The organism is Ruegeria sp. CDSC002 (assembly GCF_059610905.1).
On the sequence record NZ_JBXWOM010000006.1, the window covers coordinates 1 to 56,214 of the forward strand.

Annotated in this window: 58 protein-coding genes and 1 tRNA gene (1 of these 59 only partly in view); 29 read left to right on the forward strand and 30 right to left on the reverse strand. The window is 58.3% G+C overall.

The window, feature by feature from the left end; all coding sequences use genetic code 11:
- The coding region (locus tag AC2FJE_RS12030; protein ID WP_496760982.1) for a hypothetical protein at nt 1-569 on the reverse strand (569 nt) is incomplete at its 3' end.
- A gap of 238 nt (nt 570-807) precedes the next feature.
- Between AC2FJE_RS12030 and AC2FJE_RS12035 the strand changes: the two genes are divergently transcribed.
- Entirely contained in the window at nt 808-1,563 is a 756-nt protein-coding gene (locus AC2FJE_RS12035; protein WP_282169407.1) for a 3-hydroxyacyl-CoA dehydrogenase, read from the forward strand.
- A 9-nt stretch (nt 1,564-1,572) separates the two neighbouring features.
- The gene (locus AC2FJE_RS12040; RefSeq protein ID WP_282151409.1) at nt 1,573-2,124 is read left to right on the forward strand and encodes a sugar O-acetyltransferase; all 552 of its coding nucleotides are present in this window, start codon (nt 1,573-1,575) and stop codon (nt 2,122-2,124) included.
- On the opposite strand, the gene AC2FJE_RS12045 is transcribed toward AC2FJE_RS12040, so the two are convergent.
- The 3 genes from AC2FJE_RS12045 to AC2FJE_RS12055 form a co-directional block, all read right to left on the reverse strand.
- A complete protein-coding gene (locus AC2FJE_RS12045; RefSeq protein WP_496760983.1) occupies nt 2,121-3,929 on the reverse strand; it encodes an ABC-F family ATP-binding cassette domain-containing protein in 1,809 nt (602 codons plus the stop codon). The two genes, AC2FJE_RS12040 and AC2FJE_RS12045, sit on opposite strands and share 4 nt — an antisense overlap.
- A gap of 67 nt (nt 3,930-3,996) precedes the next feature.
- Nucleotides 3,997-4,731: a GNAT family N-acetyltransferase gene (locus tag AC2FJE_RS12050; protein ID WP_282169405.1), complete on the reverse strand. Its 735-nt coding sequence runs from the start codon at nt 4,729-4,731 to the stop codon at nt 3,997-3,999.
- A 98-nt stretch (nt 4,732-4,829) separates the two neighbouring features.
- Nucleotides 4,830-5,303, reverse strand: a complete 474-nt coding sequence (locus AC2FJE_RS12055; protein WP_058274497.1) for an outer membrane protein assembly factor BamE — start codon at nt 5,301-5,303, stop codon at nt 4,830-4,832.
- Nucleotides 5,304-5,387: 84 nt separating this feature from the next.
- On the opposite strand from AC2FJE_RS12055, the gene AC2FJE_RS12060 reads away from it, so the two are divergent.
- The 8 genes from AC2FJE_RS12060 to AC2FJE_RS12095 all read left to right on the forward strand — a co-directional run bounded on the left by AC2FJE_RS12060 (nt 5,388) and on the right by AC2FJE_RS12095 (nt 10,781).
- Complete coding sequence (locus AC2FJE_RS12060) at nt 5,388-5,924, forward strand: YceD family protein (RefSeq protein WP_058274498.1); 537 nt, start codon at nt 5,388-5,390, stop codon at nt 5,922-5,924.
- A 206-nt stretch (nt 5,925-6,130) separates the two neighbouring features.
- The gene (rpmF, locus tag AC2FJE_RS12065) at nt 6,131-6,337 is read left to right on the forward strand and encodes a 50S ribosomal protein L32 (protein WP_037316137.1); all 207 of its coding nucleotides are present in this window, start codon (nt 6,131-6,133) and stop codon (nt 6,335-6,337) included.
- A 24-nt stretch (nt 6,338-6,361) separates the two neighbouring features.
- On the forward strand, nt 6,362-7,450 hold the full coding sequence (plsX, locus tag AC2FJE_RS12070) for a phosphate acyltransferase PlsX (protein WP_058277573.1): 1,089 nt from the start codon (nt 6,362-6,364) through the stop codon (nt 7,448-7,450).
- 21 nt (nt 7,451-7,471) lie between these two features.
- On the forward strand, nt 7,472-8,443 hold the full coding sequence (locus AC2FJE_RS12075; RefSeq protein ID WP_109311337.1) for a beta-ketoacyl-ACP synthase III: 972 nt from the start codon (nt 7,472-7,474) through the stop codon (nt 8,441-8,443).
- 96 nt (nt 8,444-8,539) lie between these two features.
- On the forward strand, nt 8,540-8,842 hold the full coding sequence (gene ihfA / locus AC2FJE_RS12080) for an integration host factor subunit alpha (protein WP_058274526.1): 303 nt from the start codon (nt 8,540-8,542) through the stop codon (nt 8,840-8,842).
- 18 nt (nt 8,843-8,860) lie between these two features.
- On the forward strand, nt 8,861-9,502 hold the full coding sequence (locus AC2FJE_RS12085) for a MerR family transcriptional regulator (protein WP_496760984.1): 642 nt from the start codon (nt 8,861-8,863) through the stop codon (nt 9,500-9,502).
- Between the two features lie 61 nt (nt 9,503-9,563).
- Nucleotides 9,564-9,640, forward strand: a tRNA-Pro gene (locus AC2FJE_RS12090).
- 61 nt (nt 9,641-9,701) lie between these two features.
- Nucleotides 9,702-10,781, forward strand: coding sequence for a 2'-deoxycytidine 5'-triphosphate deaminase (locus AC2FJE_RS12095; protein WP_496760985.1), 1,080 nt, complete (start codon nt 9,702-9,704; stop codon nt 10,779-10,781).
- Nucleotides 10,782-10,833: 52 nt separating this feature from the next.
- On the opposite strand, the gene AC2FJE_RS12100 is transcribed toward AC2FJE_RS12095, so the two are convergent.
- The 6 genes from AC2FJE_RS12100 to argS form a co-directional block, all read right to left on the reverse strand.
- The gene (locus tag AC2FJE_RS12100; protein ID WP_159089934.1) at nt 10,834-11,004 is read right to left on the reverse strand and encodes a hypothetical protein; all 171 of its coding nucleotides are present in this window, start codon (nt 11,002-11,004) and stop codon (nt 10,834-10,836) included.
- Between the two features lie 63 nt (nt 11,005-11,067).
- The gene (gene scpB / locus AC2FJE_RS12105; protein ID WP_282151414.1) at nt 11,068-11,724 is read right to left on the reverse strand and encodes an SMC-Scp complex subunit ScpB; all 657 of its coding nucleotides are present in this window, start codon (nt 11,722-11,724) and stop codon (nt 11,068-11,070) included.
- The gene (locus tag AC2FJE_RS12110) at nt 11,717-12,511 is read right to left on the reverse strand and encodes a segregation and condensation protein A (protein ID WP_058274503.1); all 795 of its coding nucleotides are present in this window, start codon (nt 12,509-12,511) and stop codon (nt 11,717-11,719) included. Before AC2FJE_RS12110 ends, scpB begins: the two co-directional genes overlap by 8 nt.
- Nucleotides 12,501-13,508 carry a beta-N-acetylhexosaminidase gene (gene nagZ, locus AC2FJE_RS12115; RefSeq protein WP_282169401.1) on the reverse strand — a complete coding sequence of 336 codons (1,008 nt, stop codon included), beginning with the start codon at nt 13,506-13,508 and terminating at the stop codon, nt 12,501-12,503. Before nagZ ends, AC2FJE_RS12110 begins: the two co-directional genes overlap by 11 nt.
- Complete coding sequence (locus AC2FJE_RS12120) at nt 13,505-14,617, reverse strand: SPOR domain-containing protein (protein ID WP_496754329.1); 1,113 nt, start codon at nt 14,615-14,617, stop codon at nt 13,505-13,507. Before AC2FJE_RS12120 ends, nagZ begins: the two co-directional genes overlap by 4 nt.
- Before the next feature lie 39 nt (nt 14,618-14,656).
- A complete protein-coding gene (argS, locus tag AC2FJE_RS12125; RefSeq protein ID WP_496760986.1) occupies nt 14,657-16,402 on the reverse strand; it encodes an arginine--tRNA ligase in 1,746 nt (581 codons plus the stop codon).
- Nucleotides 16,403-16,533: 131 nt separating this feature from the next.
- On the opposite strand from argS, the gene AC2FJE_RS12130 reads away from it, so the two are divergent.
- Entirely contained in the window at nt 16,534-17,085 is a 552-nt protein-coding gene (locus AC2FJE_RS12130) for a putative pterin-binding protein (RefSeq protein WP_496760987.1), read from the forward strand.
- Here the strand turns inward: AC2FJE_RS12130 and AC2FJE_RS12135 are convergent, their stop codons facing one another.
- Nucleotides 17,086-18,228: a deoxyguanosinetriphosphate triphosphohydrolase gene (locus AC2FJE_RS12135; RefSeq protein ID WP_496760988.1), complete on the reverse strand. Its 1,143-nt coding sequence runs from the start codon at nt 18,226-18,228 to the stop codon at nt 17,086-17,088.
- 76 nt (nt 18,229-18,304) lie between these two features.
- Between AC2FJE_RS12135 and AC2FJE_RS12140 the strand changes: the two genes are divergently transcribed.
- A complete protein-coding gene (locus AC2FJE_RS12140; protein ID WP_058277565.1) occupies nt 18,305-18,628 on the forward strand; it encodes a HesB/IscA family protein in 324 nt (107 codons plus the stop codon).
- Nucleotides 18,629-18,688: 60 nt separating this feature from the next.
- A complete protein-coding gene (xth, locus tag AC2FJE_RS12145; RefSeq protein WP_496754333.1) occupies nt 18,689-19,468 on the forward strand; it encodes an exodeoxyribonuclease III in 780 nt (259 codons plus the stop codon).
- 4 nt (nt 19,469-19,472) lie between these two features.
- Here the strand turns inward: xth and AC2FJE_RS12150 are convergent, their stop codons facing one another.
- Both AC2FJE_RS12150 and dksA read right to left on the reverse strand, forming a co-directional pair.
- Entirely contained in the window at nt 19,473-20,624 is a 1,152-nt protein-coding gene (locus tag AC2FJE_RS12150) for an FAD-dependent monooxygenase (protein WP_496754335.1), read from the reverse strand.
- A gap of 70 nt (nt 20,625-20,694) precedes the next feature.
- On the reverse strand, nt 20,695-21,117 hold the full coding sequence (gene dksA, locus AC2FJE_RS12155) for an RNA polymerase-binding protein DksA (RefSeq protein ID WP_058274529.1): 423 nt from the start codon (nt 21,115-21,117) through the stop codon (nt 20,695-20,697).
- Between the two features lie 372 nt (nt 21,118-21,489).
- Between dksA and AC2FJE_RS12160 the strand changes: the two genes are divergently transcribed.
- The 5 genes from AC2FJE_RS12160 to AC2FJE_RS12180 all read left to right on the forward strand — a co-directional run bounded on the left by AC2FJE_RS12160 (nt 21,490) and on the right by AC2FJE_RS12180 (nt 25,627).
- Nucleotides 21,490-22,335: an AAA family ATPase gene (locus tag AC2FJE_RS12160; RefSeq protein ID WP_496754337.1), complete on the forward strand. Its 846-nt coding sequence runs from the start codon at nt 21,490-21,492 to the stop codon at nt 22,333-22,335.
- A 116-nt stretch (nt 22,336-22,451) separates the two neighbouring features.
- Entirely contained in the window at nt 22,452-22,901 is a 450-nt protein-coding gene (locus AC2FJE_RS12165; protein ID WP_496760989.1) for a GNAT family N-acetyltransferase, read from the forward strand.
- Nucleotides 22,898-24,265, forward strand: a complete 1,368-nt coding sequence (locus AC2FJE_RS12170; RefSeq protein WP_496754341.1) for a DUF2927 domain-containing protein — start codon at nt 22,898-22,900, stop codon at nt 24,263-24,265. The genes AC2FJE_RS12165 and AC2FJE_RS12170 overlap by 4 nt, the downstream gene beginning before the upstream one ends.
- A 3-nt stretch (nt 24,266-24,268) precedes the next feature.
- Nucleotides 24,269-24,439 carry a hypothetical protein gene (locus AC2FJE_RS12175; protein WP_186437468.1) on the forward strand — a complete coding sequence of 57 codons (171 nt, stop codon included), beginning with the start codon at nt 24,269-24,271 and terminating at the stop codon, nt 24,437-24,439.
- A 3-nt stretch (nt 24,440-24,442) separates the two neighbouring features.
- On the forward strand, nt 24,443-25,627 hold the full coding sequence (locus AC2FJE_RS12180; protein WP_496754343.1) for a vWA domain-containing protein: 1,185 nt from the start codon (nt 24,443-24,445) through the stop codon (nt 25,625-25,627).
- Nucleotides 25,628-25,630: 3 nt separating this feature from the next.
- Here the strand turns inward: AC2FJE_RS12180 and trhA are convergent, their stop codons facing one another.
- Nucleotides 25,631-26,299: a PAQR family membrane homeostasis protein TrhA gene (gene trhA, locus AC2FJE_RS12185; RefSeq protein WP_282120511.1), complete on the reverse strand. Its 669-nt coding sequence runs from the start codon at nt 26,297-26,299 to the stop codon at nt 25,631-25,633.
- A 220-nt stretch (nt 26,300-26,519) separates the two neighbouring features.
- Between trhA and AC2FJE_RS12190 the strand changes: the two genes are divergently transcribed.
- Nucleotides 26,520-27,206, forward strand: coding sequence for a M48 family metallopeptidase (locus AC2FJE_RS12190; RefSeq protein ID WP_282120510.1), 687 nt, complete (start codon nt 26,520-26,522; stop codon nt 27,204-27,206).
- Between the two features lie 71 nt (nt 27,207-27,277).
- Here AC2FJE_RS12190 and AC2FJE_RS12195 read toward each other — a convergent pair whose 3' ends face one another.
- From AC2FJE_RS12195 to AC2FJE_RS12215, 5 genes are read right to left on the reverse strand one after another with little or no spacing between them, the layout of a single operon-like run.
- Nucleotides 27,278-27,820, reverse strand: a complete 543-nt coding sequence (locus tag AC2FJE_RS12195) for an RSP_2648 family PIN domain-containing protein (protein WP_496760990.1) — start codon at nt 27,818-27,820, stop codon at nt 27,278-27,280.
- Nucleotides 27,817-29,019 carry an RSP_2647 family RNA methyltransferase gene (locus tag AC2FJE_RS12200; protein ID WP_496754348.1) on the reverse strand — a complete coding sequence of 401 codons (1,203 nt, stop codon included), beginning with the start codon at nt 29,017-29,019 and terminating at the stop codon, nt 27,817-27,819. The genes AC2FJE_RS12195 and AC2FJE_RS12200 overlap by 4 nt, the downstream gene beginning before the upstream one ends.
- Nucleotides 29,020-29,057: 38 nt before the next feature.
- The gene (locus AC2FJE_RS12205; protein ID WP_282169388.1) at nt 29,058-29,330 is read right to left on the reverse strand and encodes a hypothetical protein; all 273 of its coding nucleotides are present in this window, start codon (nt 29,328-29,330) and stop codon (nt 29,058-29,060) included.
- Nucleotides 29,317-32,106: a [protein-PII] uridylyltransferase family protein gene (locus tag AC2FJE_RS12210; RefSeq protein WP_496754350.1), complete on the reverse strand. Its 2,790-nt coding sequence runs from the start codon at nt 32,104-32,106 to the stop codon at nt 29,317-29,319. Before AC2FJE_RS12210 ends, AC2FJE_RS12205 begins: the two co-directional genes overlap by 14 nt.
- Entirely contained in the window at nt 32,103-32,555 is a 453-nt protein-coding gene (locus AC2FJE_RS12215) for a DUF4440 domain-containing protein (RefSeq protein ID WP_496760991.1), read from the reverse strand. The genes AC2FJE_RS12210 and AC2FJE_RS12215 overlap by 4 nt, the downstream gene beginning before the upstream one ends.
- Before the next feature lie 84 nt (nt 32,556-32,639).
- Here AC2FJE_RS12215 and AC2FJE_RS12220 point away from each other — a divergent pair, with 84 nt between their 5' ends.
- The 4 genes from AC2FJE_RS12220 (at nt 32,640) to AC2FJE_RS12235 (ending at nt 34,857) form a co-directional block, all read left to right on the forward strand.
- Entirely contained in the window at nt 32,640-33,062 is a 423-nt protein-coding gene (locus tag AC2FJE_RS12220) for a DUF2852 domain-containing protein (protein ID WP_282151432.1), read from the forward strand.
- Between the two features lie 65 nt (nt 33,063-33,127).
- Nucleotides 33,128-33,559: an RDD family protein gene (locus AC2FJE_RS12225; RefSeq protein ID WP_058274521.1), complete on the forward strand. Its 432-nt coding sequence runs from the start codon at nt 33,128-33,130 to the stop codon at nt 33,557-33,559.
- A gap of 77 nt (nt 33,560-33,636) precedes the next feature.
- On the forward strand, nt 33,637-34,461 hold the full coding sequence (locus AC2FJE_RS12230; RefSeq protein ID WP_282151434.1) for an arginyltransferase: 825 nt from the start codon (nt 33,637-33,639) through the stop codon (nt 34,459-34,461).
- 6 nt (nt 34,462-34,467) lie between these two features.
- Nucleotides 34,468-34,857, forward strand: a complete 390-nt coding sequence (locus tag AC2FJE_RS12235) for a VOC family protein (RefSeq protein WP_109311357.1) — start codon at nt 34,468-34,470, stop codon at nt 34,855-34,857.
- A gap of 135 nt (nt 34,858-34,992) precedes the next feature.
- Here AC2FJE_RS12235 and AC2FJE_RS12240 read toward each other — a convergent pair whose 3' ends face one another.
- From AC2FJE_RS12240 to AC2FJE_RS12250, 3 genes are all read right to left on the reverse strand, one after another.
- Nucleotides 34,993-37,347: a TRAP transporter large permease subunit gene (locus AC2FJE_RS12240; protein WP_109311367.1), complete on the reverse strand. Its 2,355-nt coding sequence runs from the start codon at nt 37,345-37,347 to the stop codon at nt 34,993-34,995.
- A gap of 17 nt (nt 37,348-37,364) precedes the next feature.
- Nucleotides 37,365-38,291 carry a TRAP transporter small permease subunit gene (locus tag AC2FJE_RS12245; RefSeq protein ID WP_282151451.1) on the reverse strand — a complete coding sequence of 309 codons (927 nt, stop codon included), beginning with the start codon at nt 38,289-38,291 and terminating at the stop codon, nt 37,365-37,367.
- 121 nt (nt 38,292-38,412) lie between these two features.
- Nucleotides 38,413-39,495: a TRAP transporter substrate-binding protein gene (locus AC2FJE_RS12250; protein ID WP_058273960.1), complete on the reverse strand. Its 1,083-nt coding sequence runs from the start codon at nt 39,493-39,495 to the stop codon at nt 38,413-38,415.
- 248 nt (nt 39,496-39,743) lie between these two features.
- On the opposite strand from AC2FJE_RS12250, the gene AC2FJE_RS12255 reads away from it, so the two are divergent.
- On the forward strand, nt 39,744-41,177 hold the full coding sequence (locus AC2FJE_RS12255; RefSeq protein ID WP_282169385.1) for a cache domain-containing protein: 1,434 nt from the start codon (nt 39,744-39,746) through the stop codon (nt 41,175-41,177).
- A complete protein-coding gene (locus AC2FJE_RS12260) occupies nt 41,174-41,821 on the forward strand; it encodes a response regulator transcription factor (protein WP_496723300.1) in 648 nt (215 codons plus the stop codon). Before AC2FJE_RS12255 ends, AC2FJE_RS12260 begins: the two co-directional genes overlap by 4 nt.
- Before the next feature lie 83 nt (nt 41,822-41,904).
- Here the strand turns inward: AC2FJE_RS12260 and AC2FJE_RS12265 are convergent, their stop codons facing one another.
- Together AC2FJE_RS12265 and AC2FJE_RS12270 are read right to left on the reverse strand one after the other, a co-directional pair.
- The gene (locus AC2FJE_RS12265) at nt 41,905-42,288 is read right to left on the reverse strand and encodes a bleomycin resistance protein (RefSeq protein ID WP_282151453.1); all 384 of its coding nucleotides are present in this window, start codon (nt 42,286-42,288) and stop codon (nt 41,905-41,907) included.
- Nucleotides 42,289-42,336: 48 nt separating this feature from the next.
- Nucleotides 42,337-43,182, reverse strand: a complete 846-nt coding sequence (locus AC2FJE_RS12270) for a HalD/BesD family halogenase (protein WP_496760992.1) — start codon at nt 43,180-43,182, stop codon at nt 42,337-42,339.
- Between the two features lie 420 nt (nt 43,183-43,602).
- Between AC2FJE_RS12270 and AC2FJE_RS12275 the strand changes: the two genes are divergently transcribed.
- The 3 genes from AC2FJE_RS12275 (at nt 43,603) to AC2FJE_RS12285 (ending at nt 47,005) form a co-directional block, all read left to right on the forward strand.
- Nucleotides 43,603-45,354 (forward strand): acetolactate synthase 3 large subunit, encoded by a 1,752-nt coding sequence (locus tag AC2FJE_RS12275; RefSeq protein ID WP_058274261.1) that lies wholly within the window; start codon nt 43,603-43,605, stop codon nt 45,352-45,354.
- A gap of 66 nt (nt 45,355-45,420) precedes the next feature.
- On the forward strand, nt 45,421-45,981 hold the full coding sequence (gene ilvN, locus AC2FJE_RS12280) for an acetolactate synthase small subunit (RefSeq protein WP_058273965.1): 561 nt from the start codon (nt 45,421-45,423) through the stop codon (nt 45,979-45,981).
- 289 nt (nt 45,982-46,270) lie between these two features.
- Nucleotides 46,271-47,005, forward strand: coding sequence for a helix-turn-helix domain-containing protein (locus AC2FJE_RS12285; RefSeq protein ID WP_234998957.1), 735 nt, complete (start codon nt 46,271-46,273; stop codon nt 47,003-47,005).
- 5 nt (nt 47,006-47,010) lie between these two features.
- Here AC2FJE_RS12285 and AC2FJE_RS12290 read toward each other — a convergent pair whose 3' ends face one another.
- The 3 genes from AC2FJE_RS12290 to prfB form a co-directional block, all read right to left on the reverse strand.
- Nucleotides 47,011-47,793: a DUF2189 domain-containing protein gene (locus AC2FJE_RS12290; protein WP_058273967.1), complete on the reverse strand. Its 783-nt coding sequence runs from the start codon at nt 47,791-47,793 to the stop codon at nt 47,011-47,013.
- A gap of 33 nt (nt 47,794-47,826) precedes the next feature.
- On the reverse strand, nt 47,827-49,221 hold the full coding sequence (locus AC2FJE_RS12295) for an amidase (protein WP_496754364.1): 1,395 nt from the start codon (nt 49,219-49,221) through the stop codon (nt 47,827-47,829).
- 190 nt (nt 49,222-49,411) lie between these two features.
- A complete protein-coding gene (prfB, locus tag AC2FJE_RS12300; protein ID WP_496754366.1) occupies nt 49,412-50,539 on the reverse strand; it encodes a peptide chain release factor 2 in 1,128 nt (375 codons plus the stop codon).
- 77 nt (nt 50,540-50,616) lie between these two features.
- Here prfB and AC2FJE_RS12305 point away from each other — a divergent pair, with 77 nt between their 5' ends.
- Nucleotides 50,617-51,450 (forward strand): aminoglycoside phosphotransferase family protein, encoded by an 834-nt coding sequence (locus AC2FJE_RS12305; RefSeq protein ID WP_496754367.1) that lies wholly within the window; start codon nt 50,617-50,619, stop codon nt 51,448-51,450.
- On the opposite strand, the gene AC2FJE_RS12310 is transcribed toward AC2FJE_RS12305, so the two are convergent.
- From AC2FJE_RS12310 to AC2FJE_RS12320, 3 genes are all read right to left on the reverse strand, one after another.
- A complete protein-coding gene (locus AC2FJE_RS12310) occupies nt 51,444-53,930 on the reverse strand; it encodes a penicillin-binding protein 1A (protein WP_282169379.1) in 2,487 nt (828 codons plus the stop codon). The genes AC2FJE_RS12305 and AC2FJE_RS12310 overlap by 7 nt on opposite strands.
- Nucleotides 53,931-54,025: 95 nt before the next feature.
- Nucleotides 54,026-55,246 (reverse strand): N-acetylmuramoyl-L-alanine amidase, encoded by a 1,221-nt coding sequence (locus tag AC2FJE_RS12315; RefSeq protein ID WP_282169378.1) that lies wholly within the window; start codon nt 55,244-55,246, stop codon nt 54,026-54,028.
- Between the two features lie 66 nt (nt 55,247-55,312).
- On the reverse strand, nt 55,313-56,214 hold the 3' portion of the coding sequence (locus tag AC2FJE_RS12320) for a pyridoxal phosphate-dependent aminotransferase (RefSeq protein WP_496754372.1). 262 nt of this gene lie beyond the right edge of the window; 902 of the gene's 1,164 nt are visible here — the last part of the coding sequence; its start codon lies beyond the right edge, outside the window; the stop codon is at nt 55,313-55,315.

Below are 56,214 nucleotides of genomic sequence, written 5' to 3' on the forward strand. Positions count from 1 at the left end.
CCACCGCCGCTGCCGCCGCCGTCTCCACCGCCGCTGCCGCCGCCGTCTCCACCGCCGCTGCCGCCGCCGTCTCCACCGCCGCTGCCGCCGCCGTCTCCACCACCTGGGCCACCTGGTGCTCCGCCGGGACCGCCTGGCGCTCCGCCACCAGACCCGCCGCCAGAGGAGCTACCTCCTCCAGAAGATTCGCCGCCCGAACCATTCTCACCGCTGGAATTGGAACCGCTCCCAGATGACTGGCTGGAATCACGATCTTCGCCATTCGAGGTCACCGCCGCGATCGTTCCAGTTGAAAAATCCGTCAACAATGCGGCCAAACCGGGGCACTGTTGACCAGTTGCGGCCAGTATCGAATCGAAATCGGAGTGCTTCTGCAGCCGGTTCAGGAAACTCGGGGTCACCTGAGTGCAATCACACAGTGTTTGGTAGTCTCCTGCATTTGCTGCGATCCGTGCTGTGCGTGCGTCGCAAACCCCAGATGCAGCTTGCGCTGTGGTCACCAGAAGCGCCCCAACAAACGGAGAGGCCACCAAAGCCGAAACGCTAGATTTCAGTTTAATTCGCATCATTTAGCTCCTTGCGCCTTAACACCCAAGTGCGTCAGGGTCTTCGATTACCAAGTGGGAGCCGCAAATGAAGTGCGGATAAATATCCGCTGAAGATGCGTTAACTTTGGCTCACCACCACTCATTAAACTCGGGCACAACACCAGTTGTGACGGTCCGATAGGCCAAATATACAACATCTATTAGGACCGCCACATCAAAAGTGGCAGAAAAGTGTCAAAATTTTGGAGAGGTATCCGTGATGCAACTATCGACATCCGCGGCAATCATAACTGGCGGCGCGTCAGGTCTGGGCGAGGCAACCGCCCGCTATTTCGCAGAACAGGGCGCGCAGGTGACGCTTCTGGACCGCGACGCTGAGCGCGGCCCAAAAGTGGCCGCAGAGATCGGTGGGCATTTTACAGAAACGGATGTGACAGACGAAACCTCAGTCGCGTCGGCAATTGAGCAAGCAAAGGACAAGATGGGCCGCATCACGGTCGCGGTGAACTGCGCCGGGATCGCCTATGGGATCAAGACAGTCGGCAAGGATGGTCCCCACCCCCTGGACGCGTTTCAGCGCACAATCGACATCAATCTTGTGGGAACGTTCAATGTCTCGCGCCTGGCCGCAGCTGAAATGGCTAAGAACGAACCCGAACCGGACGGCGCGCGTGGAGTAATCATCAACACGGCCTCAATCGCAGCCTTCGACGGACAAAAAGGACAGGCGGCCTATGCAGCCTCGAAAGGCGGTGTCGTGGGAATGACGCTGCCAATGGCGCGCGATCTGGCCTCAACCGGCGTTCGCGTGATGACCATCGCTCCGGGGATTTTCATGACACCGATGCTGGCCGGTCTGCCCGAAGAGGTTCAACAACAACTGGCGGCAGATGTCCCAAACCCTGCACGTCTGGGTGATCCGAAAGAATACGGGCGGTTGGCCGGTTTCATTGTCGAGATGGGCTACTTGAACGGGGAAGTCATCCGCATCGACGGAGCCCTTCGTATGCGTTAAGCCTGTCCCATGACAGAGCGGGAAAAGATGCAGTCCGGGCAGTGGTATAAATGCCTGGACCCGGAACTTGAGGCGCTGCGCACCCGCGCCCGGCACGCGGTCCACGCACATAACACCTGCCCGCCTGACGCCCGGGGTGCCATGGCACCCGAGTTGCTGGCGTTGTTCGCTCGCGTCGGGCCGGATTGCTTACTTGAGGCTCCGTTTCATTGCGCCTACGGGCTTAACATCCACCTCGGCGCGCGGGTCTATTTCAACACGGGTTGTGTCATTCTGGATACCGCACAGGTTCAGATCGGTGATGACTCGATGTTCGGCCCGCATGCCCAGATCTACTGTGCTCAGCACGCCAAAGACCCGGCAGAACGCGCACAAGGTTTGGAAATCGGGATACCGGTGACCATTGGCCGAAACGTCTGGGTTGGCGGAGGTGCCATCGTGATGCCCGGCGTCACCATCGGCGACAACGCCATTATTGGCGCAGGCAGCGTTGTGACCAAAGACGTCGCGGCCGGGGAAACGGTTGTCGGCAACCCTGCCCGACCATTGACGCGCCGCTAGGCGCCTTCGGCCTTTTCCTCAAGCACCAGCCACTCTTCTTCGGCGGCGGCCAGTTTCTCTTGCCGTTCGACCAGCGCCTCAGTCGCCTTCTGGAACTTGACTGGTTCACGGGTGAACAGCTCAGGATCTGACATAAGCTCTTCCAGCTTGCCGATTTCGGCCTCTAGGCGGGCAATCTCGGCAGGCAACTTCTCAAGCCGATGCTTATCCGAGAAAGATAGCCCGGATTTCGGCTGCGCTTCTTGCTTTTGCTTTGACTTCGAAGTCTTTGCTTTTTCAGCTTTCTTTTCTGCAACGTCACCCCGTTGCGCGATGTAGTCCGACCATCCGCCCGCATAGACGGTCGCGCGGCCATTGCCCTCCATCGCAATCGTTGTGGTGGCAACTCGGTCCAGAAAATCCCGATCGTGGCTGACCAGCAGGACGGTGCCGTCATAGTCGTCCAGCAGTTCCTGCAACAGGTCCAGCGTTTCAACGTCCAGATCGTTGGTCGGTTCGTCCAGCACTAAAAGGTTCGAGGACTTGGCCATCAGTTTCGCCAACAGCAAACGCGCTTTTTCGCCACCTGACAATGACTTAACGGCCGCTCTTGCCTGCGCATCATCGAACAGGAATTCCTTGAGATATCCGACCACGTGTTTGGGTTGACCCCCAACCATCACCTGATCCGCCTTGCCCGAGACCCGCATCTCGGGATCGCCGGTCAGGCTGTCCCACAGGGTCATTTCGGGATCCAGCTGCGCGCGAGCCTGGTCGAAAACCGCGATCTCAAGATTGGTGCCCAGCGTCACTGTTCCTTCGTCGGGCTGTTCCTTACCCAGCAACATCTTGAGCAGGGTTGTCTTGCCCACACCATTCGGTCCGACAAAGGCAACCCGATCCCCACGTTGTGCCAACAGATCAAAGTTCCGAACGATCTGCTGCGCGCCAAAAGACTTGGACAACCCCTTGGCTTCAATCACTTTTCGCCCAGACTTTGGCCCGCCTTCCAGCGACATTGCCGCTGATCCCTGACGTTTGATCTGCGCGGCCTTTTCAGCGCGTAAGGCCTGCAAAGCCCGCACCCGGCCTTGATTTCGCTTGCGCCGTGCACTGATACCTTCGACCGCCCATTTGGCTTCAGACTTGATCAGACGATTCAGCTTGTGACGCTGTTGATCCTCTTCTTCCCAAATCTTGTCGCGCCAGGTTTCAAAAGCCTCAAACCCTTGTTCCTGCCGCCGTACCATGCCGCGGTCGATCCACAACGTCACGCGGGTCAAAGCGCGCAAAAACGCACGGTCATGTGAAATCAGAACGAAGGCTGCGCGGGTCGATCCCAGTTCGCGTTCCAGCCAGGCAATCGCTTCGATATCCAGATGGTTCGTCGGCTCGTCCAGCAGCATCAGGTCCGGCGCTTCGGCCATCAGCTTGGCCAATGCGGCCCTGCGACGCTCGCCACCCGAAGCGGTTTCAATCGGGCGGGAGGGATCGAACTTCAACCCCTCGCCCGCGCGTTCGACCTTGTACAGCTCACCCGGCTCCAACTCGCTGGACGCATAATCGCCCAAGGTCGCAAACCCTTCCATGCCGGGGTCCTGCTCCATGTAGCCAACAGATTTTCCGGGCGGCACCACGATATCACCCTGATCAGGCTCGACCAGACCGGCCATGACTTTCATCAGGGTCGACTTTCCCGACCCGTTTCGCCCAACCAACGCGACTCGGTCGCCCGGCTGAACCACTAGGTCCAGCCCCGAAAACACCGGATCGCCCCCGAAAGTCAGGGATATGCCGGACATCTGCAACAAAGGAATTCTCGCCATGCCGCCAGCTAAACCGGTGGACACAAAGCGTCAACGCCCCTGTTTCACCTTTTCGAAAATACTCAAACTACCGGACCACTGCGCGCAGCAACCGTTTACGGGCCGGGGGGATCGCGCCGATCTCAAGCCCGGTGAATACATGCAGCGTATTCATATGCCGATCCACCACCGCATGATCACTGACCCAACCGCCCATCATCAGATAGGTGCGCAACAATGGAGGCATCCGCAACATAGCCTTTTTCACATCGGGCCTACGCCGCAGGCGAGAGGCAAACTTGAATACATCGGGGGCCTTGACCCGCGGCAACCAACGCTTTGGCGCCAGATGCCGTTGCTTTAACATGGCAAAGGCGTCCAGATATTCGACGGTTTCAGTTCCTGCAAAGGATGAACAGCCGAACAACATCTTGACGTTGTTCTGGTCCACGTAATTGGTCATCGCACCCCACGCGACCCGCAGGATATCCGGGTCTGTCCATTCCGGGTGAATGCAGAAACGACCCATTTCGACCATGCGCCCGTCAAACCCTTTGAGGGCAGACAGGTCATAGAACTGGGCAGAATAACTGCGGTCAACCTCGGCCCCGTGCTCTATTGTCAGCAACCTGAAACAACACACCAGCCTTCCATCGGAGCGCGAATCTTCAACAAGGATATGCGCGCAGACCGGATCAAATTCATCCCGGTCAATCTGATCCGTCCCAAATGCCAGGGTTCGCAGTTTCTGCGCCGCCTCCACATCCTGTGGGGACTGCGCCAAACGAGCCCGGTATCTGCCCTTGCCCAGCAATAATGCCATGGTCGCATCCTCCGCGGTTGCTGACCTGCTTCATGTTGCAACGGTTCTACCACAGAACATGTGACTGTCCTGTGACCGTCGCAAGAGGCGGCGCAGACTTAATTCGCGCCCGGAATGTTCGCAGGGTTGAAGTTGCCGATATTGCCCAACAGCTGGCGCAGGAAGCCACGGTTCTGAACGCTGGATTCGGTCACACGGCGGTCCAGTACCACCACATATCCATCCTCAAGACCAAAACGTTCGATATTCCGCACAACGCCACGCTGGTCAAAGCTGATCGCAACCAGTTCGCGCGACACCACTTCGGGGCGCTTAGGACCGTAATGGCGCACGCGAGAGCGGACATAGTAAAAACCCGAATCCTTCACCAGCCCGGCAGAGCTGGGCGCTCCGATGGTTTCAACAACGCTGTCGCGGGTATCGACGCCCACTTTGATCTCAGCCAGTTGGTCAGCCGGCGGGACGTATCCGTGATTCTTGAAGATTGGCGTGCAAGCGCCAGCCGCAACCAAACAGGCCGCAAAGACAAGCCTTTTGGACGCCGGTTTCAACCTGTTCACAACCTTCAACATTTACATCCTCTTGCCTTGGGACCTTGCGGACCCTATCCGATTACATAAACCGCAGCCCCGGTTCAACACACGAAAGGGTCACGAATGACGACTAATACATCTCTGCGGGTGGCCGACCTGCCCCAAAACGCGCCCACGCCGTTTGATCTGCGCCCCGATAGCAAGGGCCTGGACGCGATCAAAACCGAACTGGGATTGTTGGGCCTGCGCAAGCTCAGCTTTGTGGGTGACGTAAGGGCACAAGGCAAACGCGATTGGATTCTTGCCGGAAAACTGGGGGCGACGGTGATTCAACCCTGTGTCGTGACGCTTGAACCCGTAACCACGCGCATCGATATCCCTGTGTCACGGGTCTATCTGAAAGACTGGCAAAACCCCGACGAGCCTGAATTCGAAATCCCCGAAGGCGATGAGACCGAAGCACTGGGCGCGGAAATTGACCCCGCATCGGTGATGATTGAGGCGCTGTCGCTTGCCCTGCCCCAATACCCACGGAAGGACGGCGCAGAATTGGAACAGGCCGGCTATACTGAGCCGGGCAAACAGGCGATGACGGACGAAGACGCAAAGCCGTTCGCCGGACTGGCGAATTTGCGCGATGCTTTGAAAAAAGACGAGTGACATAGGTCTGTTTTCCTGTCATAGCAGGCCTCCAGAAAAATCGCTTGAACATGCCGAGAATCGCAGTATTTTCGCGCGCTCAACGGAATTTGGGTTGGACATTGCGGGGCCCGTCCCCTAAACGCGCGTCAAACCACTAGAAAAACGAAGAATGAAACCCGGCCAGCAGCGAATCTGCTGACCCTTAATAGACAAAGGTTGAGACCATGGCTGTCCAACAGAACAAAGTTTCCAAGTCGCGCCGCAACAATCGCCGCGCACATGACGCTCTGGTTGCTGCAAACCCGAACGAATGCGCAAACTGTGGCGAACTGAAGCGCCCGCACCACGTCTGCGCGTCCTGCGGCCATTATGATGACCGTGAAGTCGTCGCTCAGGCCGACGAAATCGACCTGGACGAAGACGCGGCCTAAGCCTCATAACTCGTAGGCCAAGGCATGACGGAACAGCCCACGCAAGCCGGACGGATTACCATCTCGGTTGACGCTATGGGCGGAGATTCGGGGCCCGCGACTGTTGTTGCGGGCATTGCCAAATCGGCAAACAAGAACCCCGATATCGCCTTCGTTCTGCACGGGCCCGAGCAAAAGTTGCGCAAACTTGTCGCCAAACGGCGTGTCCTGCAGGGACGCGTCGTTTTTCGTGATTGCCCCGACGTGGTCACGATGGAGGACAAACCTAGCCAGGTCGTCCGCAGCGGCAAGCAGACATCGATGTGGTCGACGCTGGAAACAGTGCGCAAAGGCGAAGCCCACGGGGCTGTTTCCTGTGGCAATACCGGCGCACTGATGGCGCTGTCGATGATGCGTTTGCGCAAATTGCCGGGTGTAAACCGCCCGGCAATTGCGATTCTGTGGCCCTCGCGCAACCCTCAGGGCTTTAACGTGATGCTGGATGTCGGCGCCGATGTGCGGGCCGACGCCAAGGATCTGCTGCAATATGCATTGATGGGGGCGTCTTATGCCCGCAACGGCATGGCATTGGATCGGCCCCGGATCGGTTTGCTGAATGTTGGCACCGAAGAACACAAAGGCCGGGCCGAACTGAAAGAAGCCCACGCGATGATCTCGGAATTCGCAGAGCAGGCGAATTTTGACTTCGCAGGCTTCGTGGAGGGCAGCGACATTCCCGGTGACAAGGCGGATGTCATTGTTACCGATGGCTTTACCGGAAACGTCGCAATCAAAACCGGCGAAGGCACGGCCAGCCTGATCGGTGACCTGCTGCGCGAGGCCTTCAAATATTCCCCCCTGTCCCGGCTCGCATCGGTTCTGGCCATCACCTCGCTGCAACGGTTGAAGAAACGCATCGACCCACGCCAAGTGAATGGCGGTGTCTTTCTTGGCCTCAACGGAACCGTGGTCAAATCACATGGTGGCGCAGATGCCACCGGAGTTTCGGCAGCGATCAAACTGGCCTTTACCCTGGCCGAGTCCGGTTTCGCCGAAAAATTGGCGGCACGGGTTGCATCGACAGCCCAGCTTGCACAAGATGCCGCGCACGTACCGCCAAAGGCGGGCGAATAACAATAAAGGCAGTACCCCCAAATGGCAGGCCGTTCAGTTGTTGTAGGTGTCGGACACTATTTGCCAGAGCGCATAGTTCCGAATTCCGAATTTGAAAAGACGCTAGATACGTCGGACGAGTGGATCAAAGCTCGCTCGGGAATCGAACGCCGCCACTTTGCCGCTGATGGTGAAACCACGTCCGATCTGGCGACCAACGCTGCTTTGGCCGCCCTGGCCGATGCTGGCCTGAAGGCCGAGGATATCGACGCCATCATCCTGGCGACATCGACTGCTGACCTGACTTTCCCCTCTGCCGCGACGATGGTCCAGGCGCGCCTGGGCATGACCCACGGATTTGCGTTTGACGTGCAAGCCGTCTGTGCGGGCTTTGTTTTTGCCCTCAGCAACGCCAACGCTTTGATCGTGTCCGGTCAGGCCAAACGTGTGCTGGTCATCGGCGCCGAGACGTTTTCGCGCATCATGGATTGGACTGATCGGTCCACTTGCGTGCTGTTTGGCGACGGTGCCGGCGCGTTGATTCTTGAGCTGCAGGACAGCGAAGGAACCGCGCAGGATCGCGGCATTCTGTCGACTGACCTGAATTCTGATGGGCGCTACAAGGATTTGCTCTATGTCGACGGCGGTGTGTCGACCCAATCGACCGGGCATCTGCGGATGCAGGGCAATCAGGTGTTCCGCCACGCGGTCGAAAAGCTGGCCAAAACCGCAGAAACGGCCCTGGGGCGTGCCGGTCTGACCAACGCGGACGTCGATTGGATCGTGCCACATCAGGCCAACATTCGCATCATTCAGGGCACTGCCAAGAAAATGGGCCTGCCGATGGATAACGTTGTCGTGACAGTTCAGGATCACGGCAACACGTCCGCCGCATCGATTCCCCTGGCCCTGTCAGTGGGCAAACAACGGGGCCAGATCAAGACCGGGGATCTGATCGTGACCGAGGCTATCGGCGGCGGCCTGGCATGGGGCGCAGTGGTTCTGCGCTGGTAACCGGCGCAAAACGGCTTACACAGCCTCGTGCAATTCATTGATATTGACAGCGAATTTGCCATCACCATATTCTCTGATATCAACAGGGGAAATGGTATGGGCGAAAAAACACTGACGCGAATGGATCTGAGCGAGGCTGTTTTCCGCGAGGTTGGCCTTTCACGTAATGAAAGTGCGCAGCTTGTCGAAAGCGTCTTGAACCACATGTCGGACGCACTGGTCCAAGGTGAACAGGTCAAGATTTCATCGTTTGGTACGTTCAGTGTTCGGGACAAAACCGCCCGCATCGGCCGTAATCCCAAAACCGGCGAAGAGGTGCCAATTCAGCCTCGACGTGTCCTGACATTCCGCCCGTCGCACCTGATGAAGGATCGCGTCGCCGCAGGGAATCGCAAGTAAATTCGGGACGGAACGGTCATGAGCAAGTCCCCCGACGCCTTTCGCACAATAAGTGAAGTTGCGGACTGGTTAGGCGTTCAGGCTCATGTCCTGCGCTTCTGGGAAAGCCGTTTTAGCCAAGTCAAACCCGTCAAACGCGCGGGTGGCCGCAGGTATTACCGGCCAAATGATATGCGCCTTTTGGGTGGTATCAAAAAGCTGCTGCACGAGGACGGGATCACCATCAAAGGTGTCCAGCGCATCCTGCGTGAACAAGGCGTGGCCTATGTGTCCTCGCTGTCGCCCAGCCTGGATGAGCCCGCTGCGCCTGAAAGCGCCCCGGCAGACGACACCGTTGTCGTGCCCTTTTCCGCCAAGCCTGCTACGCCCAGCGATCAGATCGATCTGGATTTGGGCGATCCGGCCCCGGTGGCCAAGGCAACTGCGCCGGCTGAACAAGCCCCTCCGGCCGAGACGCCCCCGCCTGCCCTGCAGCAATCACAAGCAGAGCCACCTCAGCCCGCGCCCGAGTATCTGGATGAAGCCCCCTTGATAGGCGGAATCGCCACACAAGCGTGGGAACGGACCGATTTTGACGACGATCTTCTGCGTCGGATCGCACCCATCGCCAAGGACTTGCGTGCTGTCATCAACCGAATTGAGAACCGGTCGGCAGGATAAGAAAAAAGGCGATGATTTCCTCTTGCCCCCGCCGGGAAAGTCTTTATGAACACCTCAACGTCGGGCTATGGCGCAGCCTGGTAGCGCGTCCGTCTGGGGGACGGAAGGTCGCAGGTTCGAGTCCTGCTAGCCCGACCAAATCACACCGACGTTTATGGCAGACAGGCCAGATCCCGCTCTGGCAACAGAGGGGATCGGAATGACAGGTGTATGTCCAAACCAACAGATCGAGGCGATGATCGGCCGCGGTGAGATCACCGCCAGCCCCGAGGTTATCCCGGCGCAAATTCAACCCGCTAGCCTTGATTTACGTTTAGGTACAGTTGCTTACCGGGTCCGCGCCTCGTTTCTGTCCGGCGAAGGACGCACGGTCGCGGATCGTCTGTCCGAGTTTGAGATGCACCGCATCGACATCACCGACGGAGCCGTTCTGGAAAAAGGCTGCGTCTATCTGGTGCCGCTGATGGAATCACTGGCCCTGCCCGCCGATACCAGCGCGGTGGCAAATGCCAAAAGCTCGACCGGACGATTGGATCTTCTGACCCGCACAATCACCGATGGTGGCACCGAGTTTGACCGGGTACCGGCAGGCTATACCGGGCCGCTTTTTGCCGAGATCTGTCCACGCTCATTCTCGGTTCTGGTGAGACCGGGCATGCGGCTGAACCAGATTCGCTTTCGTCAGGGTCAGGCAGTGCTCAGCGACGCGGAACTGACCGCGTTGCACAACGACTCGCCACTGGTCGACGGACCGGCAGTCATTCAGGATGGGCTGGGGTTCTCGGTCGACCTGCAATTGCCCGACACTGATCTGGTTGGCTATCGGGCCAAACCGCATACCGGTGTGATCGATTTGGACCGGATTGGCGAATACGACCCGCAAGAATACTGGGAAGAGGTGCGCACCACCGATGGCCGCATCATCCTGGACCCCGGTGCGTTCTATATCCTGGTCAGCCGCGAGGCGGTCCATATTCCCCCCATGTATGCGGCTGAAATGGCCCCCTACCTTGCAATGGTAGGCGAATTCCGGGTGCACTATGCCGGATTTTTTGACCCGGGCTTCGGTCACGCCGCAGCGGGTGGAGCGGGATCACGCGGCGTACTGGAAGTACGCTGCCACGAGGCACCGTTTGTTCTGGAACACGGGCAGGTCGTCGGGAGGCTGGTTTATGAGAAGATGGCCGAAATGCCGACACAGCTTTATGGTGCGGGCATCGCGTCGAATTATCAGGGACAGGGGCTGAAACTGTCCAAACACTTCAAGGCTGTTGGTTAACACCTGTTGAACCGGCGCACATGCGGACCATGCGCTGCGCCGGGCTTGTCTGCTAGGCTTGACGGTTGCTGTCGTCATTTGCGCCCGAGTCATGAGGCACAGCCGATCTTTGTTTCGGCTTTCCCATCCGGCCCGCCACATCAAAACCCTTGTCGATGCCTTTGTTGACGACCCGCCGCATGATCTGGCGGATGATCATGTCGATGATGCGATTCATATTCATTGCTCAACTCCTCAGCTTGGCCACAACATAGGTGATTCCAACGGCAACAAAAGGGCCAAGTTATCACTCTTCCTCGAACAGCTCGGTCTGGTCCTCATCTTCACTGTCATCACGCCCTTCGCCCAATGGCATCGTGCCCGGGGGGGGCCGGTTTTCCAGCAACCCAGCAGCCCGCAATTCCTTGAGCCCCGGAAGATCGCGGGCGTTTTCCAACCCGAAATGATCCAGAAACTGTGGCGTCACAACAAAGGTGACCGGACGGCCGGGTGTCATCCGGCGGCGGCCCAAACGGATCCACTCCATTTCCAACAGTTGATCGATTGTACCGCGCGAAACCGAGACGCCCCGGATCTCTTCGATTTCAGCCCTCGTACAGGGCTGATGATAGGCGACGATGGCCAGCGTTTCGATGGCGGCGCGGCTTAGCTTGCGGGTTTCGACCGTTTCCTTTTGCATCAGAAAACCCAGATCGGGCGCAGTGCGAATGGCCCAGGCCTCACCCACGCGCACAACACGGACGCCCCGGCCCTCATACCGTTTCTGAAGAATTTCAACCGCTTGCGCCGCGTCGCTGCCATGGGGCATCCGCGCCTCAAGATCCGCGATCGTCACCGGCTCGGAGCTGGCGAACAGCACGGCCTCGACCATGCGTTCCTGTTCCGCCAAGGGTGGCGCTTCGAACAGGGTGCCGGTGCCTTCGTCTTGCGGTTCGTCAGTCACGTGTGTCAGTCCTTTTGCGCAAATGGATCGGTGCAAACGTCTCGGTTTGCTTCATCTCCATATGTCCTTCTTTCACCAGCTCAAGCGAGGCAGCAAAGGTCGCTGCAGTGGCCGAGCGGCGACGCACCGGGTCAGCGTCCCAGCCCTCGGGCAGATAGGATTCCATATCCGTCCAAGCCCCGGCAAACCCGATCAGCGGGCGCATCCGCTCTAGCGCCTGTTCCATTGTGAACACTGAATCGCGGTCCATGACAAAGGGGCGGAACTCGTCACGAGTTCGGATACGGGCGTATCCCTGCATCAGATCCAACAGCGTGGCAGAGTAAGTCACGGTGCGGATACGGGTGATATCCTCACCCTGCCCGCGTTTGAAGAAATCGCGCCCCAGTTGATCACGGGCCATGAGACGCGCGGCAGAGTCGCGCATGGCCTGCAGGCGTTCCAACTGGAACGCCAGGTGAGCGGCCAGTTCCTCGCCCGAGGGGCCTTCGTCATCCGGATCCGGTGGCAACAAAAGCCGGGATTTAAGGAAGGCCAGCCAGGCGGCCATGACCAGATAATCCGCCGCCAGTTCAATCCGCAGCGCGCGCGCCTTTTCCACAAAGGACAGGTACTGCTGCGCAAGCGCGAGAACCGAGATTTTCCGCAGGTCGACCTTTTGGGTTCGCGACAGGGTCAACAATACATCCAACGGACCTTCGAACCCGTCGACATCAACAATCAACGCCTCTGCCGCAAGACGATCCGCGACCGAGGCCGGGTCTTCGCTAAAGAGATTATCGTTCATATACCTGCCCGCCCATTAGGGCAGATAGTTCCGCTTCGGCCGCTTGGATGTCAAGTTCCACAGGCTTCTGTCGCATCGACAACGCCCTTTCCGCGCGCTTTTGCGCTTGCGCGGTCATTTCTCCGGCTGCTTCCAGCACCATGGCACGCGCGTCGAACGTTCCGTTGCAGTGCAGAACCACGTCGCACCCTGCGGCCAGTGACTGACGCGCAATGTCTTCGGGCGCGCCACTCAGCGCTTTCATCGAGATATCGTCGGTCATGATTAGACCGTCAAAACCGATTTTATCGCGGATCAGCCCGATCATCGCAGATGAAATCGTAGCTGGTTGCGGATCAATCCGGTCATAGACCAGATGCGCCGTCATCCCCATCGGCAGATCGTTCAGCGCCCGAAACGGTTCGAAATCCGCTTGCTCAAGCTGGTCCTGTGTCAGGTCCACATGCGGCAGGTCATGGTGGCTGTCCAGCGTTGCCAATCCATGCCCCGGCATGTGCTTAAGCACCGGCAAAACACCCCCATCCAGATGGCCTTTGGCAACAGCGCGCCCAAGAGTTGAAACCCGATTGGGATCAGAGCCATAACAGCGGTTCTTCAAAAACGCATGGGTATCGTCGCGCGCCAAATCGACCATCGGGGCGCAGTTGCTGTCAATGCCAAGCTCGAACAGCTCTTTTGCGATCAATCGATACCGCAGATACATGGCGCGTTCCGCCTGATCCCCGGCGCGGCCCGCATGATCCAGGGGCGGCATCCATTCGCGTGCCAATGGCGCGCGCAGACGCTGCACACGGCCACCTTCCTGGTCGATGGTGATAGGGCAATTGCGCCCTACGGCATCGCGAAAGTCATCGCATAGGGCACGAACTTGTTCAGCTGTATCTATGTTGCGCGCAAACAAAATGAACCCGAATGGGTTCATCTGCTGGAATAGTCTCTTTTCCTCTGACGTCAGGCGCAGCCCTTCGGCATCGGTGATCGCAGCTCCGAATGTCACCGAACGGCAACCGGGATACAGTCTGCACCTTGTGCGACCAGAGCGGCACAGAACTGACGCGAGTCGCTCAGGTCATCAAACCCAAGAACACGCAGACGATAGAATGTCCGCCCGCCGCTTGAGGTTTTCTGGATAACACGTTGTTTTCCATCCATATACTCACCAAAACGGCCATTCATGCGATCCCATTCCGCACGGGCCACGTCCGAGCTTTCATACGCACCCAGCTGGGCCATGCGCGTGCCTTTGGACAGGGTATTCGGATCCACGTCAACGCCAACGGCGGCTTTGACAGCGGCGTTGATCGCAGCTTCGGTACTGCTGTTGGATGAAATCCCGCTTGGCGTCGCTCGGGCTGGCCGCGTGGACGGGCGCAGGGATCGGCGGACACCGGGCAGTGCCGCCAGTTCCGGATCCGGCAATTGTGCGGCCAGATCAGCAGGATCAATGGCGGGCTCTTCTTCGGGCAGTGCCAACGAGGCGAGTTGTACGCCCTGCTCTGCCGGGTCATCCGTTTTCGCCGCCCCACCGGCCAATTCTGCAACCAGGGCATCGACTGTATTCTGGCGCAGCTGCGCGGCCTCTTGATCCGAGATCTCTTCTTCGACGACATGCACGGCCTGCGTCGGCTTCAGCGGCTCAACAGGCGTATCTTCGTCTGTCAGCGAAACCGGGCGCGGCGCAAGGATCAAGCGATCTGCTGGCGGCGCTGCCGTTCCAACGGCTGCCACGGCATTGACGGCCAGACCCTGGTGATCGGCCGGGGTGCCGCCGGGGTTTTCCGGCTGAATGCGCATTGGCCCCTCGATGGCGCGAACAACAGGCACGCCACTAACGTCGCGCATCACCAGTTTGAAGCCCCAGACGCCGATCCCGGCGACCAATGCCAGCGACGCTACTGCACCCATGACGTTGAAGATACGGCCCAGCCCTGCCCCTCGCGGAGCCTGTTCATAGCCATAGGAGTCGTCGGGATACTCATACCCATCCTCAGGATGTGGCTGATTCGTGTAATGCATCTCCTCGGGGCGCATCTGCCCCGAGTAATCGTAACTTGCCATGTCCGCCTCACCGCCCGATTGCGCCTTAAAAAGTGGCGCGCGGGTCATTTCTTGCCTACCTCGTACCGGCGCGTCGGGCGGTGTTAGTTACCGCATCTCCTGCGCCGGAGTGACGCCAAGAATACCCAAGCCCGCTGAAATCACAACAGAAACGGCCCGGGCCAATGCGATTTTTGATTGGCTTGTGGCAACATCGCCATCCTGAATGAACCGCAGTTGCGTTTCATCGTTGCCCTTATTCCATAGCGCGTGGAAGTCACCCGCCAGCTCATACAGGTAAAAGGCAACCCGATGCGGTTCATTGGTGCGTGCGGCAATTTCGATCAGACGCGGCCATTCAGCCAGCTTTTTGGCCACCGTCAACTCTGAGGCATGGTCGATCTTGCCCAGATCAGCACCCTTGAGAGTCGCGTCATCCGTAGCGATTTCCGCCTCGGCGGCACGGCGCAGTACACTCATGACACGGGCATGAGCGTATTGCACGTAGAACACAGGGTTCTCGCGGCTTTGTTCCAGCACCTTGTCGAAATCGAAGTCCAGCGGCGCATCGTTCTTGCGCGTCAGCATGACGAAACGGGTCACATCCGGCCCCACCTGATCAACCACATCGCGCAGGGTGACAAAATTCCCTGCCCGCTTGGACATCTTGAACGGCTCGCCATTCTTCCACAGCTTTACCAGCTGCGTCAGCTTGATATCCAACGGCACCTTGCCATCGGACAGGGCCGAAACAGCTGCCTTCATCCGTTTGACATAGCCGCCATGGTCCGCACCAAACACGTCGATCAGCGCATCAAAGCCACGGGTCACCTTGTCATAGTGATAGGCGATATCCGGGGCGAAATAGGTCCAGCTGCCGTCCGATTTCTTGACCGGCCGATCGACGTCATCACCATGCTCGGTCGATTTGAACAGGGTTTGCTCGCGCGGCTCCCAATCCTCGGGCTTTTTACCTTTGGGTGGTTCCAGCACACCTTCGTAGATCAAGCCCTTATCGGTCAGGGACTTAAGCGCAGCCTCGATCTTTCCGGTGCCATAAAGCGATTTTTCGGAATAGAACACATCCATCTCAACACCCAACGCCTTCAGGTCGGCGCGGATCAGATCCATCATTGCATCGGTCGAAAACTCGCGCAGCTCTTCCAGCCACTCGCTTTCCGGCTTGTCGATCAGGCTGTCGCCGTATTTCTCTTTCAGCGCCTCGCCGATCGGGATCAGATAGTCTCCAGGGTACAGCCCCTCGGCGATCTCGGGGCTCAGCCCGTTGGCCTCGCGATAGCGCTCATACGCGGACCGCGCCAGTACATCTACCTGCGCGCCCCCGTCGTTGATGTAGTATTCACGTGTCACGTCATGGCCCGAATACGCCAGCAAGCTTGCCAGCGCGTCACCGAACACGGCACCACGCGTATGGCCCACATGCAGCGGGCCTGTGGGGTTGGCCGAGACATACTCGACGTTGACCTTCTGGCCATGCCCCATGTTGGAACGGCCATAATCCGTGCCCTGTTCCAACACCGCTGCCAACACACCCTGCCACACCGACGCCGCAAGCCGCAGGTTCAAAAAGCCCGGTCCGGCAACTTCGGCACTGGTGATCCGGTCATCCGCCGCCAGCTTTCCGGCTAACACGTCGGCAATGTCGCGCGGCTTCAACTTGGCCGGTTTCGCCAACACCATCGCGGCGTTGGTTGCCATGTCGCCATGCGCTGCATCACGCGGCGGTTCGACCGCTACGTTGTCAAAACTCAGCCCCTCGGGCAATGCGCCTTCGGACTGCATCTGTGCCAGCGCGTCCAGCACGAGGCCGCGGATCTCGGAAAACAGGTTCATTTCGGATGTCCTTTTGCTTGCCCGGCGGTTTACCACGCAAAGCGGCAAGGTCAATGGAAGCGATCAGTTTGGGCTTGGATTAGCGGTAGACTCAGCTAACGTCGGTGGAACTTCAAGCCGGAGAAACCCCTATGCGCTTTGCCCTGCCAATCGCCTTCGTTCTGACCTCTGCCCTGCCGCTTTGGGCCGACATGCCTGAACCGCAAGGCCATGTACTTTTGACCCTTGGCGGAGCGGTCACGGAAACCAACCTGCCAGCCCGCGGTGAAAACGATGGCGGTCTGCTGGGATACTTGGAGGTTCAGCACGACGGAGCCGCCGGCTTTGATGCGGCCATGTTGGACGAACTGGAGCAGGTTGAAATCACTATTCTTTACGGCCCGGAAGACAATAAGAGCGACATCGCCTTTTCCGGGCCACGCCTGTCGGACCTGTTGATCATGGCCGGGGCCGAAGGAAAAACCGCCAAGCCAATGGCCATGGATGGCTATCAGTCTGAAATTCCTTGGGACAGCATCACCGCCCATCAACCCATCGTCGCGACCCATGCCGACGGCTCACCGATGGGCGTTGGCGGCTATGGCCCGACTATGATCGTCTTCCCCCCGACCGATGACCCCGACCTGGCCGCCGAACAGTCGGGCCAGCAGGTCTGGGCGCTGGCCTATGTCGGGATAGAGTGATCAGGTACCAGCCAGCCTTGCGTGATCCTGCAGGGCAAATCGGTCGGTCATTCCTGCAATGTAGTCAGAGACAATCCGCGCCAGCGCTGTTTCATCGCTGGCCGCCTCTATATCCTCATGCCAGCGCGCGGGCATCTGTTTCGGATCGTTCATGTAGATTGGGAACAGATCTTCCACGACTTTGCTAACCTCGGCGCGCACGTCCATGACGCTGGGCGCGCGGTACATCTGCTTGAACAAAAAGGCGCGGATTTCCCTGAGTTGCGCCCACAAGCCACCCGAGAACTGGATCACCGGATAACCAAGATTGCGAATTTCCTCGACGGTCTCCGCGCCCGAACTCGTGATCAGCCCACGCGACGTGACAATCACATCGGAAACCATGACGCCGAAAACACGGCGCAGCGCCTCATGCCGGCGACGATAAGAATCCAAACCCGGATATCTCCGATCCACCTCGGCATAGCAGTCACCGACGATAGGCAATTGCCCGATTTCATCATCCGTGAACAGACCCGCCCTCAACCCGTCCAACAGGTCATGGTTGTTATAGGCTATGTCATCCGAAAGGGCGGCAACTTGTGCTTCGGCACTGGCATGAGTGTAAAACTCCAGATCGAAACTCGCGTTGCACTCGGCCAGTGCCCACGGCAAATCACCGGTGACCGGCCCGTTATGCTTGGCGATCCCCTCTAGGCACTCCCATGTCAGGTTGCATCCGTCAAATTCGGCATAGTGGCGTTCCAGCTTCGTGACGATGCGAATGGCCTGTGCGTTGTGGTCAAATCCGCCGTAAGGCTCCATGAGCGCATGTAGGGCATCTTCGCCCGTATGTCCGAACGGTGTGTGTCCCAGGTCATGCGCCAACGCCACGGCCTCGGTCAGTTCGCCGTTCAAGCCCAAAGCTCCGGCGATTGTTCGAGCGACCTGTGCAACTTCGATAGAATGGGTCAGGCGCGTGCGATAGCTGTCGCCCTCGTGCTCAACAAACACTTGTGTCTTGTGCTTAAGCCGCCGAAACGCGCTAGCGTGAATGATCCGGTCCCTGTCGCGTTGAAAGCATGACCGGAAACTGCTTTCCTCCTCTGGCACAAGCCGCCCCCTGGCGCGGCCTGGGTTCGAGGCAAAACCCGCTATGTTCAAAGGCCTTGTCCTTGTCGCCTGTCCTTGCACTTTCTATATTGTAAGGCGTAAAGGAAATAAACCTTTGGAGTTTGGCATGAATCTGCCCCCCACAGTTACAGAACGCGCCTTTGAACGTCTCGCCGAGATCGGTGCAGCCGATCAGGGACAAGCCCTGCGCGTCGCAGTGGAAGGCGGCGGATGTTCCGGATTTCAATACGAAATCGCGTTGGACGAACCGAAAGAAGACGACCTTGTGCTGGAAGGCAAAGGCCAGAAAGTGATCGTCGACGCGATTTCGTTGCCGTTTCTGGAAAACGCGGTGATCGATTTTACGCAGGAACTGATCGGCGCGCGGTTTGTGATCGAGAACCCCAACGCTACCTCTTCCTGCGGCTGCGGCACTTCATTTTCAATGTGACCTTGCCCTGCCAGCGCGGTTGAGGGATAGATCAACCGGCAGCCAGCCGGAGGATCGCGCATGAAAATCGCCACGTTCAACATCAACGGCATCAAAGCGCGAGCCGAAGCCCTGCCCCGTTGGCTGGATGACGCGCAGCCGGACGTCGTTTTGCTGCAAGAGATCAAGTCGATCGACGAGAATTTTCCCCGCGAACTGTTTGAAGAGCGCGGTTACAACGTCGAAACCCACGGGCAAAAGAGCTTCAACGGCGTGGCGATCCTGTCCAAGCTGCCACTTGAAGATGTGACTCGGGGCCTTCCTGGTGACGACGAGGACGAACAGGCCCGTTGGATTGAGGCGACCGTCATTGGCAAAAAAGCCCTTCGGATCTGTGGTCTGTATCTGCCGAACGGTAACCCGGTGCCGGGTCCGAAATACGAATACAAGCTGTCCTGGATGGAGCGGCTATATGACCGCGCGCGCGATTTGCTGGCGAGCGAAGAGCCCGCGCTGATGGCTGGGGATTACAACATAATCCCGCAGGCCGAAGACGCCAAACGTCCAGATGCATGGCGCGAGGATGCTCTGTTCCGGCCGGAAAGCCGCGCGGCGTTTCGCAAGATCCTGAATCTGGGGTTCACGGAAGCGTTCCGCGCCGTCACCCAAGGTCCTGAGCATTATTCGTTCTGGGACTACCAAGCCGGTGCCTGGAACCGCAATGACGGGATCCGTATCGACCATTTCCTGCTTACACCGCAGGCCGCCGATCTATTGCGCGATTGCAGGATTGATGCCGAGATTCGCGGCCATGAAAAGCCCTCGGACCATGTCCCGGTCTGGGTCGACTTGGACCTGTGAAACCTCAGGCCGTCGCGTCGTAGCTGTAAATCCAGTCGTATTTCCGGGACAACCGTGGCCCGACCGCCATCAGAGCCGCCTGTGCGGCCAGCCGCATCGGGCCTCGCAGGTGGAAATTTCGGGCATTGGCACCGGCCGCAGAAACCACACGCTGCGCCCTTCGATGACGGCGGGTTTCATAGGTGGACAGCGCCTGCTCTATCCCGGATTGGTCATCAAAAGATCGGGCCAGGACCCACGCATCTTCAAGCGCAAGGCAGGCACCCTGCGCCATAAATGGGAGTGTCGGGTGAGCCGCATCCCCTAACAATGCAATGCGCCCGTTCTGCCAGCGTTCTGCGACGGGTCGCAGAAACAACGCCCAGATGTGGGGTTCCTGTACCTGCCCCAGAATTTCCCCGACCACGCCGCCAAAGTCGGAAAATCGAGCGCGCAGTTCCTCGGGGTCGCCGCGTCGGCGCCAGCCTTCTTCCTGCCAATCGGATCGTTCCTCGATCGCGACAACGTTCATCAAAGTGTGATCGCGCAGAGGATACGTTACAACGTGCCGGCCCGGCCCCATCGTCAGAACGGCGCGCGGTTTGGGATCGCGACGCGCCCAAGGAATCGTCGCCCGCCAGGCCACCTGATGGGTGAATTTCGGTGCTTCGGGCCCGTTCATGTCTACCCGGATCGTGCTTCGCCCACCGTCGGCGGCAATCGCACAATCAACGCGCCGGTCTGTACCATCTTCCAAAATAATCTCGGCTTCGGAGGGATGTTTGCGCACCTGCGCAACTCGTGCGCCCAGTTGAAACTCGACACCGTCCCGAAGCGCTGCTTTGTGCAGCAATCCCAGCAGGTCAGCACGATGGTAATAGTAGGTCGGTCCAGCGGCCGGTGCCGGTATCTCACTGACGGATCGCCCTGCCCGATAGTCGCGCAGCACCGTTCCGTAGGACCGCTGGCCCGCCTCGGGTGTTTCACCCACAACGTTCAGGGCACGCAGCACAACCATTCCGTTGGCGCTGATCTGCAAGCCGGCGCCGACCTCGGTCAATTCAGCTGCCTGCTCAAGAACCACGACCCGAGCGCCGCGTTGCCGCAACGCCAGAGCGGCGGCGATCCCACCGATACCACCGCCGATGATGCCAAATTTCAGACCGTTGATATTCATATCACTGGCTTAAAGCAAAAACGCCGGAGCAAAAGACCCCGGCGTTTGAGAATTCTGATTTTTCCAGCGATCAATCGTCGCGGTGGACCTTTTCGCGGCGCTCGTGGCGTTCCTGCGCCTCAAGCGTCATGGTCGCAATCGGGCGCGCATCCAGACGCTTCAGCGAAATCGGGTCGCCCGTTTTCTCGCAATATCCGTATTCGCCTTCGTCGATCCGGCGCAGGGCCGAGTCAATCTTAGCCACCAGCTTGCGCTGGCGATCACGTGTCCGCAGTTCCAGCGCACGATCAGTTTCCTCGCTTGCGCGGTCTGCGACGTCCGGAATGTTGCGAGTGTTGTCCTGCAGCCCTTCGATCGTATCGCGGCTGCCTGCCAAAAGTTCAGTTTTCCAATCCAGCAGCTTACGACGAAAATACTCTAACTGCTTGTCGTTCATGAATGGTTCGTCTTCGGCTGGACGATAATCCTCTGGCAGAAATACTTCCTGCTTCATTTTTGCTCCCTCGGTGTGGCCTGCAACGCCGGTCACCTTTGCTTCACCTGACATGCGGCAATCCCCTTCTGCGGAGCGTTTATCCGACAGCGGGGGGAATGTCACTATGGAAACTTAGCCCGGCTGCGTGCTGTTTCAGGTCGTCTAAATATGAGACTTAAAACAACAAATCCTTGTTTTTCTGTGAAAATTGACAGGCATTTTTTGGGCGTTCCCAAAATTGTCGAGCCCGATGTTAGCACCCGAATCAACCAAAGGCATTGGAGTCGCACGTCAATTTCGCGCTGCGCGACGTTGCGACCTGTCTTGTCAAATTTTTCACCCCGCTATAACCCCAAAGACACATGCCGCGCGATATTGAATGAGGGGCCCATGACCGCACGTTTCCAAGGTACAGCCGAATATGTTGCCACCGATGACCTGACAATTGCAGTGAATGCCGCCGTTACGCTGGAACGTCCCCTGCTGGTCAAGGGTGAACCCGGAACCGGCAAGACCGAACTGGCCAGACAGGTAGCAGGCGCGCTGGGGCTGAAGATGATTGAGTGGAACGTGAAATCCACCACCCGCGCGCAGCAAGGCCTGTACGAATATGACGCGGTCAGCCGCCTGCGCGACAGCCAGTTGGGCGACGAGCGCGTACATGACGTGTCCAACTATATTCGCAAGGGCAAGCTGTGGCAGGCCTTTGAGACCGATGAAAAGATCGTGCTGCTTATCGATGAGATCGACAAGGCCGATATCGAATTTCCCAATGACCTGTTGCAAGAACTCGATAAGATGGAGTTCCACGTCTATGAAACCGGGGACACCATCAAAGCCAAAAACCGCCCCATTGTGATCATCACCTCGAACAACGAAAAGGAACTGCCCGATGCGTTCCTGCGGCGCTGTTTCTTCCACTACATTCGCTTCCCGGATGAGGCGACCATGCGCCGTATCGTCGACGTGCACCACCCGGGCATCAAGGATGCATTATTGACCACAGCGCTGACCCAGTTTTACGAAATCCGTGAAACGCAGGGGCTGAAAAAGAAACCATCGACCTCGGAAGTGTTGGACTGGCTCAAGCTGTTGTTGGCCGAAGACCTGACCGCCGAAGACCTCAAACGCGACGGGGCCAATGCGTTGCCCAAGTTGCACGGCGCGCTGCTGAAAAACGAGCAGGACGTTCACTTGTTTGAACGTCTGGCCTTCATGGCACGCAGCAAACGCTGAGAATTTTGAACACTTGGTGATCCCCGCTTGCCTTGCGTGGGGCCGGGTGTCAGCATTGGCCAAAAGGCCGTCCGACGTCGTCGGGCAGTTCGGCCTGACGACATAGGAGCCAATGCTTGTCTGACACCCTCAATATCCGGGCGCTGCTGCCCGAAGATCGCGCCGAATGGGCCAAGATGTGGCGCGACTATCTGACGTTTTATGAAACGACCGTGCCGGATCAAACATATGACAGCACCTTCGCACGGTTGCTGGGCAATGATCCCAACGATTTTTCCTGCTTCGTGGCCGAAGCGAATGGTCAGCTTGTCGGTCTGACCCATTACCTGTTTCACCGCCATGCGTGGAAAGAAGAAAGCGTTTGCTACCTGCAAGACCTGTTCGCCCGGCCCGAGGCGCGCGGAACCGGCGTTGGCGGCGCCTTGATACAGGCAGTTTATGACGAGGCCGACCGGAAGGGCGCGCCATCCGTCTATTGGCTGACGCAAGAGTTCAATCACACGGCGCGCAAGCTCTACGATCGGATTGGCAAGCAAACGCCCTTTATCCGGTATCAACGCCCATGATCAGGATCGCTGCGGTCCTGTTTGGCTTTGCCGTCGCCGGATGCACCGCGGTCACCACCCCTGAGCCGCCAACACGCGTTAAGGCGATCGAGGCGAACCTGCCGCCCGCCAAAGCGTTCACGTCAACCCGACCCAGGCCACCCGCCCGGTCGAACGCTAATATTGCAGCCGATTTCCTTTCTTTGCACTTCGCGCTCGAAGGCGGCGCCACCCTGCCCGTCTTCACCCGGTTCGAAGGCCCCGTCACCGTTCGGCTTACGGGATCGCCCACTCCGTCAATGCAGCGTGATCTGACCCGGTTGTTGACCCGTCTGCAAAGCGAGGCCGGGATCGACATTCGCCAGATAACGGATGGCCAGGCCAACATCACCATCGAAGCCGTCAGCCAGGAACAGATCCAGCGCATCCTGCCGCAAGCCGCCTGTTTCGTGGTTCCCAACGCATCCAGCTTTGAGGAATATCGACAGGACCGGCGCAAACGGAAGAGCAGTTGGACCGCGCTGCGCAGCCGCGAACGGCTGGGCATTTTCATTCCTTATGACGTGAGCCCGCAGGAAAAGCGCGACTGCCTGCACGAGGAACTGGCACAGGCACTGGGGCCACTGAATGATCTGTACCACCTGCCGGATTCGGTGTTCAACGACGATAACATCCACACCATTCTGACCGGTTTTGACATGCTGATCCTGCGCACGGCTTATTCGCCCCAACTGCGCAGCGGAATGACGCGTGAGCAAGTCCAAGCGGTCCTGCCCGGCATCCTTAGCCGGCTGAACCCACGCGGCGACACTTTGCCGGCGCAACCTGTTTCGGACACACCGCGCGAGTGGATCAACGCCGTCCAAAAGTCGCTTGGATCAAGGCCAAGCACACGCAACCGGGTGAAAGCCGCGGAAAGAGCGGTTCAGATCGGGCGGGAAAAGGGCTGGACCGACCATCGACGGGCATATCCGCATTATATTCTTGGCCGCATGGCGCAATTCGACAATCCGCAAGAAGCGATCCGACAATACGAAACTGCGATGCAATTTCTGCGCTCTGCTCCGGGAACTGAAATTCATCAGGCCTATGTGACCACGCAAACCGCGGCCTTCGCGCTTTCACAGGGAAAAGGACCAGAGATTCTGCCCGAACTGGACAAGGCAATTGCTGTCATGTCGCGGGCTGAAAACGCCTCTCAATTGGCCACTCTGTTACTGTTGAAATCCGAAGCGCTCAATCAGGCCGGACGCTCGAAACAGGCACGTACCGTCAGGCTGGACAGTCTGGCATGGGCGCGATACGGCTTTGGCTCGGAAGTCGTGGTCCGGTCGCTGATGCAGGAAGTTGCCGAAGGTCCGTCCACCAACAACAGAGGCGGGTAACGCATGGTCGTAGTTTTAGGAATGGCGTTATTGGGGGCGATCCTTGGCGCGATGAAGGCTCGCAAACGCAATGGCAGCGGCGCGGATATTGCCCAATATGCGGCCGGTTACGGCATCGCATTTGCCATTGTAGGTCTGGTGCTTTCCCTGATCCTGGTTCGTTTGGTGGGTTAACGCATGTTTCTGCCCTTTTTCGAAAACCTCCGCAAAGCTGGCATTCCCGTATCACTGCGCGAGTATCTGACTTTTCTGGAAGGCATGAAAAAGGGTCTGGCGACCTATGATGTCGAGGCGTTCTATTACCTCGCCCGCGTGTCGATGGTGAAGGACGAGCGCAATATCGACAAGTTCGATCAAGCTTTTGCCGCCAGCTTCAAAGGTCTGGAAGAGATCAGCTTTGATCAGGTGCTCGAAGCTGTCGATATCCCTGCCGAATGGCTGGCCAAGATGGCCGAGAAACACCTTTCAGACGAAGATAAAGCCGAGATCGAGGCCATGGGCGGCTTTGAAAAACTGATGGAGACGTTGCGCGAGCGTCTCAAGGATCAGGAAGGCCGCCACCAGGGTGGCAACAAGTGGATCGGCACCGCCGGGACGTCGCCGTTCGGGGCTTATGGCTATAATCCCGAAGGTGTGCGGATCGGCCAGAAGGAAAGCCGTCATCAGCGCGCCGTAAAAGTGTGGGACAAGCGCGAATTCAAGAACCTGGACGACACGGTTGAACTGGGTACGCGCAATATTAAGGTCGCGCTGAAGCGCCTGCGTCGCTGGGCCCGCGAAGGTGCGGCCGAGGAACTGGATCTGGACGGCACCATCCGCGCCACCGCCGAACATGGCTATCTCGACGTCAAAACCCGCCCCGAGCGTCACAACGCAGTCAAAGTGCTGTTGTTTCTGGATGTGGGCGGCTCGATGGATCCACATATCAAAGTTGTCGAAGAGCTGTTTTCCGCTGCAAGAACCGAGTTCAAGCATCTGGAATATTACTACTTTCACAACTGCCTGTATGAAGGCGTCTGGCGTGACAATCACCGCCGATGGGACCAGCAGACTCCGACCCACGAAGTACTGCGCACCTATGGTTCAGACTACAAGTGCATCTTCGTCGGCGACGCCTCGATGAGCCCTTATGAGATTGCCTATCCCGGAGGCGCGAACGAACATTGGAACAAAGAAGCCGGTCAGGTCTGGCTGCAGCGCGCGCGCGAGCAGTGGACATCAAATCTGTGGATCAATCCGGTGCCGGAAAAGTACTGGGAATACACCCATTCCATCGGCATGATCCGCGAGGTTTTCGAGGACCGCATGGTGCCGATGACGCTGGCCGGTTTGGAACAGGGGATGCGGGAACTGACCCGCTAACCGTCATATCTGCAGGACCGGCGCCCAGGCAATACGGAACGAAACCGCAAGGAAAAACAACACGCTGCCTGTCAGAACGAAGACATGCCAGATTGTGTTGTGGAACGGCAACCAATCCAGAAGATAAAAGGCGATGCCCGCGGTATAGACGATGCCTCCGGTGATCATCAGCGCCACAACAGGCTGCGACAAGTCGGCCAGCAGCGATTGACCCGCCCAAACGGACGCCCATCCCATCAACACATACAGCGCCAAACCAAACCAACGGAACCGGTGCGGGTCGATCATTTTCAGGATTGATCCAAGGGTCGCAGATGACCAAAGACCGATCATGAGTCCGGTCATTGGGGCACCGGAAAGTAAGATGAATGGCGTGTAAGTACCTGCAATTTTGACGTAAATCCCCGAGTGATCGAGGCGGCGCAGCAGCTCACTCCATCGATCAGATTGCACCATGTTGTACAAAGCCGAAAACGACAGCATCAGTATGAGCGTGAAGCCGTAGACCGAGACCCCAAGAACAGCAGCAGGCTCGGTCCGGTATAAGGCGGTCAACGCGATCAGCGCCGGAACGGCAACGATAGCCGCAGTGACGCCAAGGACATGAACAACGCCATCACTGACACGTTCAGCCCTGCTATAGGCCGGGCGGATATCGGCAAATGACCACATAATTTCAAAGTTATGGCGCAACCTGCCCTGCGACAAGTCAGGCAGCCGCGGTATTTCACCTGTTCACCTCAGTTTGATTGCCCTCAAGCGGGTTACCGGCGGCGATTTTCTTTTGCGCAGTGGGCCGTTGGAAGCAATGGACAACAATCTTGTTATTTAACGCGGAGTTTATGACACTGGGCCAGTTGCCTAATCCCCTGCCCGAAACCATATTTGTACCATGCTACGTCTTACCCCGATCCTGCTGGCGATCGCCTATGCCATTGTGATGTACCGGATTTCCGTCTGGCGCACCCATAAGGATTTGGATGCAAAGTCGACTGAGCTGGCCGACCCGGCCTTAAAGCGCATGACCGACCGGCTGGCTGCAGCGTTAGAGATCGACCGGGTGCCGGTCTACATCTACGAGATTGACCCCGTGAACGGTCTGGCGGCACCCGACGGTCGGATTTTCATCACGCGTGGATTCTACCGCAAATTTCGCAGTGGCGAGGTATCCGCCGAGGAAATGGCAAGCGTCATCGCGCATGAATTGGGTCACGTGGCGCTGGGGCATGCGCGCCGCCGGATGATCGACTTTTCCGGGCAGAATGCGCTGCGGGCCGCTTTGATGATGCTTCTGAACCGCTTTATCCCGTTCATCGGCGCGTGGATCGCCAATATGCTGACGCACCTGCTGGCGTCACGTCTGTCGCGCAGTGATGAGTATGAGGCTGATGAGTATGCCGCCGCTTTGCTGACCAAAGCCGGGATCGGAATCGGGCCGCAGAAGTCGCTGTTTCACAAGCTGGAAGACCTGACGCAGCAGCGTGCTGGCGTTGTGCCCGCCTGGTTGATGAGCCATCCAAAAACGGACGAACGGATCGCTGCTCTGGAGGCATTAGAGCAGCGTTGGAACCGTGGCTGATCTAAGGGCAGCGAGAGGCCAGTCTATCGCGCACTCTGGCATATTTTTAGCCAGATGAAGCTGGATCCCGGTTATGTGGCGAGCGCTTTGCCCAGACGTGGGAGGCGGGCTTTTTTCATAAGCGAGCGCAGGGTCCATTGGTCGCCCGACAGGCGGTTTGCCTCGGCCAGGACACGGTTGGCTGTGTCGCTCATACCGTCGGGATCGGATTGCCAGAAGCTGTGCAGCAGACCGTCTGGATCGCGGCGGTCCAGCCCTTCCTCGGACAGGATGTTTCGGGGAAAGTCCTTGGCGTTGACGGTGACGATCACGTCCGCCGAGGATGCAACAGCCGTTGCCAGAACGTGGATATCCGCGCTGTCCGGCAGCCAGAGTCGTTGTTCGACATTGGCTGCGGTGGGAAACTGGGCCTTGGGCCAATTGGCTTGCGCCATTGCGATTTCGGCGCGGGCCTGAGCCTCGCCTGTTGGGCCCAGCTTACGGGCCGCGCGGGCCCATTCCTCAAGGATGCGCGCCGACCAAACGGGGGTGAAATGGCCTAGTTTGGCAGCGCCGAGCAGCATCTCTCGCATCACCGTAGGGTAGATGACGCAGGTATCCAGAACTGCTTTCACAGCCGGTAGAACACAGCTTTGAGATAGCCGCTTTCAGCCAGTTGCGGCAGTTGTGGATGGTCGGGCCCGGCAAAGCCTGTATGAATCAGTTGCGCCTGTCTTCCTGCACGGCCAATCCCGCGAGACGAGGCGTCGCGGAACCGGCCCAGATCAGCCGCGTGTGAACACGAGCACAGACCCAGATAGCCGCCGGGTTTGGCCAGAGCCGCCGCCAGACGGGCCACTCGTTCATAGGCACGCAAGCCCGCGTCCAGCGCTTGTCTGGAAGGTGCAAAGGCTGGCGGATCACAGATGACGACGTCGAACTGCGCGCCCTCTTCACCCAATTGGGTCAGGACATCGAAGGCATCGCCTTGGCGGGTCTGGAACGTGTCAGCAAAACCAGAGGCCTCGGCCCCTTTGGTCGCGAGATCCAGCGCGGCTGCAGATCCATCCACAGACAGCGCCTGCCCTGCACCACCAGCCAGCATGGCCAGTCCGAAGCCACCCACGTGGCTGAAGACGTCCAATACCTGCGCGCCCGGTTGCACCAATCGCGCGGCGAAAGCATGGTTAGGCCGTTGGTCATAGAACAGACCGGTTTTCTGACCGCCAGTCAGATCGGCCATGTAGGTCGCGCCATTCATCGGCACTGGTAGCGGCGCATCTGGCGCTGTACCACGCAGTGTAACGTTCATGTCGTCCAAGCCTTCCAGCCCTCGGGTTCGCCCCGAGGCGTTTTTGAGCACGGTAGTCACGCCTGTCACGGTGACCAGTGCTTCGGTCAGAGTTTCCAGGTGCGCCTCGGCCCACGCGGCATTGGGCTGGATCACACAGGCATCGCCAAACCGGTCGATGATGACACCGGGAAAGCCGTCAGCTTCGGCGTGGATCAGGCGATAATAGGGTGCTTCGAACAGGCGTTCGCGCATCTCGAGCGCACGGCGCAGTCGGGTTTCGAACCACGCGGCGTCGAGCTGGCTTTCGATATTGCGATCCAGAACGCGGCACATGATTTTGGAGTCAGGATTCACCGCAACCAGTGCAATGGGCGCGCGTTTGTCATCCTCAAGCACTGCCAGCGCCCCTGCCGGGATTTTACGCGTCCGGCGATCCGTCACGATGTCATTGGCATACACCCACGGAAAACCGTGGCGCAGGCCACGTGCGTTGGCTTTGGGTTTCAGGCGGATACGGGGGTGATCGGCAGTTTGGGTCATGAAGCCCTCATAGTCGCGAATACCCCGAGGGAAAAGCCCTAGCGGTCGCGCGATCGCCAACCGCCGCGCCGCTTGGGGGTTTTGGCAGATTGCAACCCCTCAGCCAGCACCTGCGTCATAGGGTGATCCGCGTCTTGCTGGGAATAGGAGGCATGCAGATCGATCAGCGCCTGGGATTGGTCCCGTTCAGCGGGCAGGCTCAGCGCCCAGTCCAGAAAAATGCTACGGCATTCAGGCAATGTGATGCCTTCGATCCGATACGCCTCGCGGATCAACCCCTTGTGATCATTTGGATCTTTACTCTGCGCCATCATCTTCGTCCCTGATCACGCCGCCAATAATCTCAGCGGCCGTGCTGTAGTTGTCTTGCAGCGCGCTTTGCAGCTGTTCAACCTGTTCAAATCCAGTCGCGCGGCACAGGAAGGCAGATCCGCCCTCGCCGACCTTGTCAGCTTCGATGACCTTGCCGGACAACAAGCGCGCCGCGCATTGTACGGACCAACATAGGTCGTAGCAGTCCTTCAGCGTTTGCGCCTGAGCGACGTCCAACAAACCAACAGCGACGGCGCCGTCCAAACCGGAATGCACATCACGCTGCGCCACGCCCGACAACAATGCCCCGGTTTCGGCCATCAGCTCGATATCCATCATCCGGCCGGGACCGTTTTTGGCGTCCCAGATCCCTGCTGGTGATTTGGCAGCGGCCAAGCGGGCGCGCATCTCGGCCACTTCGCGCAGGGCCTTCTGCTGGTCACGCGGTTGCGACAGCAAGCCTGTGCGGAACGCCTCGATGTCTTCAGCCAGACCTTCGTCTCCGGCGATCACGCGGGCCCGCGTCAGGGCGAGATGCTCCCAGACCCAGGCCTCGTTCTGCTGATAGTTGGTAAAGCTGGCCCAACTTGTCGCCACCGGCCCCTGATTGCCTGACGGACGCAGGCGCATATCGACCTCATACAGCCGCCCTTGCGACATCGGCGCTGATAGGGCCGTGATCAGCGCTTGCGTAAACCGTGCGTAATAAGTGCGAGTGGCCAATGGGCGTGGCCCCTCGGACATATCCTGATCCAGCGGGTCATAGATCACGATCATATCCAGATCGGATTGCGAGTTGATCCGCCCAGCCCCAAGGGACCCCATGCCCAGCACGGTTGCACCGCGCCCCGGGGCCGGACCGTGTTTACGGGCAAACTGTTCGGACACACGCGGTAGGATCGCAGCGATCACAGCGCTGGCAAGCTGAGCGTATTGCTGCCCCGCCTGTTCACCATCGATCAGCCCGCGCAGGTGATGAACGCCAACGCGGAAGTGCCATTCTTTGCACCAGCGGCGAGCCAGATCCAACTGGCTTTCGTAATCTGTTTCCTCTGAAAGGGCCTGATCCAGATCCGCCTGCAGCGTGGCCTGTCCCGGCCAGTCGCTAAAGAAACTCCCGCCGATCACCGCATCAAACACCGATGCATTGCGCGACAGATGCGCCGCAAGCGCGTGGGATGTCCCGACAATATCAATCAGCAGGTCGATCAGTTGGGGGTTGGCCTCAAACAGTGAAAACAGCTGAACGCCGGCGGGCAAGCCTGACAGAAAACCATCCAGTGCCCGCAGCGCCTCGTCCGGTTGCGCCGTTTTTGCCAAACGCGATAGCAACTCGGGCTTGAGGCGTTCGAAAATCCGCGCGCCGCGTTGCGATCGCAGTGCGGGATATGTCGTCCAGCGGGCCAAAACGTTCTGGTCAAAATCCACCTCGCCAACTGGCGCGCGCGTCGAGGAACCGGGCGCAAAAAACCCTTCCGTCAGGTCGTGCACTTCGGTCAGTCTGTGGGTCAGGTCACGGGTCAGTTCCTCGACGTCTACTCCCATCAGGCAAGCAACGCGTTCTATCCCGTCCGGCGATTGCGGCACCTTGTGGGTCTGAGCGTCATGGACCATCTGGATGCGGTGTTCGACCTCACGATGGGCGCGGTAGTGGTCGGTCAGCTTGTCTGCCACGTCCTGCGGGACCCAGCCTTTTTCGGCAAGCGCCGCCAATCCGGGTACCGTACCGCGCACGCGCAGGTCAGGGTCACGCCCACCGGCAATCAACTGGCGGGTCTGGGTAAAGAATTCGATTTCGCGAATGCCGCCCTGCCCCAGTTTCATGTCATGGCCCGGAATAGTCAGAGCACCCCCGGTTCCCTTATTTTCACGTATGCGTAGGCGCATGTCGTGAGCGTCCTGAATGGCGGCAAAATCCAGGTGACGCCGCCAGACAAAGGGGCGCAGCGTATCCAGAAACCGTTGTCCTGCCGCAATATCGCCAGCGCATGGGCGTGCTTTTATATAGGCCGCGCGCTCCCACGTGCGGCCCAGGCTTTCATAGTACCGCTCGGCCGCCTCAGCCGCCATGCAGACCGGCGTTACCGCTGGGTCCGGGCGCAGGCGCAGATCAGTGCGGAATACATACCCATCCGCTGTCTTGTCGCTGAGCGTGGCGCAGAAATTGCGTGTCGCCCGCACCATGCCTTGCCGCGCTTCGTAGAAGTCATCGGGTTCAAACCGCGTCTCATCGAACAGGACGATTAGGTCGATGTCCGAGCTGTAATTCAACTCGTACGCGCCCATCTTGCCCATCGCCAGGATAATCATCCCGGCGGCGGTTTCGACATCGTCCGGCCCCATGCCCGGAAGTTTGCCGCGCCGGATCAGGTTGGCGATCTCGGCCTTGGCCGCCACATCCGCCGCCAACGCGCCAAAATCGGTTAGCGCCGCGGTCACCTTTTCCAACGGCCACGCGCCCGCCAGATCAGCCAGAGCGGTCAGCAACGCCATCCGTCGCTTGGCCAGCCGTAGCCCCGGTTTCAACTGATCCGGCGGTAGCATTCGCGCAGCCTGCAAAACGTCGGCCAGCGCGTCATCGGGGTGTTGCAGCGCTGAGGCCAACCAATCGTTTTCGTGATCGATCAAGTTTTTCAGATAGGGGCTGGACCCTGCTGCCCCAGCGATCAACTCGCCCTGTTCGGATGTAATGCCGCTGACCGCCGCGCGCGCATCATCGCCAAGCGACTGGTCGAATGCACGTGGCAGGCGCTGAATGGAAAGAGGCCCGGTCATTTCCCCTCCAGGGGCGTATCCTGACTGAAACTGTTGACCCAGACGTCATGCCGCCGCTCCCAAAGCGACGAGATTAGCATCGCCCTCCAACCCTCGGCCTTGGGTCGCTGATAGTCGGCCCGGTACGACAGCAGAACGATATCCGAGGTCAAAACCCGCAACCGGGTGTCGCTTAGCTCATAGCGCACCATCGTCGGAGCGTCGGCAAACTGTCCCACGTGATCATCCCGGTTCGCAAACCCCGTCGGATAAACCCCAAGAAAATCTGGGCTCAGCAAGGCCCGGTCTGCAGCCGCATTGCCTTCCATCAGGGCGGTCCAAACCTGCTTTTCCAGGTTTAGAATTTCATCCAGCGTCGGAGGTGTCGTATTTTCAACATGTTGCATAGGCGGAAAGTGCGCCCGTTCCGCAGCAAGGTCAACCGTCGCAAAATCCAAAATGTAAATCATTTTTACATCGACCCCTTGCAACCCCCGCTTCAGTCCCCATCTAGACAATGTGAACGCAATTTACATCAAACCCGGAGAACCCAAATGACCGCATTGTCCGACCACGCCGTCCCACAAAATCCGGGGTGGCTCTCTCGTGCCGAAGCCTGGATGGATGACAAGGGCAAAGGGGCCTGGATCGCCGCCATGGTCCTTGGTTTCATCTTTTTCTGGCCCGTTGGCCTGGCGCTTCTTGCCTATATGATCTGGAGCAAACGCATGTTTAGCAAATCCTGCAGCAGTCGCAAATCCTGGCACAGCCACATGAGTGCGATGAAGCCATCCGGCAATAGCGCGTTTGACGCCTACAAGTCCGACACCCTGGCCCGGCTCGAGCGCGAACAACAGGAATTCGAATCCTTCCTGCGCCGCCTGCGCGACGCCAAAGACAAGGCCGAGTTTGACCAGTTCATGGACGAACGCGCCCGTGAAAACAACGATGAGGCTGAAAACGGCGAACGCGCCTAAGCCGACCTTGCCCTGTCCCGCCATTCGGGACAGGGTGTCCTAAATTCTCAGCCGGAAATCAAAATATGACCCACCTGCCCGACCCAGACCGACAGCCGGAGTTTTACCAGTCTGTCGCGACCAAGCGTTTTATCGCCTGGCTTTTCGACATCGCCTTTATCTCGCTGTTGTGTACGGTGGCCATCCTGCTGACCTTTGGTCTGGGCTTTTTCGTCCTGGCCTTGATCTACGCCGTCGTCAGTTTCGTCTACCGAGTGATTACCATCGCCAATGGCTCGGCCACACTGGGCATGCGCTTTATGGGGATCGAACTGCGCGATTCATTCGGGTCCCGGATGGATTTGGGCAAAGCGGTGGCCCACACAGCCGGTTATTTTGTCAGTATGGCGTTTCCGGTCATTCAGATCATCTCGGTCATCATGATGCTGACCAGCGCACGCGGCCAGGGACTTACCGATGCGTTCCTTGGAACTGTCATGATCAACCAGCGCGCGTAAAAAATTCAACGACGTGAATCACTTGGCGGTTTTAGGATCGGTTGTTATCATCCGGTCCAAGGAAACACGGAACGTTCATGCGACACACGCTGCCAATCGCGCCACAATTCTATGTGACGGCCCCACAGCCTTGCCCTTACCTTGAGGGCAGGATGGAGCGTAAATTGTTCACTGCCCTTCAGGGGGAAGGTGCGGATCAGCTGAATAACTCATTGTCCCAACAAGGGTTTCGCCGATCGCAAAATGTGTTGTACCGCCCGTCCTGCTCCGATTGTGCAGCCTGTTTGTCGGCCCGGATCGACGTGACGGCCTTCCGCCCAAGCAAAAGTCAGAAACGCGCGGCCAAACGCAACGCGTACCTGCAACGCAGGGCAAATTCTCCCTGGGCCACGGATGAGCAATACGAACTCTTCCGCCGCTACCTGGATACCCGCCACGCGGATGGTGGAATGGCCGATATGGACGTTTTCGAGTTCGCCGCGATGATCGAAGAAACCCCGATCCGCAGCCGGGTCGTGGAATATGCCGACCCAAGTACCGGAGATCTGATCGGCGTTAGCCTGACGGATGTCCTGGATGACGGCCTCAGCATGGTCTACTCGTTCTACACCCCCCAGCAACCGCAAAACTCGCTGGGCACGTATATGATCCTCGATCACATCGACATCGCGCGCGAAGCCGGGTTGCCATATGTCTACCTCGGATACTGGGTGCCGGGCAGCCCCAAGATGGGCTACAAAGCGCGCTTCTCAGGGCTTGAGGCCTATTACCAGGGCGAATGGATCAGCGTAAACAACCCATCTGAACTGACGGATTCCAGCCGCCACCCTTTGTCCACCGCGCCAATCGCGGAACAGGTTGCCAGCATCCAACTGCCCGACCGCCACCCTACCAAAGGCTGATATCCCATGCCCCAAAGTCTTTTCGCCGTCACCCTCGTGGTGCCGGACTACGATGACGCGATCGCCTTCTATACCCAAACACTCAGTTTCACCCTGCAGCAGGATATTGATCTCGGCGGTGGCAAACGCTGGGTCCGGGTTGCCCCGCCGGGTTCGGGCGACGCATCCCTGCTGCTGGCCAAGGCAGATAGCCCAAGCCAGACCGCTGCCGTTGGAAACCAAACCGGCGGGCGCGTCGGCTTTTTCCTTCAAACCGATGATTTCCAACGTGACCACAACGCAATGATCACTGCAGGCGTCCATTTCGAGGAAGACCCACGCAATGAGCCCTATGGCATCGTCGCCGTCTGGCGCGACCCGTTCGGCAATCGCTGGGATCTGATCCAGTTCACCTGATCTGCACTTCATCTGGCAAAAAATATCCCGGGGGTGAATTGGTCGCAGACCAAGAAGGGGCAGCGCGCCTTCCCCTAAACACCAAAGCAAAGGGGGCCCAAAGGCCCCCTTTTCAATTTGGTTAAGAACGTCGCATCAATTCGGGATCAGATCCGGAACAATGGTCACGATCGACGGGAAGAACCACAGGATCGCAATCCCGACCACCTGAATGATCACGAACGGAATGATCCCACGGTAGATGTGGCCTGTTGTGACTTCTTTGGGCGCGACGCCTCGTAAGTAGAATAGCGCAAACCCAAACGGCGGCGTCAGGAACGACGTCTGAAGGTTCACCGCCACCATGATCGTCACCCATTTCGGATCGAACGAGCCACCATAAATCACCGGTCCCACGATGGGGATCACGATGTAGATGATCTCGAGGAAATCCAGCACGAAGCCCAGAATGAACAGCACCAGCATCACGATCAGGAAGACCGTGAACTCGTTGTCAAAGCTGCGCAGGAACTGCTGAATATAGTGCTCACCCCCGAACGAGATCACCACCAAATTTAGCAGTTGCGATCCGATCAGGATGGTGAACACCATCGAAGTCACCTTGGCCGTTTCGCGCACCACGGGCGTCAGAACACCGCTGGTGAATAAAACCCAGCACCCAAACAACAGACCGAACAGAGCATACAGATAAGCACCGTAAGCAATTATGAAGGCGACCCAGGTCTCAAAGTTCACATTGCTCTGATTGATGCGCAGATCAAAGTTCACGCCCATCAGCAGCGCAATGATCACGGCAAAAGTGGCCCAGATGATCACCTTGCCGGAACGCTCCTGATCCTGCAGCTTGCGATAGGCTGCCAGCATGATCGCTCCGCCCGCTCCCAACGCGGCCGCTGGTGTCGGGTTGGTCACACCGCCCAGAATTGATCCTAGCACCGCGATAATCAGAACCAATGGCGGAAAGACCACCCGGATCAAATCATTCGTGGCACACCGGGCTGCCGCCTCCTTGCAGCCGTACATTGCCAAGGCAAAGGGCAAAGCCAGAAGGACGAAGGTCAATCCCGAAGATGTTGTTGGTGCAATCAGCAGAACATCAACCAGCAACATCAACAGCAGACCGATAGCGCCCAAAATCAACGGCTGCGTCGGTTTGGACGGCGCAATGCCGCGGCCCATGACCAGTGTCAGACCCAGCAGAACCACAATCACCGCAACACCAGTACCAATCGGCGCCGCAGCGGCGATCTTGGCCTCGCGCGCCTCGACCAGCGCCTCTTCGCTCAATCTTTCGGCATTGGCGACACCACCTGCGGCGTCAATCGTTTCCTGCTCGGATACGGCCTGATCCCAGGCGGATTGTCCGTGCAGCTCAATCATCGACACCTTGCACTGCTCGGAAACATTGGTGCGCAGCGACGCGCCCGCACCGATGTCTGAAAACGCCGAGACGTTGATGTTCTGGCTGCCAATGACCCCCGAGCTGCCCAGCAGGACTGCGCCAACGATCAGGGCGACAGGTGCTCCAAGCAACCAAGTCAGGCCTTCACTGCGCGTGATCGGCTCACCACTTCCGCCGGACATTGGAACTGCCGGGGCTTTCTCAGGGTTCAACAACGCATAGCCAAAGGCATAAAGCGCATAGAGCAACGCTAACATGATCCCCGGCAACAAGGCGGCCTGGAACAGCGTCCCGACCGATACCACAGCCGGTTCCCCCAGATAGGTCAGCGCATCGGTACAGCCTGCGTCCTGAGCGCGTGTTTCCTGCGCAGTTGAATAGAGATCACCCGCCAAGGTGCCCAACAGAACGATCACGATGGACGGCGGAATGATCTGCCCCAACGTGCCCGATGCCGCAATCACACCCGTCGCCAGTTCAGGCGAGTAGTTGTTGCGCAACATGGTCGGCAGCGCCAGCAGGCCCATGGTTACCACGGTCGCACCAACAATACCGGTCGAGGCCGCCAGGAATGCACCCACGACCACGATCGACACGGCCAGACCACCCGGCAGCGGTCCAAAGACGCGCGCCATTGTTGTCAGCAGATCGTTCGCGATCTTTGAGCGTTCCAGCGTGATGCCCATCAGAACGAACATCAGGACGGCCAGCAGGGTCTCAATAGACTGCCCCGCCAGAACGCGTTCGTTCATGCGGTTCACGATGAACGAGACATTGCGGTCCAGCGCGGTTTCCCAGCCTTGCACAAAGACCGGCTCGGCGATCCTTGGTAAGTCCGGGAAGCGGAACACCGACACCGTGTCCGGTTTGACGCCCGAATTCACAAGGTCTCGGTATGCTTGGGAACTGGTGTCAATTGCCTGGTGTATTAACAGACCGGCACTGTCCAGCGCGGCGATGATCCCGAATGAGATGATACCGGCCCCACCGATGGCAAAAGCCACCGGGAACCCGGAGAGGATGCCCCCAAAGAGGCAGAAGAATACGATAATGAGGCCTATCTCGACGCCATCAAGTCCGAATAACATAGTCTGGGTCTCCGTCCCTAATGTGCGCCTTCGTAGGCTTCTTCACCCTCGCCAAGGCTGTCCTTGTCGAGATATTTTCCAACGCTGTCCGGCCCTTCCACGTATTCCAGATACGAGCGGTACAGGAATGCGATCGCGTGCAAGAACACCATGGCCGCAAAAGCCACCAGCAGTATCTTGAACAAGAAGTATCCGTTGAACCCATTTGGGCTGAACCCGATGGTTTCAATGTTCCAGCGCAGCGCGCGGGATTTCATCACCAAACGATCCAGCGTGTCACTGGCCGACGGTTTCGGCACGATCAGGTGCCGCCACATGAAGTACCAGCCATACATCCAGGTCAGCACCGCCATTGGCATCATGAAGAAAACCGCACCCAACATGTCGACCACGCGTTTGGCGCGGTGACTGATACCTGCATAGATAAGGTCAACACGTACGTGACCGCCTTGCACGAATGTATATGTGCAGCACAGGCAGACGACCATCGCGTTATAGAGTTTCAGCTCTTCCGCGAACCAGCTGATATCCATCTGAAACGGAATACCCAGTCCAAACGACATATCCGGGCGGGTAAACACGCGTTGCATGAACACAATGACGATCTGCTGAATGACCATCAACAAACCGGCCCAGGCAAAGAAACGCCCGGTGGTGTTGGCGAACCCTTCCAGGCCTCGCACCATGCCCCACATGAAATTCCGGTAGTACAGCCCGATGGCCGTCAGAACCAGAAAGAGTGTGAAAACCACAAAGAAGAACTCGACCGATCCACCGTAGTAGACAAAGCGCATGATCGCTTCTTTGTCCGACCAGTTCAGCCAGAGTTGCGGATGCGTGATGGCGTATCCGAAATTATAGAAGGCTTCGGCAATGTTTTGAACGAACCACACAAGTCCGTTCCACAGGGCGCCGAAGAACGAGATACCGTTTTCGTCCTGCATGTTGTCCCCAGGTCGTATCAGTTGCACTGCTGATTATAGCGGTTTGATGGGTCCGCGCATACGCAACAGAGAAAGGTTTCCCCGCGAAGGCGGGGAAACCAATTGATCGTTTGGAAAACGTTTAGCCGCGGACGCGGTTACGCTGTGTTGTGTAAACACCCGACGACAGGTCCTGCCAGCCGGCCGACGACGCCGACGACGCCATGTGGCTGTCGTGGATTTTCTTGAACAGCTCGTCGCCCATGTTTTCGTCCAGCACTTCTTGGCTGGCCTGACCGAACGCATCCCAGACGCTGTCGGGGAATTCCATGACCTTGACGCCACCTGATTGCAGGCGCTGCAGAGCGGCACCGTTATTGGCCAGAAACTGCGCCAGGTTCCACTGGTGGCATTCAGCCGCCGCGATCTCAATGATCTTCTGCTGCGCAGGTGTCAGGCTTTCGAAGACGTCGCGGTTGGTTGCCAGAGACAGGCCTGCGTTCGGCTCGTGGAAACCGGCGGTGTAGTAAACCTTGGTGATTTCCTGGAAACCGGCTTTTTCGTCAGCCCACGGACCAATCCACTCGGTTCCGTCGATCGCGCCGGACGACAGCGCCTGATACACTTCCGAGCCCGGAATGTTCTGCACGGACGCGCCCAGTTTACCCAGAGCTTGACCGCCCAAACCAGGCATACGGAATTTCAGACCCTGGAAGTCTTCTGGACCGTTGATCTCTTTCGAGTACCAGCCACCCGCCTGCGCGCCGGTGTTACCTGCCAAGAACGATTTCAGACCAAAGATCTGGCCCAGCTCGTCATGCAGCTCCATGCCGCCATCCTGGTAATACCAGTTTACCATTTCCTGAGCGGTCATGCCGAACGGAACAGCGGTAAAGAAGGCATAGCCCGGGTGCTGACCAACAAAGTAATAGTCCGCTGCGTGATACATGTCGGCCTGCCCCGACGATACCGCGTCAAAGACTTCGAATGCGCCAACCAGTTCACCGGCAGCTTTGATGTCAACGGTCAGGTTACCGTCCGACATTGCGGTGATGCTGTCGGCGCAGCGCTGTGCGCTGTCGAAAACACCCGCCAGGCCGCGACCCCACGAGGTTACCATGGTCAGCGTGCGCTTGCCCTGCGCATATGCCGGTGCCGCCAGCGTGGTGGCTGCAGCTGCCGAGCCGCCCAGAGCAGATGTTTTTAGAAATGAACGACGATCCATATGAGTGTTCCTCCCCTACATATTCAAAACCCGGGCAATTGCCGGGCGTAGTCGTTTTCAGTGCGCGTCAGCCTAATGACCAAGATGTGAATGTGAATACCTAGTACTACGTAGGGGATCGCGTTTTTGGTGTTTTCCCGGGTGCAAACCGTGACAAATGCAAAATAATTCTTCGCGCCGGCCCTCTCATATGCGCCAATTCACCAAAAATTTTGCAATTTGCCGCCTGCTTGCGTATCGATTCGCCTATGAGGGGATTCCGTAATCTGATTTCACTGACCTACGGGCAGAAATTGTCGCTTGTGGCGGCGATCCCTCTGGTCGTCGCAGTGGCCGCGATTGCGTTCTTCGTGGTTCATGAATCCCGGGCAACCGCCGAACGTGAAATTGAAGCGCTTGAGCGGCGACTGATTGAAGCCAAGAAAGAAGAACTTAAGAACTATGTCACGCAGGCTCGAAACGGGTTTGCCTATATCTATGGGCGCGCATCGACTGAAGACAAGGTGGCACAGAACCTTGTGACGCAAATCCTGTCAGCGATGATCTACGGCAAGGACGGGTTCTTTTTTGTCTATGACTATGACGGCAACAATCTCGTCAGCCCGCGCCAGACCGAATTCATCAACCGGAACTGGGAGGGGCTGACCGATAGCGACGGCACTCCTGTTGTGGACGAATTCATCAGCCTGGCCCGTCAAGGTGCGGGCTGGCACAGTTTCATGTGGCAAAAACCTTCGACAGGCGAAGAGGCACAAATGATCGCCTATGTGGTCGGCCTGCAGGATTGGCGGTGGGCTGTCGGCACAGGAGTTTTCATCGACGACATCGTCGCGACAGTCGCCAACGCGCGGGCCGAGGTCGAGGCCCGTGTGCAACGGACTTTCTCTTACATCGGCGCAATTGTTCTTGCCGCGGTATTGGTTGTCTTCACCTCGGGCATGTTGCTGAACGTCCGCGAGCGCCGCCTGGCAGATGCCAAACTTAAAGAACTGACGCAGCGGGTTTTTGATGCGCAAGAGGAAGAGCGTGGGCGCGTGGCGCGCGAATTGCATGACGGTATCAGCCAGATCCTCGTCGGTGTCCGCTATGCGCTGGACAATGCCCGCCGTCGCCTGTCTCGCGGTGACGATGCCGGGGCACAGGCACCTCTGGAAAAGGGCATCGACACACTGGGCGCGGCTATTACAGAAGTCCGCCGCATCAGCCGCGACTTGCGGCCCGGCGTGCTGGACGATCTGGGCCTTGGCCCTGCCCTCAAGGCGCTGACCGACGATTTCTGCGAACGCACCGGGATCGAGACCGAATTCTCGACCGTTGTGTTCCGCAACCGGCTGGACCAGGACAGCAAGATCGCCCTCTACCGTATTGCTCAAGAGGCATTGACCAATATTGAACGCCACTCCGGCGCGACCCGTGTTACAATCGACCTGCGCGGCCACAAGAAAGGCGCGACAATGCGGATCACCGACAATGGCCGTGGGTTACGCACCACACCTGATCCCGCCAACCCCGGTATCGGCCTGCGCAACATGCAGGAACGCATCGAACAGCTTGACGGATCGCTGCGCATTCTGTCATCACGCGCCCCACGCAGCGGCACAGTGATCGAGGTCAGCCTGCCTCTGAGCCACATGCTGCCGCCGCAAGAGGACGCAACGCCTAACCGAAAGGCTGGTACATGAGCGATCAGAAAATCCGGGTTCTTATCGTTGACGACCACCCCATGGTCGCCGAAGGGATTCAGTCGATCCTTGAAAGCTATGATGAGATCGAGGTGGTCGGGACCTTGGGCAGCGGACAAGAGGCTGTGGATCAAGCGACCGATCTTGCGCCCGACGTGATCCTGATGGACCTGAACATGCCCGGTTTAGGCGGCCTTAGCGCGACCGAGATCATTCTGGAACGCCTGCCCCGAACACGCATCCTGATCCTGTCCATGCATGACAGCCCCGAATACATCTCGACCGCGCTGAGCCACGGCGCCAGCGGATACGTGCTCAAGGACGTGCCGACGGACGAGATCAAACAGGCTATCGACGCAGTGATGCGTGGTGAGCAGTACTTGTGCACCGGAGCCAGTGGATCGCTTCAGCCCAAAGGCGATAGCGCCCGCGAGGCATTGACCGGGCGCGAACAGACAATTCTGCTGGAATTGGCGCAGGGCAAATCCAACAAGGAAGTCGCCGCAGCATTGGATATCTCGGTTCGAACAGTTGAAACGCACCGCAAGAACATCCGTCGCAAACTTGGGATTTCATCCACCGCTGGCCTGACCCGCTATGCGCTTGAACATGGCGTACTACAAGGCACAAGCCCTGGCTTCTGACCCCGCAGCGCGGAATGCGCTGCCTGGCCCAACCGGAGGACGTGCGCCGAAGGCGCATCGACGACGGGCGGGAGCTTTTTAACTCAAGACTTTGCTCGCAAACCTTCGCCAAAAAACACCAGTGTTCCGTCCTCATCCAGGACGTGAAACTCGCGTTGTTGATACGGCTGATCAAACGGCGGACGCACGCGCCCCTCTGGTAAATCAGCCAACCCTGCCTTGAGGGTTTCATACAGATCATCAATCCCGGCCACATCGATGTAAAAGGACTGATCATCCCCCAAGGCACGCCCATCATCGCGTGGTGGGCATTCAAGCAATCGGATGGCAACCTTGCCACGCGACAGGAAGGCGTAATTATCCTGCCTGAAACCGCAGGAAAATCCCAACCGATCGCAATAAAAATCAATCTGCTTTTGCAGTGACGAACACAGAACAAATGGCGTGAGCTGTAGCAATTCCGGCATGTGCCCCTCCGACGGTAGCCCCTGCTCTCGATTGTAACCCGCGACCGGTCAATCCAACAACTGATCCTTGCGCAATCCAGCACGCTGGTGATGATGCGGCAGAACCCGCCCATACAGCTGTTGGGTACGCTCAACCCCGCCACACATGCCTTCGGCTTCGACAAAGGAAAAGATGCCGACATATCGGCTGCGCGTTCCTTGTACCGGGGCGACCCGGTGCAATGCGTATCTGCCCTTGAATATCTGCAGATCCCCGGGCTGCAGCTCCAACGTCCTGACCAGTGCCCGGTTTCCATCCAGCACCGAAGCCACGGACGAGAAATTCTCGTATTCGGTGCTGCGCAAGTTCGGCACGTATTCAAAGGCCCCACCCACCTCGCCATTCTGGATGGCCAGTGTCACGGTGTAGTTGTTGGTATCAAAATGCCAGGGAAAGCCCTGCCCTTCCTCGACCACGTTGACAATCACATCCGCCAGCGGGTCGTCATAGCGAAAGAACCGATCCTCCGGCTCATCCAGCCCATCGCGTATGAACGGCAAAAAGCCCTCGAATTCATAGATTCGGCGCAGCGGACCCGATTTGGGAAAGTTATCCGCCGGAACGAAGGCGTTCGACCGGTCATAGAATCTGCGTATTGGGTGGTTCAGATCCAACCGAGGATCGTCCTGCGAGAAATAAGGGTTGGTGCGGTTGAAAGAGCGGTGCGCCCGGTCGGACACGGCATCCGCCTCTTTCAATAGCTGCGCCAGACCTTCGGGGTGGATGAAACCGGGCAAAACGGCACAACCGTCCTGATCCAACTCGCGGCGCAGATCACCGATCAGTCGTTCATATGCGCGCGAGTCCGGGCAATCGATCGGATATCGCCCCAGATCAACCAGATCATGGATCATCCTCCGCCTCCCTTTTGTTCGGTCACTCTCAGGGTGCCGCAGTCAAAACTGATCATCATGCTTGTTTCGGACATCGCGATGCCGCTTTTTGACTACCCTCAAGGCAGAAATTTGGAGGTCAAAGGGGGCATTTTTCCTGAATATTCCCTGCATGCGTCAATCTGCGCAATAAAATGTCGCAAAATTCACCCTCAGAGTTACAAAATTGGTGCAAAAGCCTGTTGACGCCCCTTCCCCCGGCTCATAATGTCCCTGCACGCAAAGAAGGAGCCTCTGGCGATGAGAACGCTAGTCGTAATCGTAGGAACCACGCGCATGGGCCGGTAACGGTAAACCATAATCGAACCCATGCGCCTCCGAAAATCTCGGGGGCTTTTTTTTGTCAAACGCAAGACACATGTCGCGAACGGAGCAAAGCAGATGACACGTGAGATGACCGGCGCAAAGATGGTAGTTCAGGCCCTCAAGGATCAAGGCGTGGACACGGTATTCGGATACCCCGGCGGTGCTGTGCTACCGATTTATGATGAGATTTTTCTGCAAAACGATATTCGTCACATTCTGGTGCGGCATGAACAAGGCGCGGTTCACGCGGCCGAAGGCTATGCCCGCTCGACCGGCAAGCCCGGCGTTGCCCTTGTGACCTCTGGCCCCGGCGCGACAAACGCTGTGACCGGCCTTACGGATGCGCTGCTGGATTCGATCCCGATTGTGGTTCTGACCGGACAGGTTCCGACGTTCATGATTGGCTCGGACGCGTTCCAGGAAGCGGACACCGTCGGCATCACCCGCCCCTGCACCAAGCATAACTGGCTGGTCAAGGACACGGACTCGCTGTCCGACACGATGCACGAGGCATTCCATGTCGCCACCTCGGGCCGCCCTGGTCCGGTTCTGGTCGATATCCCCAAGGACGTTCAGTTCGCAACCGGTGACTATAGCGCTCCAAAGCCCTCGACCTCGCACTACCAACCGATAGTGAAAGGCGATTTGGAGGAGATCACTGAACTGGTCGCCGCAATTGAGACCGCCAAGAAGCCCGTCTTTTACACCGGCGGCGGCGTCATCAATTCCGGCACAGCCGCCAGCCAGTTGCTGCGCGAACTGGTTGATGCGACCGGCTTCCCGATCACCTCAACCTTGATGGGTCTGGGTGCCTACCCGGCGTCGGGCAAAAACTGGTTGGGCATGCTGGGCATGCATGGTCTGTATGAGGCCAATCTGGCGATGCATGACTGCGACCTGATGATCAACATCGGCGCGCGGTTCGATGACCGGATCACTGGGCGGATTGACGCGTTCTCGCCCAACTCAAAAAAGGCGCATATCGACATCGACCCGTCCTCGATCAACAAGGTGATCCGCGTGGATATCCCGATTGTCGGCGATGTTGCACATGTGCTGGAGGACATCCTGAAGGTTTGGAAAGCGCGTGGCCGCAAGACAGATGAGGCGTCGGTTGCCAAGTGGCAGGATCAGATCACCGAATGGCGCAAAGTGAACTGTCTGGCATACACCAACAGCGAAAAGACGATCAAACCGCAATACGCGCTTGAACGGCTGGAAGAGCTGACCAAAAAGCACGACCGTTACATCACCACCGAGGTCGGTCAGCATCAGATGTGGGCCGCGCAGTATCTGGGCTTCGAAGATCCGAACCGCTGGATGACCTCGGGCGGATTGGGCACAATGGGCTACGGTTTCCCGGCCTCCATCGGTGTGCAGATGGCGCACCCTGACGCGCTGGTTATCAACGTCGCGGGCGAAGCCTCTTGGCTGATGAACATGCAGGAAATGGGCACCGCCGCACAGTATCGCCTGCCGGTGAAACAATTCATTCTGAACAACGAACGCCTTGGCATGGTTCGTCAGTGGCAGGAACTGCTGCATGGCGAGCGGTACTCGCATTCCTGGTCCGAGGCCCTGCCCGATTTCGTCAAACTCGCCGAGGCCTTCGGGGCCAAGGGCATCCTGTGTTCCGATCCGGCCGATCTGGATGACGCCATCATGGAGATGATCAACTATGACGGTCCGGTGATCTTTGACTGTCTGGTCGAAAAGCACGAGAACTGCTTCCCCATGATCCCGTCGGGCAAGGCGCACAACGAAATGCTGTTGGGCGAGGCCGAGACACAGGGCGTGATCGACTCCAAAGGCTCGGTTCTGGTCTGACACAATTTGACAGATTTTGTCGGGTGCACCGCACCCGACCATCACAGGATTATGAAAGGGACATAAATGTCTGCCCTACATATCAAAAAAGGTGCAACGCGCCATTCCGCCTATAACCTACGCCCCACGTTTTCGGACGTGCAGGAACGCCATACGATTGCTGTCTTGGTCGAAAACGAACCGGGTGTTCTGGCCCGGGTGATCGGGTTGTTCTCGGGCCGGGGTTACAACATCGAAAGCCTGACCGTCGCCGAGGTGGATCACACTGGCCACCTGAGCCGGATTACCATCGTCACCACCGGCACCCCTCAGGTGATCGAACAGATCAAAGCCCAATTGGGCCGTATCGTTCCGGTACACGAGGTTCACGACCTGACTGTCGAAGGCCCCTCGGTCGAGCGGGAACTGGCGATCATCAAGGTTGTCGGCGCGGGCGACAAGCGGGTCGAGGCGCTGCGTCTGGCCGATATCTTTCGCGCCAGCGTCGTCGACAGCACGTTGAATTCGTTCATTTTCGAAATCACCGGTGCCCCTGACAAAATCGACGCCTTTGCCGATCTGATGCGCCCGCTGGGCCTTGTCGAGATTGCGCGCACCGGCGTGGCCGCCCTGTTGCGCGGCGACTGACTTTTTCGCCTCGCCCCCCCTTTTGACACCGGGGCGAGGCGCAGTCTCAGGACATATTCAATCAATGCAACGGTATGTTGCCTATGAACATGGCCACCCAAAAAGATCATACAAATTGATGTAAAGCCTATTGCGTTTGCCTGCCCCGACGTTAACTTTGGAGGTGTAGCGTGGTGTTGGGATGCGCCAGCTAGGGTCACCAGTACGATTGAGAATGCACGAACGGCCAAAAGGTCGGGTGCGTCGCACTTTTTGGAATGACACTCTGGAACCTGGGACAGAAATGACCATGAGTATCCGCAGTCCTGATGAATTGCGCCGGATGTTCGGTGCCAATCTGCGACAATTGTCGCGGCAATATTCGTCCGTGTCCGAACTGTGCCGCCAACTGGGCATCAACAGGACCCAATTTAACAGGTATCTGGCGGGTGAAAGCTTTCCCCGCCCCGATGTTCTGGATCGCATGTGCCGGTTTTTTGAGGTCGACGCCCGTATCCTGTTGCGGCCTTTGGAGGAAATTGAAACGCCTCCCGAACATCCGGCTGCCTCTGCCCTGACTGAATTCCTAGGATCCGGTCCCTCAACGCTAACCGAAAACCTGCTGCCGGCGGGCTTTTACTATGCGACGGAAACGGGGCTGGACGGATCTCCTGCGACCAGGCACCGGCTGATCCACACGCGCCGTTTGCCGCAATGCACGCTGGTGCGCAGCTATGAGCCCGAAAATGACGGGATACCGGCCGACACCACCAGACGTGAGGTGCAGGGTATTGCAGCTTGCGCCGGGCGCCAGATTTTTATCCTTATGTCCAGCCGTGCGGCCCAAAACAGTCGCATCTACCTTGTGACCCGCGGCGCTGAAGAAAATTCCGAGCGGTGGCGCGGGATTGCAATTTGCCTGTCCAAAACCAACGCTCAGGCGACCACAATGCGCCGGATCTCGCTGAACTACCTGGGCACTCAGGCCAAGGCTGCCCTGCCTGCAGCACGCGCTGCCAGACGGTTCAAGCAAAGCGCCGCATAAGTCTTTCAGGCGTCTTTCTCGCCCCCCGCCAAAGTTATCAGGCGGTACAGGTGCCAACTGGCATGCCCCAGCAAAGGCAAGACGATCAACAGCCCCAAAAACCACGGGATCATGGCCACAAACGTCACGACGGCCACGAACACACCCCACCCCAGCATGATCTTCGGGTTCGACCGGACATAGCTGAAACTGGCGATCATCGCAGTCACGAAGTCCAGTTCCCGGTCCAGCAACATCGGGATCGAAAGGACGGTGATCATGTATAGAATAAGCGCGAAAATGGCCCCCACGATGCTGCCGACGGCCAGCATAGTCAGGCCATTGGGCGTCATAAAGACCTCTAGCGAACTGGAGACGTTGGTCATGGTCGACAGCCCCATGAACAACGCAAAGATCATATGACCCAAGAAAAACCAGAACAGGAAAATCACCACGATAATCGCGCAGATGGATGGCAATTGACGACGGCTCTGCTGCAGGACAACGCCGAAAACCTCGTTGAAATCCAAAGGCTCACCCTGTTCCAACCGGTGTGACACCTCATACAACCCTACTGCCGCAAAAGGGCCGAGCAATGGGAACCCTATGGTGGCCAGCACGAGCCAGAATGACGTCTGCGTCTGCACCGTGACCCACGCCATGGCCAAGCCAGCCAACACATAGAACCCACCGAACAACAGGCCAAAAACAGGTGCCCGACGAAAATCAGCCCAGGCACGGCGCAACGCCTCGCGCAGCATTCCGGTATCCACAGGTCCCATATCCGGAACCCCAAAGGGTTTTTCCATGCTCTGTCTCTCCTCCTGTTTCCGGCGCTCTCCTCAAGCCGGTCGGTTTTGTGGCCACCCGGTCGCGTCGTGATACGCGGCCCCGATTGACAATACACTCGCATCCGCGCCGCGTGGGCCAAAGACCTGCATGCCCATCGGCAACCCACCTGCCCCAAACCCTACCGGCACCGACAGACACGGCAAGCCAATCAAGCTGACTGGAATCATGACCTGCATCCAGCGGTGATAGGTATCCATGCTTTTACCGGCAATCTCGGTGGGATACGGAAGCTCAAGTTCAAACGGCCAGACTTGAGTAGACGGCAGGATCAACGCATCAAATCCTTCGAACAGTTCAGCCGCGCGCCGGAACCAATCCGATCGTACAACACTCGCCTTATGCACCTGCATCGCCGTCAGGGCTTGCCCCTGGTCAAGTTCCCATTGCGCTGTGTCCTTCAACTGCGCCCGTTGTTCAGACTGAGGGGCCAGACTTGCCGCCACGCTCCAGGATCGTAAGGTCGACCAGCTTTCGAATATGCGTTCCGCGTCAAAGGGCGGCGCAACAGCTTCAACTTGCGCCCCCTGCTGTACAAAAACGGACAGCGCATCCTGGCACAGGTCCAAAATACCATCCTCAAACGGGAACGCCCCGCCCCAGTCGCCCAGCCAGCCAATCCGCATACCGGCCAGATCGGCCGCCTGAACTGGGGACACCGCAGCATTGTGCGGGGTTGCAGGATGCCGTGGGTCCGGCCCTGAAATCACATCCAACAACACACCCAGATCTTCCGGGGCTCGTGCCATTGGGCCAAGCGTGGACAGTTGGTGAAGGAATACGTCGCCCACAGGTTCCGGCGGCACACGTCCCCAACTTGGGCGAAACCCATAGACATTGTTCCAGGCCGCCGGATTACGCAGACTGCCCATCATGTCAGAGCCATCCGCCAGCGCCACCATCCCGGTGGCTAGCGCAACGGCTGCCCCACCCGATGATCCACCACATGTCTTAGAGCGATCATATGGGTTACGCGTGGCGCCATAAACGGGATTGAACGTGTGCGAGCCCAAGCCAAACTCTGGCGTATTTGTTTTACCGATCAGGATTGCGCCGGCCGCCCGCATCCGTGCGGCTATCAGATCGTCATGTTCGGGTACATGATCGCGATACAGCGGTGATCCTTGCGACGACACCACTCCGGCGACATTCACCAGATCTTTGACCGCGATCGGCAGCCCATGCAACGGGCCCGTCACTGACCCCGCATCCAGCGCACGCGCCTCGGCCATCAGCGCCTCTTCATCGCGCAGCGCAACAATCGCATTCAGAGGCGGGTTGACCGCCGCAATGCGATCCAAGGTTTCACGCATCAGATCAGCGGCTAAGAGACGCCGGGCCGAAAGCGCCGCCAACAAGGCAGTTGCGGTTGTCTGACTTAAATCCATCCGGGACCCATCGCATTCAGTGTTACCAAGTCGCGATCAGCCTAGCGAGGCCGCAACCCCATTTAAACCCGTGTTTTACATATACCTTTTACCACGCACACCGCAGTGCACGGATCAGCTACATCTGGCCAAAAACATCCCGGGGGAGTCTCCGCCTTCGGAGACGGGGGCAGCGCCCCCTTGCGGCGTCTCAGCCGTCGCCTTGTGCCTCGGAGCGGCTCTTGCCCGCCACATCCATCGCAAGGGTGGCAGCCATGAACCCATCCAGGTCGCCATCCAGTACACCTTTGGTGTCGGATGTCTCATGGTTGGTGCGCAGATCCTTGACCATCTGATAGGGCTGCAAAACATAAGACCGGATCTGGTTGCCCCAGCCCGCATCACCTTTGGCCTCATGTGCCGCGTTAATGTCCGCGTTGCGACGGTCCAATTCCTGCTGATACAGGCGCGATTTCAGGGCCTTCATGGCAATATCGCGGTTCTGGTGTTGCGACTTTTCAGAACTGGTCACGACGATCCCGGTTGGAATGTGCGTAATTCGAACCGCCGAATCCGTGGTGTTCACGTGCTGACCGCCCGCACCCGAAGACCGATATGTGTCGATGCGAATTTCGGACGGGTTCACCTCAATCTCGATATTGTCGTCGACCACCGGATAGACCCAGACCGAGCTGAACGAAGTGTGCCGTTTGGCTGCCGAGTCAAATGGCGAAATACGCACCAGACGATGCACGCCGCTTTCGGATTTCAGCCATCCATAGGCGTTGTGACCCGAAATCTTGTAGGCGGCGGATTTGATGCCAGCCTCTTCGCCCGCAGTCTCGGACTGCAGCTCGACAGTGTACCCCTTCTTCTCAGCCCAGCGGACATACATCCGCGCCAGCATCGAGGCCCAGTCACAGCTTTCGGTGCCACCGGCACCCGAGTTGATTTCAAGGAAGGTGTCATTGCCGTCGGCCTCGCCGTCCAGCAGCGCCTCAAGCTCTTTCTTGGCGGCCTTCGCCCCCAATTTCTGAATGGCGTCTTCGGCGTCGGTGACGACCTCTTCGTCCTCTTCCATCTCACCAAGTTCGATCAGCTCGATATTGTCGCTCAGATCGGTCTTGATGGATTCGTAGGTCTCAATAGCGTCCAACAACATCTGACGTTCGCGCATCAGTTTTTGCGCGTTCTCGGGGTTGTCCCACAGGTTGGGATCTTCGACCCGCGCGTTGAATTCCTCAAGACGATGAGGGGCGGTCTCATAGTCCATGCGCTGCGCCAGCAGCTCCAGTGACTTTTCGATTTCCGCCACGGTGTTCTGGGTTTCGGCGCGCATGGTCTTGTCCCAACTTGCTCAATCAGGCCTGCGTGATAGCAAGAGGCGCGGGCCACCACAAGACGGGCGACACGGGAATGCAAAACGCGCTGAACGAGTTTCTGACCAGATGGGAATTGGAAGACGCACAGCCCGTCGCGGATACCGGGCATGCACAGGTGTGGAAGGTCCGGACTTTGGACGACACGCTTGCCGCCATCAAGATCTATCGCCGCCCAAACCGTGGTAATGAAGCAGCTGGTCCGCACCTGATGCATCTGTGGCGTAACCGGGGCGCTGTGCACATACTGGCCGAGGCGCCCAACGCCGTTTTGACGGAATGGCTTGAAGGGCCATCGCTTGGGGACATCGCGCGGTCTGGCCGCCCGGATGATGCGGTAGGCGGTCTGGCGACGGCAGCGGATCGACTGCACCAAAGTCCGACCATCGACACGACCCGGCTGAAACCGCTTCAGGAAGTCTTCGCGCCAATTTTAGATTGCCAATTCTCAGATGATTGCCCGACCCGGCTAAGGCGCGACATGATGCAAGCGATCAACATTGGCCGTCACCTTCTGGACACGCAGGATATGGTTGTTCCGCTGCACGGGGATCTGCATCATGACAACGTGATCGCAACACCCGCCGGGCATCGGGTCTTTGACGCCAAGGGGTACATCGGCGATCCCGCTTTTGAGCTGGCCAATGCCCTACGCCACCCAAAAGGCATGCCAGAGTTGGTTCGGCGCCCTGAACAGATTGAAACTGGCCTAGCGCTATACGCGACCGCCATGCGGGTTAACGAAATACGACTTGCCCAATGGGCAGCCGCAAAATGTGCTCTGTCGATCTTCTGGCGCGCAGATGGCACCGTCACAAATGACCCGGAAGAAGACCTGTTGAACCTACTCCTGCAGGTAGCGGATCAGTAAAGACCGCCACCCTGCAGATCACCCTGGCTGGCGTTGGGGCCAACAGTGATTGTGTTGCCAGTCGACGTGGTGACCTGACGGCCAGAGTTGGCCTCTTCGAACAGAGGCAGGTCGGAGCCCATCGCAAAGCCACCGTCATAGACACGGTCGATAAAGCCGTCGACGCCATCGCGGAAATATTCAGCCACAACATAGTCACCGGAAGCATCGGCAGGCAGGCGCGCGCCACTGAAGCGGTCGATCTTGATGAAGTGGCCACCTTCAGGCACATCAAACGGCCCGCCCCCGTATTTCTCGACCGCTTTCTCCATGAAGCTTTGAAACACTGGTCCGCACAACGTGCCCCCATAGGCCCCCCGCCCCATCGGACGCGGGCGGTCATAACCGATATAGCAACCAGCAACGATGTTCGAGGTGAAGCCGATGAACCACGCATCCTTGGATTCGTTCGTCGTACCCGTTTTACCCGCAGTCGGCACCGGCAGATTGACAACACTGGACGCGGTCCCACGATCCACCACACCTTTCATCATCGACGTCAGCTGATACGCGGTGATCGCATCCATGACCTGAGAGCGATTGGTCTCGATGGTGGGCGACTCGTCCGGCTCAAGCCAGGCCGAGTTACAATCCAAGCACTGACGGTCGTCGTGACGATAGATCGTCTTGCCGAACCGATCCTGAATACGGTCGACCAGAGTGGGCTCCACCCGCTCACCGCCGTTGGCGAACATCGCGTAGGCGGCGACCATCTTGTACAGCGTGGTTTCTTCCGACCCCAGCGAGTTCGCCAGGAACGCACCCATACGGTCATAGACACCAAACCGTTCCGCGTAGCCAGCGACAACAGGCATAGTCACCTCTTGCGCCAGACGAATGGTCATCAGGTTCCGTGACTGTTCGATCCCCGTGCGCAGCGGCGTTGGGCCGTAGAATTTGTTCGACGAGTTCTTGGGCCGCCACAGACCTTGGGGCGTGTTCACCTCAATCGGGGCATCCACAACGATAGTTGCGGGGCTATAACCACTGTCCAGCGCAGCCGCGTAGACGAAAGGTTTGAAGCTGGAACCCGGTTGGCGCTGTGCCTGCGTGGCGCGGTTGAACACCGAATCCTGATACGAGAACCCACCCTGCATCGCCAGAACACGGCCCGAGTTCACGTCCATCGCAACAAAGCCACCCTGCACTTCAGGCACCTGACGTGCAGACCACTGGCCTTCTTCCCCGGCCATAACCAGAATGACGTCGCCACGTTTGAAGTTCGCCGCGAAATCACCTTGCATCCATTTGATATCGGAACGTGGGATGATGCCGTCAGCCGGGCCGTCCTCGATCCCCACGGCCAATTGCTGTTCACCCACGTTCATCACAACAGCCGGATACCACTGCGTCGGAAGCACAACGTCACGGGGGATTTCTATGATGGCCAACGCTTCGCGCCACTGAGATTCGTCGGTCAGTTTTTCTTCCGCAATAACCTCACCCGTCCCGCGCCATTTCCCGCGCGAGCGGTCGTATTTTTGCAGCGCGGTGCGCAGGGCCTTGGCAGCCTCAAGCTGCATTTCCTCGTCAACTGAGGCGCGGACAGCAAAGCCGCCGGTAAAGAACTCACCCTCGCCGAAATCGTCGCTCAGCTGGCGGCGGATTTCGTCGGTGAAATAGTCACGCGGCGGCAGCGCGGTGCGGAAACTCTCGAAATCGCCATTCTGGACCGAGCGGAGGGGCATTTCGACTTCGACCTCATAGGTCGCCTGATCGATATACCCATTCTGGTTCATCTCGCGCAAAACATAGTCCCGACGTGCAAGCAGACGCTCTTTTTGCCGAACCGGATGATAGTCCGACGGCGCCTTCGGCATCGCGGCCAATGTCGCGGCCTCATGCGGCTCCAGCTCTTGCAGGGTCTTGTTGAAATAGGTCTGTGCGGCGGCGGTCACACCATAGGAGTTCTGACCCAGAAAGATCTCGTTCATGTAAAGTTCGAGGATCTGTTCCTTGTCCAGCGTATCCTCAAGCCGGGTGGCGAGGATGATTTCCTTGATTTTCCGCTCGGCGCGGCGGTCGCCGGACAGCAGGAAATTCTTCATTACCTGCTGTGTAATAGTCGATGCACCGCGAACGGTTTCACCCTTGGACTTCACCGCCTCAACACCAGCGGCAATGATACCGCGCGGATCGTAACCCTGGTGGGTGTAGAAATTCTTGTCCTCTGCCGAGATAAACGCCTGCTTCACCAGATCGGGAATCTCTTCGGACGGTGTGAACAGACGACGTTCCTGCGCGAACTCGTCGATCAACTGGCCTTCGCCCGAATAGATTCGGCTGATCGTGGGCGGTTTGTACTGCGCCAACGATTCATGGCTGGGCAGGTCGCGCCCATACATCCAGAAGATCGCGCCGACGACCAGCGCGGCCATGAAGATACCCAATGTCACGAGGCTGAAGATCGCCCCGAAAATCGAAAGAATGAAACGGATCACGTTACTGCCTTTTACTCGCGGTGACGCCTATATAGTGATGGCCCGGCGCAGGGTCAAAACACGATGGCCAATAATAGCCGGTTTACGTCGCAGGGTCACTGACCAATCAGGGATCTTTTGATCAGGTCGTCCTGCCGCCATTTCTTAAGACCATCGACAATGCCCTGCGCCATTCCAACGCGCCATTCCGGGTTTCTGATATTCTGCAGGTCCCGGGGACTGGATAGAAACCCAAGCTCGACCAAAACCGAAGGAATATCCGCTGCCTTGAGAACCGAGAAGGACGCCGTGCGGATCGGCCTGCTGTTCATCGGGCCGCCCTGTTGTGTCATGCCATCCGCCAGCGCACGGGCCAGCGCATCAGTTCGGGGCTTGGTTTCCTGCCGCGCGATATCCAGCAGAATATCGGCCACCTGGTCATCCGCACCGCTTAGATCGATCCCCGAGATCAGGTCACCCCGGTCATGACGCTCGGCCAGCTTGTCACTGGCCACATCAGATGCTTCGTCCGACAAAGTATAAACTGCGGCCCCATGCGCCCGCCCTTCGGACAGGATATCCGCATGCAATGAGATAAACACATCGGCACCGGCCCGATGCGCCAACGCGATGCGCCGTTCGAGCGAGACGAATTGGTCATCAACCCGCGTCATCACCACTTCGAACCCTCCGGTCCGCAATAAATGCTCGCGAAGCTCGCGCGCGAAGGTCAGCATCAGGGTCTTTTCGTCCAATCCGTCGGCCTCGGCCCCCGGGTCAATACCGCCATGGCCGGGGTCAAGCATGACCCGCAACGCGCCTGCCCCGCCCTGGCGCGACTGAATCGCTGTCACCGCGGGTTCGGGCAAATCCCAACCTTGTTGACGGGGTGCGCCTGCGCCAGCGGCGAATGAATCGAAATCGGTTCCTTGCAGAAGCAGCGACAGTTGCGCGCCTCCACCCGTTTGATCAATTTTCATTTCGGCGCGGTCGACGGCCAAAGGCGCGCCAAGCTCCAGAACCATCCGAGACCACCCGGGAACATACGCGCCGAACTGAACACCGCTGATACGATCGGTTTGCAGAAGCGCTTCGCGGTCAAGTCCTGTCCAGTCAACCTCTTGAAAATCAAGCACCATGCGGTAGGGATCTTGCAATGTGAACACGCGGTAAGGCACGCCCTGGCTGAGGCCCAGATCGACCCTCACCCCTGCGCGACCTTCGTCCACAATGCGACTGTCATCCGGCAACACGCGCGCAAGCGCGCTGAAGTCATGCGCGACGGCGGCAGTCGACAGCACCCAAAACAGCGCAATGGCGTAAATGATCCTGCTCATGGCCTCAAGTTTTCCCGAGATCGTTTGTCTGGCACTCTATCGCATCCGGGGCCCGTTGTGAACGGCTCAGGCCTGTTCCGTGATCGCACCGCGATCCGCCATAAAGCGGTGCAGGCGCTGCAGACCCTCTTCGATGTCCGCCGTCGATCGCGCGTATGAAAACCGCAGCGTTGTATGACCGCGCAGCGGGTCGAAATCCAGCCCCGGCGTGACGGCTACCCCCGCCTTTTCTAACACCTCGGCCGCAAAGGCCCGGCTGTCGTCGGTCAGGTCCGAGACGTCGGCGTAGACATAAAACGCCCCATCTGGCGGCGCGATATTGGTGAAACCGGCCTTGGGCAGCCCGTCCAGCATCAATTGGCGGTTGCGGCGATAAACATCCAGATTGGCCTGCAATTCATCGTTGCAGTCCATTGCCGCCAGCGCAGCCACTTGGCTGGCGTGCGGCGCACAGATGAACATGTTCTGAGCGATCCGCTCAACCACCCTCACCTGATCTTCGGGAACCACCATCCAGCCAACGCGCCAGCCGGTCATCGAGAAATACTTGGAAAACGAGTTGATCACATAGCAGTCATCCGTCAGCTCCAGCGCGGTGACGGCTTTGGCCTCATATTCCAGCCCATGGTAAATCTCATCACTGATGAACGAAGCGCCCTGCCCTTGAGCGGCGTCAATAAGCGCGCCCATGGCTCTGTGATCCAGCATCGTGCCCGTGGGGTTCGCAGGCGACGCAACCATCAGGCCCTGCAGGTCGAGCCCTGCGAAATCGGATGGCACGGGTTGCAGCCGGTTTTCGGGTGCGGTGGGCAGATCGACAGGGACCAGACCTAACGCTTTCAGAATTTGCCGGTAAGAGGGATAGCCCGGCGCGCCGATACCTACGCGGTCGCCGCTATCAAACAAGGCAGTGAAAGCCAGCAGAAACCCGCCGGACGACCCTGGTGTAATCACGACGCGGTCGGGGT

Bases quoted from the DNA above. Each gene is read 5' to 3' on its own strand.
- AC2FJE_RS12035 (WP_282169407.1), top strand. From the start codon at position 808: ATGCAACTATCGACATCCGCGGCAATCATAACTGGCGGCGCGTCAGGT.
- AC2FJE_RS12040 (WP_282151409.1), top strand. From the start codon at position 1,573: ATGACAGAGCGGGAAAAGATGCAGTCCGGGCAGTGGTATAAATGCCTG.
- AC2FJE_RS12045 (WP_496760983.1), bottom strand. From the start codon at position 3,929: ATGGCGAGAATTCCTTTGTTGCAGATGTCCGGCATATCCCTGACTTTC.
- AC2FJE_RS12050 (WP_282169405.1), bottom strand. From the start codon at position 4,731: ATGGCATTATTGCTGGGCAAGGGCAGATACCGGGCTCGTTTGGCGCAG.
- AC2FJE_RS12055 (WP_058274497.1), bottom strand. From the start codon at position 5,303: ATGTTGAAGGTTGTGAACAGGTTGAAACCGGCGTCCAAAAGGCTTGTC.
- AC2FJE_RS12060 (WP_058274498.1), top strand. From the start codon at position 5,388: ATGACGACTAATACATCTCTGCGGGTGGCCGACCTGCCCCAAAACGCG.
- rpmF (WP_037316137.1), top strand. From the start codon at position 6,131: ATGGCTGTCCAACAGAACAAAGTTTCCAAGTCGCGCCGCAACAATCGC.
- plsX (WP_058277573.1), top strand. From the start codon at position 6,362: ATGACGGAACAGCCCACGCAAGCCGGACGGATTACCATCTCGGTTGAC.
- AC2FJE_RS12075 (WP_109311337.1), top strand. From the start codon at position 7,472: ATGGCAGGCCGTTCAGTTGTTGTAGGTGTCGGACACTATTTGCCAGAG.
- ihfA (WP_058274526.1), top strand. From the start codon at position 8,540: ATGGGCGAAAAAACACTGACGCGAATGGATCTGAGCGAGGCTGTTTTC.
- AC2FJE_RS12085 (WP_496760984.1), top strand. From the start codon at position 8,861: ATGAGCAAGTCCCCCGACGCCTTTCGCACAATAAGTGAAGTTGCGGAC.
- AC2FJE_RS12095 (WP_496760985.1), top strand. From the start codon at position 9,702: ATGACAGGTGTATGTCCAAACCAACAGATCGAGGCGATGATCGGCCGC.
- AC2FJE_RS12100 (WP_159089934.1), bottom strand. From the start codon at position 11,004: ATGAATATGAATCGCATCATCGACATGATCATCCGCCAGATCATGCGG.
- AC2FJE_RS12110 (WP_058274503.1), bottom strand. From the start codon at position 12,511: ATGAACGATAATCTCTTTAGCGAAGACCCGGCCTCGGTCGCGGATCGT.
- AC2FJE_RS12120 (WP_496754329.1), bottom strand. From the start codon at position 14,617: ATGACCCGCGCGCCACTTTTTAAGGCGCAATCGGGCGGTGAGGCGGAC.
- argS (WP_496760986.1), bottom strand. From the start codon at position 16,402: ATGAACCTGTTTTCCGAGATCCGCGGCCTCGTGCTGGACGCGCTGGCA.
- AC2FJE_RS12130 (WP_496760987.1), top strand. From the start codon at position 16,534: ATGCGCTTTGCCCTGCCAATCGCCTTCGTTCTGACCTCTGCCCTGCCG.
- AC2FJE_RS12140 (WP_058277565.1), top strand. From the start codon at position 18,305: ATGAATCTGCCCCCCACAGTTACAGAACGCGCCTTTGAACGTCTCGCC.
- xth (WP_496754333.1), top strand. From the start codon at position 18,689: ATGAAAATCGCCACGTTCAACATCAACGGCATCAAAGCGCGAGCCGAA.
- AC2FJE_RS12150 (WP_496754335.1), bottom strand. From the start codon at position 20,624: ATGAATATCAACGGTCTGAAATTTGGCATCATCGGCGGTGGTATCGGT.
- dksA (WP_058274529.1), bottom strand. From the start codon at position 21,117: ATGAAGCAGGAAGTATTTCTGCCAGAGGATTATCGTCCAGCCGAAGAC.
- AC2FJE_RS12160 (WP_496754337.1), top strand. From the start codon at position 21,490: ATGACCGCACGTTTCCAAGGTACAGCCGAATATGTTGCCACCGATGAC.
- AC2FJE_RS12170 (WP_496754341.1), top strand. From the start codon at position 22,898: ATGATCAGGATCGCTGCGGTCCTGTTTGGCTTTGCCGTCGCCGGATGC.
- AC2FJE_RS12175 (WP_186437468.1), top strand. From the start codon at position 24,269: ATGGTCGTAGTTTTAGGAATGGCGTTATTGGGGGCGATCCTTGGCGCG.
- AC2FJE_RS12180 (WP_496754343.1), top strand. From the start codon at position 24,443: ATGTTTCTGCCCTTTTTCGAAAACCTCCGCAAAGCTGGCATTCCCGTA.
- trhA (WP_282120511.1), bottom strand. From the start codon at position 26,299: ATGTGGTCATTTGCCGATATCCGCCCGGCCTATAGCAGGGCTGAACGT.
- AC2FJE_RS12190 (WP_282120510.1), top strand. From the start codon at position 26,520: ATGCTACGTCTTACCCCGATCCTGCTGGCGATCGCCTATGCCATTGTG.
- AC2FJE_RS12200 (WP_496754348.1), bottom strand. From the start codon at position 29,019: ATGACCCAAACTGCCGATCACCCCCGTATCCGCCTGAAACCCAAAGCC.
- AC2FJE_RS12205 (WP_282169388.1), bottom strand. From the start codon at position 29,330: ATGGCGCAGAGTAAAGATCCAAATGATCACAAGGGGTTGATCCGCGAG.
- AC2FJE_RS12210 (WP_496754350.1), bottom strand. From the start codon at position 32,106: ATGACCGGGCCTCTTTCCATTCAGCGCCTGCCACGTGCATTCGACCAG.
- AC2FJE_RS12215 (WP_496760991.1), bottom strand. From the start codon at position 32,555: ATGATTTACATTTTGGATTTTGCGACGGTTGACCTTGCTGCGGAACGG.
- AC2FJE_RS12220 (WP_282151432.1), top strand. From the start codon at position 32,640: ATGACCGCATTGTCCGACCACGCCGTCCCACAAAATCCGGGGTGGCTC.
- AC2FJE_RS12225 (WP_058274521.1), top strand. From the start codon at position 33,128: ATGACCCACCTGCCCGACCCAGACCGACAGCCGGAGTTTTACCAGTCT.
- AC2FJE_RS12230 (WP_282151434.1), top strand. From the start codon at position 33,637: ATGCGACACACGCTGCCAATCGCGCCACAATTCTATGTGACGGCCCCA.
- AC2FJE_RS12235 (WP_109311357.1), top strand. From the start codon at position 34,468: ATGCCCCAAAGTCTTTTCGCCGTCACCCTCGTGGTGCCGGACTACGAT.
- AC2FJE_RS12240 (WP_109311367.1), bottom strand. From the start codon at position 37,347: ATGTTATTCGGACTTGATGGCGTCGAGATAGGCCTCATTATCGTATTC.
- AC2FJE_RS12245 (WP_282151451.1), bottom strand. From the start codon at position 38,291: ATGCAGGACGAAAACGGTATCTCGTTCTTCGGCGCCCTGTGGAACGGA.
- AC2FJE_RS12250 (WP_058273960.1), bottom strand. From the start codon at position 39,495: ATGGATCGTCGTTCATTTCTAAAAACATCTGCTCTGGGCGGCTCGGCA.
- AC2FJE_RS12255 (WP_282169385.1), top strand. From the start codon at position 39,744: ATGAGGGGATTCCGTAATCTGATTTCACTGACCTACGGGCAGAAATTG.
- AC2FJE_RS12260 (WP_496723300.1), top strand. From the start codon at position 41,174: ATGAGCGATCAGAAAATCCGGGTTCTTATCGTTGACGACCACCCCATG.
- AC2FJE_RS12265 (WP_282151453.1), bottom strand. From the start codon at position 42,288: ATGCCGGAATTGCTACAGCTCACGCCATTTGTTCTGTGTTCGTCACTG.
- AC2FJE_RS12270 (WP_496760992.1), bottom strand. From the start codon at position 43,182: ATGATCCATGATCTGGTTGATCTGGGGCGATATCCGATCGATTGCCCG.
- AC2FJE_RS12275 (WP_058274261.1), top strand. From the start codon at position 43,603: ATGACACGTGAGATGACCGGCGCAAAGATGGTAGTTCAGGCCCTCAAG.
- ilvN (WP_058273965.1), top strand. From the start codon at position 45,421: ATGTCTGCCCTACATATCAAAAAAGGTGCAACGCGCCATTCCGCCTAT.
- AC2FJE_RS12285 (WP_234998957.1), top strand. From the start codon at position 46,271: ATGAGTATCCGCAGTCCTGATGAATTGCGCCGGATGTTCGGTGCCAAT.
- AC2FJE_RS12290 (WP_058273967.1), bottom strand. From the start codon at position 47,793: ATGGAAAAACCCTTTGGGGTTCCGGATATGGGACCTGTGGATACCGGA.
- AC2FJE_RS12295 (WP_496754364.1), bottom strand. From the start codon at position 49,221: ATGGATTTAAGTCAGACAACCGCAACTGCCTTGTTGGCGGCGCTTTCG.
- prfB (WP_496754366.1), bottom strand. From the start codon at position 50,539: ATGCGCGCCGAAACCCAGAACACCGTGGCGGAAATCGAAAAGTCACTG.
- AC2FJE_RS12305 (WP_496754367.1), top strand. From the start codon at position 50,617: ATGCAAAACGCGCTGAACGAGTTTCTGACCAGATGGGAATTGGAAGAC.
- AC2FJE_RS12315 (WP_282169378.1), bottom strand. From the start codon at position 55,246: ATGAGCAGGATCATTTACGCCATTGCGCTGTTTTGGGTGCTGTCGACT.